This is a genomic window from Pseudonocardia humida, from assembly GCF_023898865.1.
Taxonomy (GTDB): domain Bacteria; phylum Actinomycetota; class Actinomycetes; order Mycobacteriales; family Pseudonocardiaceae; genus Pseudonocardia; species Pseudonocardia humida.
Window position 1 is genome coordinate 113,929 of record NZ_JAGSOV010000046.1, and the last position, 54,542, is coordinate 168,470.

Consider the following 54,542-nt stretch of genomic DNA (forward strand, 5'->3'; position numbering starts at 1 on the left):
TCCCACTCGATCATCAGCACGAACCGGTTCGGCGACTCCACGCCGCGGGTGAGCTGGGCGCCGCGGAAACCGGGGGTGTCGGCGACGAACCTGATCCCCTCCCGCACGGCGTCGCCGAACCCGTCGGCGGTCTCCGCCTTGACCGTGATGTCCGCGATCTCCAGCACCATGGCCGGCATCGTCGCACGGATCGAGGGCTCCGCGGTGGCGGCACCGAGCGTGCCCATTCGATCACTGCGATGGGGCATGATCCCAGCCATGCTGCATTTCTCCATCACCACCGTGGCGGCGGCCAGTGCCGATTTCCGGCGCGTCCAGTGGACCGGGTCGCACAGCCAGCTGGTCGTCATGACGGTGCCGCCGGGCGGGGAGATCGGTGAGGAGGTGCACGAGGTCGACCAGATCCTGGCCTTCGTCGGTGGCGTCGGGGAGGCGGTCGTCGAGGGGGAGACCCGCGAGGTCGTGCCGGGCGACCTGGTCGTCGTGCCCGCCGGCACCACGCACAACTTCGTCAACACCGGCCCGAACCCCCTGGTGCTCTACACGATCTACGCCCCGCCCGAGCACGCCGACGGCACGGTGCACCGCACGCGGGACGAGGCCGAGGCGGCCGAGGACGCCGGGCTGGACGAACCGGCGCGGGCGTAGCCCCCGACGGCGGCTACGTCGCGTCCTCGTTCCGGCGGCGGGCCCGGGCGCGGCGCTTGCCCTCGTGCATGGCCTGCACCCGGGCGATGGGGATGGCGTGCCCCTCCTCCAGGAGGTCGGCGGGCAGCGCCTGCGGCTCGGGCATCCGGTCGTGCCAGGGGTCGGCGTCGCCCAGGCGGTCCAGGGCCGTCCGGACGGTGAAGTCGGCGGGGGTGACGTCGGGCAGCTCGTCCCAGTCGAGCGGGAACGACACCGGCAGCCCGGGGCGCACCCGGGGGCTGTAGGCCGCGACGACCGTGGCGCCACCGGCGCGGGTCGAGTCCAGGAAGACCTTGCCCTCGCGGTCCTCCTTGATGAAGGCGGTGGTGGCGACCTCCGGGTCGAGGCGCTCGGCGCGGGCGGCCAGCGCGCGAGTGGCCGCGGCCGCGTCGACGACCTCGACGTCCTCGTGCAGCGGCACGAAGATGTGCACGCCCTTCGACCCGCTGGTCTTCACCGTCCCGGCCAGCCCGCTGTCGGCCAGCGCCCGCCGGACGAGCGCGGCGGCGCGCACCACGTGGGCGAAGTCGTCGCCGGCCGGGGGGTCGAGGTCGAGGATGAGGTGCGTGGCGCGGGTCGCGCCGACCGGGATGAGGGCCGGGTGGTACTCGACGGAGCGCTGGTTGGCGTACCAGAGCAGGGTGCGGCGGTCGTTGCAGACGGGGTAGTGCACCTCGCGGTGCGAGGCCTCGGCCCAGACGGAGACGGTCTCGATCCACTCCGGCGCGTACTTGGGCAGGTTCTTCTGCATGAACGGGTCCTGCCCGGGGCGGACCCGCATGACGGTCAGCGCGCGGTCGCGCAGGCCGGGCAGGATCCGGTCGCGGACGGCGTCGAGGTAGTCGACGAGGTCGCGCTTGGTGGCGCCCGCGCCGTCGAAGAGGGGTTGGTCGAGGTTGGTCAGCTCGACCCCGTCGCGTTCCTCGACCGTCTTCGCCCGCGCCATGGCGCCATCACACCACCTTCCGGGGTTCGAGGTGGTGCAGGTGCACCTCGGTCAGCGCGCCGCCGGCGGCGGTGGCGGTCATCCAGGTGAACGTGGGCATGCGGCGGCGGTCGGTGGGGGAGCCGGGGTTGAGCAGGCGCAGGCCGTTCGGCGCGGTGCTGTCCCACGGGATGTGGCTGTGCCCGAAGACGAGCACGTCGGTGTCGGGGTAGGCGGTGGCGCAGCGGCGCTCGCGGCCCGCCTTCTGGCCCGTCTCGTGCACCATCGCGAACCGCACACCGCCCAGCTCGACCCGGGCCACCTCGGGCAGCCGGGCGCGCAGCCCGGGACCGTCGTTGTTGCCGAAGACACCGATCACCCTGCGGGCCCTGGCCGCCAGATCGTCGAGCAGCGCCTCGGCGACCCAGTCGCCGGCGTGCAACACCACGTCGACCTCGTCGACGGCGGCCCACACGGGCGCGGGCAGGTCCTTCGCCCGCACCGGGAGGTGCGTGTCGGAGATGATCAGCAGGGTCGGCACCGCGCCCCTCCTCGGGGGGTGTGATTCGGCGCGCCGGGTCGGCCGCCGGGGGTTAGACAGTGTGCCGGGGGTACGTCGTCCCCCGAACCACCGCCCCGGCTCCGCGCCGGACCCGAAGGGAGCCGGCGTGACCGAGACCGCCACGCAGGGCAGTGCCGGGCGCACCGAGGAGCCCGATCCCCGGCGGTGGAAGGCCCTCTCGGTGGCGCTGACGGCCGGCTTCATGAGCCTGCTCGACGTCAGCATCGTCTCGGTCGCGCTGCCGTCGATCCAGCGCGCGCTGGGCACCGACGCGGCCGGGATCCAGTGGGTGGTCTCCGGCTACGCGCTGACCTTCGGGCTGGCGCTCGTCCCGGCCGGGCGGCTCGGCGACGCGTTCGGCCGCCGGCGGCTGTTCATGCTCGCGCTGAGCGGGTTCGTGCTGTTCAGCGCGCTGGCCGGGGCGGCACCGAGCACCGGGTGGCTGATCGCCGCGCGGCTGTTCCAGGGCCTGGCCGCGGGGACGATGGCGCCGCAGAACTCGGCGCTGATCCAGCAGCTGTTCTCCGGGGCCGAGCGCGGCCGGGCGTTCGGCCTGTTCGGCGCCACCGTCGGGCTCTCCACCGCCGTCGGGCCGGTGACCGGCGGGGTCATCCTGGCCCTGGCCGGTGAGGAGTCCGGCTGGCGGTGGATCTTCCTGGTGAACGTGCCGATCGGCGTCGTGGCGCTCGTGCTGGCCTTCCGCCTGCTGCCGCGCGGCGGGGGGAGCGGGAAGCGGGCCGAGATCGACTACGTGGGCGCCGCGCTGGTCGGCGCGGGCGTGCTCGCCGTCATGCTGCCGCTGGTGCTGGCCGAGGCGGGCGGGCTGTCGCGGCTCTGGTGGCTGTTCCCGGTGGGCGCAGTGCTGCTGGCGGCGTTCGTGGCCTGGGAGTACCGGATGACCCACCGCGGCCGCGAGCCGCTGCTCAACATCAAGCTGCTCACCGAGACCTCCGGGTACGGCACCGGGGCCGCGCTCGGCATGGCCTACTTCGTCGGGTTCAGCGGCATCTGGCTGGTGTTCGCGCTGTTCTTCCAGGCCGGGCTGGGCTACACGCCGCTGCAGTCCGGCCTGGTGGTCACCTCGTTCGCGCTCGGCTCGGCGGCCTCGTCGGTGATCGGCGGCCGGCTGGTCGAGCGGTTCGGCCGGGCGCTGACCGTCACCGGGCTGACGATGGTGGTCGTCGGGCTCGCGACGACGGCGCTGGTGATCTGGTCGGCACCGCCCTCGACGACGGGTGTCGCGGTGATCGCGCCGCTGCTCGTCGCGGGCATCGGCGGCGGCTGGGTGATCTCGCCGAACACCACGATGACCCTGCGCTGGGTGCCGGTCGGGATGGCCGGGTCGGCGGGTGGGGCGCTGCAGACCGGGCAGCGGATCGGGGCCGCGATCGGCACGTCGGCCCTGCCGGGCGTCTTCTACGCGGTGCTGGCCGTGAACGGCCGGGACTACCGGGGTGCCGCGGCCACCGCGGTCGGCATCGCCGCGCTCACCGTCTGCGTCGCGCTGTCGATCGGGATCCTGGAGTGGCGGCGGTCGCGCCACCGCGCCGCGGGCGTGGGCGCCCCCGACCCGGACGCCCCCGACTCCGGCCACCACCACTACAGCGACCCGCACTGACCCACGGCCGGCGACGCCGGGGTCGTGAGCGGAACCACGGCCAGGACCGTGGGTCCCGCTCACGACCGGTGCTCAGCTGACGCCGACGAGGTCCACGACGAAGATCAGGGTCTCGTTCGGGCCGATGGCGCCGGGGGCGCCGCGCTGGCCGTAGGCCAGGTGCGGCGGGATCTCCAGCCGGCGACGGCCGCCGACCTTCATCCCGACGACACCCCGGTCCCAGCCCGCGATGACCTGCCCGACGCCGAGCCGGAACGGCAGCGTGGAGCCGCGGTTCCAGGAGGCGTCGAACTCCTCGCCCGTGGAGTGCGCGACGCCGACGTAGTGCACCTGGACGGTGTCGCCCGCGGCGGCCTGCTGCCCGTCTCCGGGGACGATGTCCGTCACGACCAGGTCGGTCGGGGCGGGTCCGGTGATCGGGTCGACCTCGGGTCGTTGCAAGGGCGTGCTCATCAGCTGGGCTCATCCTCCAGAATCGGCTGAGCGGACCAGCCTGCCAGAGCCCGCGGCGGGCGCGGACAGCGCCTCGCGCAGGAACTCGACCTGCAGCAGCAGCAGGTTCTCGGCCACGACCTCCTGCGGGGTCATGTGGGTGACGCCCGACAGCGGCAGCACGCTGTGCGGGCGCCCGGCGGCCAGCAGCGCCGAGCTGAGCCGCAGCGTGTGGGCGGCGACGACGTTGTCGTCGGCCAGGCCGTGCACCAGCAGCAGCGGCCGGCTCAGCGCGGCCGCGTCGTCCAGCAGCGACGACCGCGCGTACGCGTCCGGCTGCTCGTCGGGGTGGCCCAGGTAGCGCTCGGTGTAGTGGGTGTCGTAGAGCGCCCAGTCGGTGACCGGCGCGCCGGCCACCGCGGCGTGGAACACGTCCGGGCGGCGCAGCACGGCCAGCGCGGCGAGGTACCCGCCGAACGACCAGCCGCGGATCCCGACGCGCGACAGGTCGAGGTCGGGCACCTGCTCGGCCACCGCGTGCAGCCCGTCGACCTGGTCCTCCAGCACCGGCGCGGCCAGGTCGAGGTGCACGGCGCGCTCCACCTCCGGCCCGCGCCCCGGCGTGCCCCGTCCGTCCACGACGACCACGGCGAAGCCCTGCTCGGCGAACCACTGGCTGGTCAGGTGGGCGTTGCGGGCGGCCACCACGCGCTGGGCGTGCGGCCCGCCGTAAGGGTCCAGGAGCACCGGCAGGGGTGTGCCGGGCTCGTGCCACGAGGGCAGCAGGACGGCGGCGGGCAGCCGCCGGGCGCCCGCGGTGAGCAGGGTGATCCGCGGCAGCAGGTCGGGGGACTCGGCGAACGAGGAGATGGTGCGGGTGATGCCGCCCCGGCGCACGGTGGTCGTGGTGCCGTCGCTGTCGAGGTCCTGGCGCACCACGACCAGCGTGCCGCCGACCAGCCGGCCGGTGTGCAGGCCGGGACCGGGGGTCAGCTCGGTCAGCCCGTCGGGCCCGTGGGTCCAGAGCCCGATCGAGGTGGGCTCCGCGCCCGCGCGGAACAGGACGGTGCCGTCCGCGACGTCGAGCACGTCGCGGACCTGCAGGGTCGTCGGCGTGACCGGCTCGTCGCCGACGACGAGGCGGCGCGCGCCCCCCTCGTCGACGACCGTGACCAGCGCGCCCGAGCCGGTCCACGCGGGCACCCCGCCGACGAGGTCGACCCAGACGGGGTCGGTGCGCTCGTGCAGCGGCGTCGTGGCCCCGGTCGCGGGGTCGACGCGCAGCAGCAGGGCGCTGCGCTGGTCGCGCGGCTGCACGACGATCCACGGGCCGTCCTCGCCCCACCCCGCGGAGGCCAGGTACTCGCCGTCCCGGTCGACCGCGACGCGGGTGCCGTCCTGCCGCACGATGTGCGCGGAGACGCGCGCGTTCGGCGTGCCCGCCGCCGGGTAGGCGACGACGGTGGGGGTGCGGTCGGGGTTGGCCGGGTCGGCGATGTGCCACCGCGAGACCGGGCTCTCGTCGACCCGGGCCACCAGCAGCGCGCTGCCGTCGGGGGCCCACCAGTAGCCGCGCATGCGGCTCATCTCCTCGGCCGCGATGAAGTCGGCCAGGCCCCAGGTGACGTGCGGGCGGTCCGGCTCGGCGAGGGTCGTCGTGGTGCGCGAGGCCAGCTCGTGCACGTGCAGCGCCCCGCCGCTGACGAACGCGACGCGGCGCCCGGACGGGTCGGGCCGCGGATCGATCACCCCGCCGGGGGTGTCGACCAGCCGCGGGGTCAACCCGGCGGCGAACTCGGTCACGTAGAGCTGCCCGGAGAGCGCGAACGCGGCCATCGTGACCGGGCGGTCGGTGGCGTAGCCGACGATGCCGCCCGCCTGCTCGCGGCTGCGCTCGCGGCGGGCCTTCTCCTCCGGGGGCAGGTCGGCGTGCGCGCCGCCGCCGTCGAGCTCGTGCGGGTCGGCGACGAGCCGCTCCTCGCCGGTGGCCACGTCCAGGGTCCACAGGCAGGTGACCGGGTCGGTGCCGGCGCGGCTGCGCAGGAACACCACCCGCTCGCCGTCGGGGGAGACGTGCACGCCGCGCGGGGCGCCCAGGGTGAACCGGCGGGTCCTGGCCTGCCGGCGCGGGAAGCTGTCCGTCACGGGGCCGAGTCTGCCCCGCGCGGGCCGGGTTCCGGTCCGGACACCCCGTACGGGGCGCGACGACCCGGCGTGGTCGACTGGTCGCATGAAGCGTTCCCTGCTGGCGGCCGCCCTGGTCGCCGCCGCGGCGGTGGCCGGGTGCAGTTCCGGCACCGAGACCGCCGCGCCGCCACCGGCCCCGCCCTCCGCGACGGCCGTCGCCCCGCCGGTGATCGCTCCGGTCGGCGAGCCGCTGCCCGGCATCCCGGCGCTGCTCGGTGCGCCCACCGACCTCGACGGGCCGCTGGCCGCCGGCCCCGGCACCGCCGACCCGCCCGCCGGGCTGCTGGCCCAGGACCTGGTGGTCGGCACGGGGCAGCCGGCCACCGCCGACTCCACCGTCGACGTGCGCTACACCGGCACCTTCTACGCCGACGGCAGCCAGTTCGACAGCTCGTGGGCCCGCGGCGAGGAGCCCATCCAGTTCCCGCTCAACGGGGTGGTGCCGGGCTTCGCGCAGGGCATCGAGGGCATGCAGCCCGGCGGCCGCCGGGTGATGGTCATCCCGCCCGCGCTCGGGTACGGCAGCCAGGACCAGCGCTCCATCCCGGGCAACTCGACGCTGGTGTTCGTCGTGGACCTGGTCTCGGTGAGCTGAGCTAGCGGCGACACGCCACTAGTCGACGCAGGACGGCCCGGCGGTGCTGATCGCCGGGGGCGCTGTCGTCGGTGCCGTCGTCGGCGCAGTCGGCGCCGGCGGCGGCGGCACGGCCGCGCTGCCCGTGGGGGCGACCCGCCCGGGCGCCTCGGCCGGGTCGCCGGTGTCACCGGAGATGCGGTCGGTGCCGGCGCCCGGTTCCACGGCGTCGATCTCGGCGGCCACGAAGTCGCGCACCGCCCGCGGGTCGATCTCGACGGCGACCCCGTCGGTCGGGGTGCGCATGTCGGGACGGCCGGTGGGGATGGTGCGGAAGACCAGCGGGTCGCCGGCGAGGCGGCGCAGCTGCTCGGGCAGGTCCTGGATGCTCCAGCCGCTGTCGAGCACGACGTGGCGGGTGGCGACGTCGACGAGCCGGTCGAGGCGGGCGGGGTCGGACAGCGTGCCGGCGTCGGTCAGCCGCTGGGCCAGCCCGGCCGCGAACGCCTGCTGGCGGGCGATCCGGTCGAGGTCGCCGCCGTCGAGGCCGTGGCGCTGGCGCACGAACGCCAGCGCGCCCGCCCCGCTGACGGTCTGCTGCCCGGCGGGCAGGTCGACGCCGGAGTAGCTGTCGCGCACGGGCTGGTTGAGGCACACCGGCACGCCGCCGAGCGCCTCGGTGAGCTCGACGAACCCGGCCAGGTTGATCTCGGCGAAGTGGTCGACGGTGACCCCGGTGAGGTCCTGCACGGTGGCCACCAGGGTGGCCCGGCCGGCCTCGCGGCCGCGGCGGTCGAGCTCGGGCCCGGCGATGCCCTGCGCGGCGAGGGCCTCCTCGGCCCTGGCCTTGCCCCGCCGGTACGCAGAATTGATCTTGTGGGTGCCGTGCGCCCCGGCGATGGGCACGAACGAGTCGCGCGGGATGGAGATGGCCACGGCCGTGCCGCCGGCGGGCACGTGCAGCAGCATGATCGTGTCGGTGTGCAGCTGGCCCTCGTCCGGGCCGGCGTGCAGCGCGTCGAGCAGTTCCTGGGGGAGCGGGTCGCCCGCGGCGTCGGTGCGCGCGTCCAGCCCGACCAGCAGCGCGGTGAACGACTCGCCGACCGGGGTGGGCACGGCGTCGGGGACGGCGGCGGTGCTGGTGGTCCGGCCGACCTCGAGCCGGTGCTGCAGGTTCCAGACGAGCCCGACGGCGATGAGGGTGGCGACCGAGGCCATGGCGACGACGGTGCGCAGCGCGACCCGGCCGATCGTCCTCGCGTCCATCCGCCCCCGATTCGCCCCCGATCGGCACGCCGGACCTGGTGGGCCGAGATCCACTGTAAGCAGAGAGCGCGATCTCCGCACGTCGTCGGGTCGAGGCGGGGTTGCGCGGCCCGGCTCACGGCGCGGTGGCGCGGAACCGCAGCGACCGCCCGGCCGCCGAGACGGCGATGTCGACGAAGCCCGCGGCGGCCAACCGGTCGGCCAGCGTCGCCGGGTCCAGCGCCACCATGGTGTCCCCGAGGTGCAGGAACCGGAACCACCAGCTGGGCGTGCTGTCCGAGCCCGCGAACGTCCCGCCCGGCGCGAGCACCCGCCGGGCCTGCGCGAAGAGCATGTCCTGGCGCCGCGCGGACGGCACGTGGTGCAGCATCGTGAAGCAGACCACACCGGTGAAGGCGCCGTCCGGGAACGGCAGGTCCGACCCGTCGCCCTCGACGATCCGCACGCCCGGACCGAGCTCCTGGCGCAACCGCCCCACCAACCTCGGGTCGATCTCCACGGCGGTCAGCGCGGGTACCAGCCGGGCCAGCTGCCGGGTCGTGGCCCCGAAGCCGGGGCCGATCTCCAGGACCTCCCCGCCGAGGTCGACGCCGCGCAGGGCCCACGGCAGCAGCCGCTCCCCGACCACCCGCCGCCACCACGTCGACCGGCACAGCACGTTGTGGATCGTGTTCACGGCGTCGACGCTACGACCGCCCGCGCTGTCCGGATGCCGCTAACGTGACGAGCCATGTCGGGATCCGGCCACACCGCCGTGCTGGTGGCCGACTTCCCCCTGGCCCGCCGCACGCGCTTCGGCCGGCACCGTCACCGCACCCACCAGCTGGCCTGGGCGGCCGAGGGAGTCGTCAGCATCACCGTCGAGGACGCCGCGTGGATCCTGCCGGCCACCCGGGCGCTGTGGATCCCGGCCGGCGTGCCGCACTCCGTCGACGGCGGGCCTGCCGTGGTGCGCGCCGCCTACCTGCACGCCAACCCGCACGGCTGGACCACGCCGACCCCGGTCGCGGTGAGCCCGCTGCTGCGCGAGCTGTCCGAGCACCTCACGACCGACCTGCCCTCGTCCGCGGCGCGGAGCCGCGCCGAGGCCGTCCTGCTGGACCTGCTCGACCCGGTGGGCACGACGAGCGTGCGGCTGCCCGTGCCGACCGACCCGCGGGCGGCCGCGGTGGCCCGGGCGATCCTCCGCGACCCCGCCGACGACCGCGGCCTGGAGGCCTGGGCGCGGACGGTCGGGGCCGGCGCACGGACCCTGGCCCGGCTGTTCACCGCCGAGACCGGGCTCAGCTTCGGCCGCTGGCGCACCCAGGCCCGGCTGCGCGCGGCGCTGCTGCTGCTCGCGGACGGGGTGCCGGTGGGCGTGGTGGCGCACCGGGTGGGCTACCGCGCGCCCAGCGCGTTCGTCGCGGCGTTCCACCGCCAGCTCGGCGTCCCGCCCGGTGCCTACTACGCGGGCCGGTGACCCGCGCTCAGAGCGCGTGCCCGGTGGTGCTGTCGACGTGGGAGGGGATCGCGCCGTCGTGCCGGTCGCCGGTCGTCGAGGTCCCGGTGGGCTCGACCATCAGGATCGACCCGCCGGGGGAGGAGGGCTTGTGCTCGACGCCCTTGGGCACGACGAACACGTCGCCCTGGCGCAGGACGACGGTGCGCTCGGCGCCGTCGGCGTCGCGGACGGCCACGTCGAAGCGGCCGTCGAGGACCAGGAAGAACTCGTCGGTGTGCTCGTGCACGTGCCAGACGTGCTCGCCGAGCGTGTGCGCGATCCGCACGTCGTAGTCGTTCATCCGGGCCACGATGCGGGGGCTGTAGACGTCGTCGAAGGAGGCGAGGGCGGCGGCGAGGTTCACCGGTGCGGTCATCGGCCCATCCTCGGGGCGGGGTGGCCACCGGTTCTTGTACGTTCTTGATGTGGACGAGCCACTACCCGGGCGGTGCCGGGTGCGGGCGTGGCGGCCCGCGGTCCCCGGCATCGCCGAGGTCTTCCACGCCCGGATCGTCGACTACGCCTACCCGCTGCACGTCCACGACACGTGGACCGTGCTCATCGTCGACGACGGGGCGATCGCCTACGACCTCGACCGGCGCTCGTGCGGGGCCTCCCTCGGCACGGTGGCCGTCCTGCCGCCGGGCGTGGTCCACAACGGGAAGCCGGCCCCGGGCACCGCCGCGGGCTTCCGCAAGCGCAACCTCTACCTCGAGCCGTCGTTCCTGCCCGCGGCGCTGGTCGGTCCCGCGGTCGACCGCACCACCGTGGACGATCCCGCCCTGCGCGCGGCGCTGGCCGCCCTGCACGACGCGCTCGCCGCCGGGGTCGGGCCGCTCGACGCCGAGGCCCGGTTGGCGCTGATCGGCGAGCGGATCGCCGGCCACCTCGCGCCCCGGACGGCGGCGGCCCGCCGCCCCGAGAGCCCGGTCGCCGACCGGCTGCGCGACCTGCTCGACGCGCGCCTGACCGATCCGCTGCCGCTGCGCGAGGCCGCCGCGCTCCTCGACCGGTCGGTCCCGCACCTCGTGCGCAGCTTCACCCGCCGACACGGCCTGAGTCCGCACGCCTACGTCCTGGGCCGCCGCGTCGAGGCGGCCCGGACCCGGCTGCTCGCCGGGGCCCGCCCGGCCGACGTGGCCGTCGAGCTGGGCTTCCACGACCAGGCCCACCTGACCCGGCACTTCCGCCGGCACACCTCGACCACCCCGGGGCGGTACGCGCGCGGGCGGCCCTGACCCCTCGGCCGCTCAGCCGCCGTAGATCGGGCCGACGTCGATCTTGTCATAGCGGCCGGGGAGCCCCGCGGTGTAGGTCGTGTACAGCACCTCGCTGGTGCAGATCGTGGCCTGGACCAGCTGCGGGGCCAGGTGGCTGCGGTCGCAGGAGAAGGTGCTGCTGTTGCCCAGCGGGCGCGGCACGTCCCTGGCCTCGCGCAGGGCCCCGGCCACCTGCTCGCCGGAGACCTCCCCGCCATCGGGCAGGCCCACGGAGTTCACCGCCCGGATGAACCCGAGCATGGACACGTAGCCGAGCGTGGTGAGGCCGGTGGGCTCGGCGTCGGGGGCGTACTGCTGCATCACCGTGCGGTAGACCTGCGCCTCGGGGTGGTCGCCGCTCGGGTCGCCGACGGCGAACACCACGGCGTTGTCGATCGCCGACTCGCCCAGTGCCCCGATGATCCCCTGGTCGACGCACCCGGTGCCGAGCAGCCTCGTCTGCGGGGCGTCGAGGGTGTGCAGCGCGGCCAGCACGGACTGGCACGCCGACCGCTCCGCGATCACCAGCACCGCGTCGGGGTCGTCGGCCAGGCCCTCCTCGACCCGCGCCGTCGCGTCGCCGCCCGCCGGTACACCCACCACCTGCATCCCGACCCCGGCCCGGGCGAAGATCGAGCGGCCGATCGTGCCCACCAGCCCCAGCACCTGCGGGCTCTCCACGCCGTAGATGGTGACGTTGTCGTAGCCGACGTCGTGGGAGTACTGCGCGTAGGCGCCGAGCAGGCCCACGGCGCCGGAGCCGAAGAAGAAGGCGTCCTCGGACGCGATCTCCGACGGCGACAGCGGCGACGACCCGACCCACGGGATCCCCGCCCCCACCGTGGTCGGCAGCACCGCGTCCGACGTCGTCGGCTGCCCGGCGACGACCGCGACCACGCCGGCCCGGACGAACTCCTCCGCGCAGGCCGTCGCGCTCTGCGGGTCGATCTTGTCGGCGCAGCGCACGACCTCGATCCGGTGCCCGTCGAGCCCGCCGAGGTGCTCGTTGGCGTACGCGGCCGCCGCCTCCGCGGCGTCGCCGGTCGAGCTGAGGTCGGCCTGCGGGTTGTCCTCGACGTTGAACAGGCCGACCCGCACGGTGTCGCCGGTGGCCGGGTCGGCCGGGCCGAGCAGGGGATCCGACGGCGCGGCCGGGGTGGCGACCCGCTCGGGGGAGGCGCCGGGCTGGGCGCAGGCCGTGGCGACGGCGAGGGTGAGGACGACGAACGCCGTCGCTCGTCGGGTCCGGGTACTGCGCACACCTGCTCCCAACGTCGAGCTGCGCCTCCCGCGATGGGCGGGGTGCAGCCGCTGAGTGATCCCGGGCCACTCTATGGAAGCAACGGAGGCCGCCTCACGGGGGGTTACCGGTCAGTAGATCAACACTCTCCGTCATCGCCACTCGGAGATGCGCCGACCTGCGACGGAGCCCGTGTGCGTGGGCATCGTGGTGATCGAGTGCGGGGGCTGCGTCACGATGCGCGTTCGGCCCGCCCGGTGTGGTCTCTTCGTCGGCCCCTGCGTGGTCGATCGGCCGCTCAGGAGTGATCATCCGGTCGCTCGCGTCATGGCGTCCGGTCGAGCAGGGCGCTGTAGCACCGGGCGCTACACGTAGCTACTTTGCGCCGAGGAACTCGTCGCGCGCCATCGGGCGCTGCCCCGCGTCGACCACGACCGCATGCGCTCCGAGGCCGACGAGCTCTTCGGGTCCGAGGACCGCATCGACGACATCGGCCCGGCGGGGGAGCGGCCGTCGTGACCGAGCGTCAGGAGTCCGGGATCCTGGACACGAGCGCCTACGTCGATCTCGCCCTCGTGGATCCGACTGCGCTCCCGAGGATCCCCGAGCTGACGGCCGTCACCGTGGCCGAGCTGCACCAGGGTGTCGCGATGGCGAAGGACGCGGCCAGTCGGGCCGCTCGCACCGAGAAGCTGGGCGCGGCGATCGTGGAGTTCGAGCCGCTGCCCTTCGACGGCCGGGCGGCGGCCCGGTACGGAACGCTGGTGGCGTTGACCATCGCGGCGAACCCCGATCCCAAGCCCCGCCGGATGGACCTGATGATCGCCGCGATCGCCGCGGTCAGAGGGCTCCCGCTCTACACGCGCAACGCGAAGGACCTCGTGGGGCTCGGGGAGATGCTCGAGATCGTCGAGGTGTGACTCCGTCCCGATCGGACGGACGTGACGAAATAGCGAGACCCGAACGCCTGAGCATCAGGGCCTCGCCATTCGCTTGTCAGTCGGCGGTCACGGCTGAAGGATGGTCCCCCATCCGGAGAGGTGGAAGACCTGGTAGTCGGACTTGTTGCCCAGTGTCGTGTTGATGTAGATGTCGAATACGGACTCGCCGAAACCGTCGGCGTCGAACGGACGGATGTCCACGTACGCGTCGGTGGCGCCAGGTGTCGGAACGGTGTTCTCGACGATGAACTTGGTCACCTTGCCGTCCTGGAAGCACCAGGTCCAGGTGGCGCTGTAGGCGAGCTTCCCGTCGCGCTTCCAGTCCTTCTCGACCGTCACCTCGTCGCGGTGGGTGTGCGTCTCGCAATCCTCGACCGAAGCTGCGCCGGCTGTGGGAGCGAGCGCCGCTCCGGACAGGAGGGCGAGGACGAGCGCGCCCAAGGTGGTGGCGAGGCGCGTGCGCAGTCGGCCGGCGAGTGAGTTCCGAGTCGTAGGGCCGGTACTTCCGCCTTCGCGAACATGGCCATTCGTCAGGTCCACTGATTTCCCTCCAGAAATGCGCACAGCGAACCGTCCTGTCGATGCGTGTTTGGGTGTCGCGCAACGTGGTCGTGCTCGCGGGCGCCGCGGTATTTGCTCGTACTTGCTCGGAGGGTGCACCGCGTTTGTTAACGGACCGATGACGGGGCGTTTGGTGCTCACCCGTACGGCCTATCCCGGTGGGTCGTACCGATGAGGTGCGCCACAATCGGCGAGATGAGTTGACGACGTTGGGAGCAGCCTGTCGGGCATGCGCAGCGCTTGTGCGGCCATGCCGTGCCCTGCGCCCACGGGCGGCCGCCTCATCACGGCCGACCGTCGTCCGGCGGTCGTCAGCGGGTCGTCGACTCGCGGGATCGAGAGGGCTCAGACGGAGGCCTGGTGGAACCGGGCTCACCAACCCCGTGCCCGCCATTCCGGGATGCTGGGGTGCTCCTCGCCGAGAGTGTGTCGTCGCCGTGGCCGGGGACTACGACGTCCCGTCCGTGCCCGTCGGCTGGGCCATCGGCTGAATGGGCGGCGGCGCGCCGGTCGGCGTCGTCGCTCAGCGCGTCCCGCTGCTCGCACGTCGCCCGAGGCCGGTGCCGTACTCGGGCAGGACCAGGGCGGAGTAGGCGGTGCGGCGCTCGCCTTCCGACGGCAGTGTGGTCCGCGTGCGCAGCACCTCGTTGCGCGCCTCCAGCTGCTCCCGGGTGCGCGGGAGGGTCGCGGAGCCGCCCCCACCGGCGAGTGACTGGTTCAGCTCCACGAACTCGCGGATCGTCCGCTCGTACGCCGCGTAGGCCGTGGTGTGGTCGGCGTGCGTGGCCAGCTCGCCGGCCAGGACGTAGGCGCCGATCAGGGAGAGGCTCGATCCCTGCCCGGACACGAAGGACGTCGCGTGGGCGGCGTCGCCGGCGAGGGCGACGCGGCCGCTGGACCAGGCGGGCATGTGGATCTGGCTGACGACGTCGAAGAACAGGTCCTCGGCCCCCCGCATGGCCGCGACCATCCGCGGGACCTCCCACTGCGCGTCGGTGAACATCGAGGCGACCAGGTCGCGCTGTGCCCGTGGGTCGCGGAAGGCGCCGAAGGGCGGTTCGGTCCGACCGAAGACCAGGAATCCGTGCACCGGCTCGCCGGGGTCCTGGGCGTACTGGACCGCCGCCCGGCCCGGGACGTTCCACAGCACCGCTTCGTGCGAGAGGCCCAGGTCGTTGGGCAGGGTGAAGCCGGCGAAGCAGGACCCGAGGTAGCGGTGGAACCGCTCCTCGGGGCCGAAGACCAGTCGGCGGGTGTTGGAGTGCAGGCCGTCGGCGCCGATCACCAGGTCGAAGGTGCGCGGGCTGCCGCTGTCGAAGGTGACCTCCACGTGGTCGGCACGGTCCCGGAGGGTGGCGATGGAGTCGTCGAACAGGAACTCGACCTCGTCCCGGACCAGCCCGTAGAGGCAGTCGGCCAGGTCCCCCCGACGGACTTCGAGGTCGAGGTCCTCGGCGCCGCCGGTCAGGGCCTCGGGCCGCAGGCCCGCGATGACGGCGCCGTCGGGGTCGAGGAAGGTGATCTTCCGGGTGTCCACGTGGGCCTGCCGCAGGCGCGGCAGCAGCCCCATCCGCTCGACGACGTCCCGCGCGGGGCCGCGGACGTCGATCGGGTACCCCCCGCCGCGGAGCCGGGCGGCCTTCTCCACCACCGTGACCTCGAAGCCGTAGCGGTCCAGCCAGTAGGCGAGGGCCGGGCCGGCGATGCTCGCACCGGAGACGAGGATCTTGCGGTTGGCCGTGCGGTTCATCGGGGTTCCTTCCTGCTCGGCCCCACGCCGAGCAGTAGATGCATAGGTTAGGTATCCTTCTTTCCGGCGCGGTGGGGCTCTGCGAGCGCCGGTGCCGCCACCGTATAGATACCTGAGTTAAGTATGCAACTGGAACCGAGGACGACCATGCCACCGCTGGACGGAACCGAGCGGCCCGGGGCCGAGGACGACGTGCTCGCCGTGATGCCCCGGCTGGCGCAGCTGAGCAACGTCGTCAGCCGCGGACGCCTGGTCGAGCACGCGATGGCGACCACCGGGATCACGCTGGAGCGGCCGGCCTTCGGCGCCCTCGTCTCGCTGCACCTCGAGGGCAGGCCGCTGCGGATCAGTGAGATCGCGGACCGGTTGCAGGTCGTCCAGCCGCACGTCACGCGGCAGGTCCAGCAGTTGGAGCGGCGCGGGCTGGTGCGTCGGATCGGCGACCCCGGCGACCGGCGCGTCAGCTTGATCGAGCCGACGGCCGAGGGGGCGGCCGCCGCCGACCGTTACGCGCGCACGCTCATCGGCTGGTTCACCGGGGCCATCGCCCACTGGTCCGACGAGGACCGCGAGGATCTCGGCCGCCTGCTGGCGCGCTTCGCCGACGATGTGACCGCTCATCTGTCGGTCCTCGGAGACACGCCGCCGGTGGAGTGAGACGGGTGGTGCGGCCGCGGTTCGGGGCCGACTCCGCGGAGGCGGTGCGAAACGGACGCACGATCATCAGCCGCGCGCCCGTCACTCGGGCAGTGACGGGCGCTCCGCGCCGAGGGTGGTGTCGTCGCCGTGGCCGGGGTAGACCCACGTCGCGTCCGGCAGTTCGTCGAGCACCCTGGCCTCCAGGTGGTCCATCAGTGAGGTGGACTCGGGCGGGCAGGGGCGCCGAGCGGCGGGTGCTCGAGCACGCGGGGCTTGTACTCGACCAGCTGGATGCGGCCGTCGAAGGTGCGGTGCTCGATCATCTCGAGGGCGACGTCCGGGTAGCCGTCGTAGATGCGTTCGTCGCCGGTGGCCCCGGTGATCACCGGGAAGATCCCGACCCGGAAGCGGTCGACGAGTCCGGCTTCGAGCAGGGACCGGCACAGGCTGAGGCTGCCGATCGTGCTGAGGAGCCCCGAGCCGTTCTCCTTCATGGCGCGGACCGCTTCGACGGCGTCGTCGCGGACGAGCGTGGAGTTGGCCCACGCCAGTGGCTCCTCGAGCGAGGAGGAGAACACCACCTTGGACGCTTGCGTGAGCTCGTCGACCGACGCCTCTTCCTCGGCCCTGAACTCGTCTTGGCCATTCGGGACCTCGCCCGCGGCGAAGCCCGACATCAGGCGGTAGGTGTTCGCTCCCATCAGGTAGGTGACCTCGGGCTGCTCACCGAGCCAAGCGAGGTACTCCGGGCCCTCGAGGCCCCAGAACCCGGGCCAGCCCTCTCCCGATGCGTAGCCGTCGAGGGAGGTGATGAAGTCGACGAGAAGCTCTGACATGGCCGTGTCCTTTCCTCGGGTGTCACGGACTTGGACCGGCCGGGAGCCACGAACTCATCGGCTGCGCTCTGGGGCGACGGGGACTGGCGGCGACGGAGACGGGTCCCGCTCGAGCCCCCGCGGCCACGATCGAAGATCGACTGACCTCGGCGCCGCTGCTGAAGGCGTGCCCCGTCGTGCTGGTGCTCAGCTCACCAGCCGCGCGCTCGCCACTCGGGCAGTGACGGGCGCTCCTGGCCGAGGGTGGTGTCGTCGCCGTGGCCGGGGTAGACCCACGTCGCGTCCGGCAGCTCGCCGAACACCCTGGCCTCCAGGTCGTCCATCAGTGAGGTGAACTCGGGCGGGCCCGCGGTCTTGCCGGGGCCGCCGGGGAACAGGGAGTCGCCGGTGAACAGGTGCGGGCGCTCGTCGCCGCGGTAGAGCAGGGCGATGGAGCCGGGGGTGTGGCCCCGGAGGTGGATGACGTCGAGCTCGATCTCGCCGAAGGCGATGCGGTCGCCGTGCTCGACGAGGACGTCGACCGGGACGGGCAGCTCGGCGGCGTCGGCGGGGTGGGCGATCTGCTCGGTCTCGAACATGCCGGCCACCGCGCCGAGGGCCTGCCAGTGGTCCTGGTGGCGGTGGGTGGTGACGACGAGGCGCAGCTCGGGGCGGCCGTCGCCGGCGCCGATGAGGTCGGCCAGCCGCTCGGGCTCGTTCGCCGCGTCGATCAGCAGGGCCTCGTTCGTGGCCCGGCAGACCAGCAGGTAGGCGTTGTTGTCCATCGGGCCGACGGACACCTTGGTGACGCTCAGCGCGCCGAGGTCGCGACGGGTGGCGGGGCCGCCGGGATCGGCGTGACCGGAGTAGCTGTCCAGGACGTCCACACCCGGGGAGCGTAGTCGGGTCACGCTCGGTAACGGTTGCATCGCGGTCTCCCGGTCAGCGGCCCGCGATTGTTGACAGATCCTTTACGTTTCGACCACGATCTGTCGACCCTGGCTACCCGGCCGTTCGACGAGGAGCGCACACCACCATGGGAGAGCACCCCATCCTCACCCGCCGCCGACTGCTCGGCCTCTTCGGGGCCGCGGCGACGTTGCCCGTGCTGTCCGCGTGCGGCAGCAGCGTGGGCGGCGGCGACACCGGCTCCGGCGGGTCCGGGGGTGGTGGGGGCGGCGCGGTCAAGGTCGGCCTCGTCGTCCCGCAGTCCGGCGTCTACGCCGCGCTGGGCACCGACCTGCAGCGCGGCTGGGAGCTGTGGCTGAACCAGAACGGCGGCAAGTTCGGCGACCGCACGGTCGAGACCGTGATCGCCGACGAGGGCGAGGGCCCGCCGACCGGCGTCCCTGCGGTGCAGAAGGTGCTGCAGAGCGACGGCGTCGACGTCGTGGTCGGCCTGGTCAACTCGGCCACCGCGCTGGGGGTCAAGGACACCCTGGCCGAGGCCAAGAAGCTGCTGATCGTCACCAACGCCGGGGCCGAGGACGTCACCCGGGCCCAGCGCACCCCCTACATCTGGCGCTCGTCGTTCACCAACGGCCAGATCGCCGCGGCGATGGGCACCCACCTGGCCTCGTCCGGGTTCAAGGAGGCGGTCTACGTGATCGCCCCGGACTACGCGGCAGGCAAGGAGGTCATCACCGGTTTCACCAACGCCTTCCAGGCCGGTGGCGGCACGGTGATCTCCTCGGTGCTCACGCCGTTCGGCACCACGACCGACTACCAGCCGTTCCTGACCGGCATCCAGCAGTCCGGCGCCAAGGCCACGTTCTGCTTCTACTCCGGCGCAGAGGCCATCGCCTTCGTCAAGCAGTACCAGCAGTTCGGGCTGTCCTCGACGATCCCGCTGTACGGCTCGGGCTTCCTCACCGAGGGCAGCGTGCTCACCCAGCAGGCCGACGCCGCGCTGGGCGTGCAGACGACGCTGCACTACAGCGACCAGCTGGACAACCCGGCCAACACGGCGTTCGTGCAGGCCTACAAGGACGCCTACGGCGGCGAGTCGCCCAGCTGCTTCTCGGTGCAGTCCTACGACGCGGCCAACGTGCTCAACCGGGCGCTGGCCACGGCCACCGCGCTCGACGGCGACGCGCTGAGCACGGCGCTGGGCGGCATCGGCACCGTCGACGACAGCCCGCGCGGGCCGTGGGAGTTCGAGAACCAGACCCCGAAGCAGAACATCTACCTGCGCAAGGTCGAGAACGTCGGCGGCACGTTCGTCAACGCGGTCGTGCAGGACCTCGGTCCGCAGAGCCAGCCGGCGGCCTGATGCTCGTCAGCGTCCTCAACGGCTTCGCCATCGGGTTCCTGCTGTTCATCCTGGCGGTGGGGCTGTCGCTGGTGTTCGGCATGATGGACGTGCTGAACCTGGCGCACGGGGCGCTGTTCCTGGGCGGTGCCTACCTGGGGGCCGCGTTCGCCGGCAGCTGGGGCGGCTTCCTCGCCGCACTGGCCGTCGCCGCGGTCGCCGGGCTGGCCCTCGGGGGCCTGCTCTCGCTGATGACCGAGCCCCTGCGCAACCGCTCCCACCTCGACCAGGCCCTGCTGACGCTGGGCGTGGCGTTCGTGGCGGCCGAGGGGTTGATCATCGTCTTCGGCGACGACCCGCTGTCGGTCCCGGCGCCGCCCGGGCTCGACGGCTCGGTCACCGTGCTCGGCGCCACCTACCCGACCTACCGGCTGGTGCTGATCGGGGTGGGCGCGGTGCTGGCGCTGGTCGTGCACGTGGTCGTGGAGCGCACGCGGATCGGCGCGCTGGTGCGGGCCACCGTCGCCGACCGGGAGATGGTCGCCGCGCTCGGCGTGGACAACCGGCTGGTCAAGGTCGTGGTGTTCGGCGTCGGTTCGCTGCTGGCCACCACGGCCGGGGTGCTCGGCGGCCCCATCTACGGGGCCCGTCCCGGCCTCGACGCCACCGTGCTGATCCTGGCGCTGGTCGTCGTGGTCATCGGCGGGCTCGGTTCGGTGCGCGGCGCGCTGCTCGGCGCGCTGATCATCGGCCAGGTCGACACCCTCGGCCGGCTGCTGCTGCCCGAGCTCGCCTCCTTCGTGCTGTTCGCCGCACTGGCCCTCGTGCTGGTGCTGCGCCCCCAGGGGATCCTCGGCGGGGTGGGGGCCCGGGCACGATGACAGCCGTGGAGACCCGAACCCCGGCGCCGGACGCGCCCGCGGAGCCGAGCGGGCTGCGCCGCGGGCTGCCGCGCATCATCGCGGTGGTGGTGCTGGTCGTGCTGGCGGCCGCCCCGCTGTTCCTGGCCCCGTTCGCCACCACCACGCTCACCCGCATCGTGGTGTTCGCGCTGTTCGCGGTCAGCCTCGACCTGCTGGTCGGCGTCACCGGCCTGCCCTCGCTCGGGCACGCCGCCTACTTCGGCGCCGGGGCGTACGCCGCGGGCTGGGTGTCGATCAACGTCACGGCCGAGGCGCCCGTCCCGCTGCTGGTCGGGGCGGCGACCGGGGCCGTGGCCGCCGCGCTCACCGGCTGGATCACGGTGCGCACCGGCGGCGTGTTCTTCCTGATGCTCACCCTGGCCATCGGCGAGACGGTGCAGCAGCTGGCCAACACCTGGGAGGACGCGACCGGTGGGGCCAACGGCCTGACCGGCGTGCCGTCGGTGCGGATCGGCGGGGAGCCGCTGGTCAACGCCGGGCTGCTGTACTGGTACGTGCTGGCGGTCGGGGTGCTCGGGTTCGTCCTGGTGTGGCTGGTGGCCCGCTCACCGTGGGGCGCGGCGCTGCGCGGCATCCGCGACAACGAGCCGCGCATGCGCGCGGTGGGCTACCCGACGGCGGTCTACAAGTACGCGGTCTTCGTGCTGGCCGGCTCCGTGGCCGGGGTGGCCGGCTCGCTGCTGGCGGCCCAGCAGCGCCTGGTGACCCCGGCCGACCTGAGCTTCCTCACCTCGTCGTTCGCGCTGCTCGCGGTGGTGATCGGCGGCGCCGGTTCGCTGTGGGGCGCGTGCCTGGGCGCGGCCGTCGTCGTGCTGGTCCGCGAGACGCTCGGGGCGAGCCTGGACGGGCACGGCCCGCTCGTGCTCGGCCTGGTCTTCGTGCTCGTCGTCTACCTGCTGCCGCGCGGCGCCGCCGGGCTGCGCCGGCCCCGCCGCGAGCCGGGGAGGTCACCGTGATGGCGCTGCGCTGCTCCGGCCTGCGCCGCTCGTTCGGCGCGCTGGCCGCGGTCGACGGCGTCGACCTGGAGGTCGCACCGGGCGCCCGGCACGCCCTCATCGGACCGAACGGCGCCGGGAAGTCGACGCTGTTCAAGCTGGTCACCGGCACCATGCGGGCCGACGCGGGCACCGTCGAGCTGGCCGGGCGCGACGTCACCGGGCAGTCCGAGGTCGCCCGCTGCCGGCTCGGGATGAGCCAGACCATGCAGCACGCCAGCCTGTTCGCCTCGATGACCGCCACCGAGACCGTCGCCCTCGCCGTGCAGCGCCACGACGGCGGCCGGATCGTGCCGTGGCCGCGCCGCCGGCCCGCCGTGCGGGAGCGCGCGGAGGAGCTGCTGGCCGGCGTCGGGCTGGCCGGGCGGGGGAGCACCCCGGTGCCCGCGCTCTCGCACGGCGAGCGCAAGCAGCTCGAGGTCGCGGTGGCGCTGGCCTGCCGGCCGTCGCTGCTGCTGCTCGACGAGCCCGCGGCCGGCATGTCGGCCGCCGAGCGGGCCCGGCTGGTCGAGGTGCTGGCCGAGCTGCCGGCCGACATCACCCTGCTGATCGTCGAGCACGACCTCGACCTGGTGTTCTCGGTGGCCGACGCGGTCACCGTGCTGCACCTGGGCGAGGTCCTGCTCTCCGGCACCCCGGACGAGGTGCGGGCCAGCGAGGACGTCCGCGAGGCCTACCTCGGGGCGAAGCGGCGCGAGGAGCTGTTCCTGGGATGACGTTCCTCGAAGTGCGCGGGCTGGTCTCCGGCTACGACCGGGGCCGCGTCCTGCACGGCATCGACCTCGACCTGGCCGCCGGCGGCGCGCTGGGGCTGCTGGGGCGCAACGGCGTCGGCAAGTCGACGCTGGTCATGACGCTGGCCGGGCTGGTCCCGGTGAGCGAGGGCACCGTCCGGCTGGACGGCGAGGACCTCGCCGGGCGCCGCCCCGACCGGATCGCCCGGGCCGGGGTGGCGCTGGTGCCGCAGGGCAGGCGGGTGTGGGCGCCGCTGACGGTGGCCGAGCACCTCGCGCTGGCCTCCGGGCGCCGCCGCGGCACCTGGACCGTCGACGGCGTGCTCGACCTGCTGCCGAGGCTGGCCGAGCGCCGCCGCCATCCGGCGGGTCGGCTCTCCGGCGGCGAGCAGCAGATGCTGGCGATCGCCAGGGCCCTGCTGACGAACCCGCGGCTCGTGCTGCTCGACGAGCCCTCCGACGGCCTGGCCCCCGCGGTCGTCGACCAGGTCGCCGAGGTGATCACGACGATGCGGGCCGAAGGGGTGGCCGTGCTGCTCGTCGAGCAGGACCTGCACCTGGCGTTCGCGGTCGCCGACGAGATCGCGGTGATGGACAAGGGCGTGCTGGTCCACCGGGTCCCGACCGACGACTTCCGCCGCGACCGTGCCACCGCCCAGCGCCTCCTCGGCGTCGCCTGATCGTCGTCCGATGTCGACCCGACGGCGGTACGTCCGCGCGAAGGCGCTACGGTTCGGCACCCCGTCGCCGCACTGGAGCCCCGATCGGATGAACGCGCAGAACCACGGGTGGAGCCGATGACGCTCCGTGTGCTCGACATCGCCCCGCTCGACGTCGCCGCGGAGGCGCTCGGCCTGCTGCTGGACGCGCCGGTCCCGCCCGCGCTCGCCGACCTGGCGCTGCGCGACGACGACGGCGGGGAGCTCGTGCTGCACGTCCTGGGTGCCTCGCACGCCGTGCTGGCCACCCGGCCGGGGCACCGGATGACCGAGCAGGTGTCCTGCGCGGCCGTCGCCGGTGGCGGGGAGGCGCTGCCGCCCCGCGCGGACCGCCCCGGCTACACCATGACGGCCGTGACGGCGCGGGTCGCGCCGGAGGAGTTGGCGGGTACGGCGGCCCGCCTCGGTGCGCTCGCCGGCGACCACGGCTGGCTGTGCGCGGCCTTCCCGGGCGCGGACCCCGCCGTCCGCACGGCCCTCACCGCGCTGCGGGGGGCCGCGGTGCCGGGCGGCTGGGCCTGGCGGACCTGGCACCTCTACCCGGGGGAGGCTGGGGGTGTGATCGTGCGGACCCGGAGCCGGTGGACGCCGTGAGGCGCGCCACGGCGGCCGTGCTGGCGGGGACCGCGCTGCTGCTGGCCGGCTGCGGGTCGGACTCGGCGGTGCGCGGCTTCGTCGACGGCGCGTTCGACGAGCTGCGGACCAGCGGCGACACGGCCTACTACACGTCCACCGATCCCGTGCAGCGCACCGCGACCACCATCGCCGGGGGTGTCCCGCCCGTGGCCCGGGCCGCCGACGCCCGCGGCGAGTACCTGCGCTACGACGACGACATCGTCGTGGTCGAGCCGGCCGGTGCGACCAGCACCGTCCGCGTCGAGGACCTCGACGGCGCCTACCGCAGCGGCCAGTACCGCCACCTCGGGTCCGGGTTCGACCCCGGCTCGCCCGCGGGCGACATCGACGACGACGACGCGAAGTGAGGGACCCCGTGAACGCCATGCCAGCGGCGCTGCAGTTCGGGTCGGTCGACGGGGCCGCGCTGGGCGCGGGCGTGCTGGCCACGCTGCTGTACTTCGTGGTCGGTCTCGGCGTGCTCGGGCTCGGGTTCCTGGCCCTGGACCTGATCACCCCGGGCAGGCTGCGCCACCAGGTCTACACCGAGCGCAACCCGAACGCGGCGATCCTGCTGGGCGCCAACCACCTCGCCCTGGCCATCGTCGTGGTCACCGCGATCATGACCAGCGACGACGCGCTCGGCCAGGGGCTGGTCGACTCCGCGGTCTACGGCGCGCTCGGCGTCGTGCTGCAGGCGGTGGCGCTGCGGCTGCTGGACGCGTTCGTGCCCGGCCACCTGCGCGCGATGGTCGGCGAGCCGCGCATGTCCGGAGCGGCCTGGGCGGTCGGGGCCAGCCTGGTGGCGATCGGAGCGGTGAACGCCGCCGCCCTGTCGTGACGGCGACCGCGACCGCGGCCGACCCGGTGCCGATCGGTCGGCGGGGCCGGGTCGTGCTGCTCGCCGCGGTGGCGGTGTGCGCGGCCTGCGGGCTGGTCTACGAGCTGATCCTGCTCACGCTCTCGGTCACCCTGGCCGGTGGCGGGGTCACCGAGACCTCGCTGATCGTGGCCGGGTTCGTCGCCGCGCTGGGCGCGGGCGCGCTGCTGGTCAAGCCGTTGCTCGGGCACGCGGCGGCGGTGTTCGTCGCGGTCGAGATCCTGCTCGGCGCGGCGGGCGGGCTCAGCGCCGCGGCGCTCTACGTGGCCTTCTCCTTCCAGGGCCCGAGCACCGCCGTGCTGGTGCTGGCCACGGCGGTGCTCGGCGTGCTGGTCGGGGCCGAGGTGCCACTGCTGATGACGCTGCTGCAGCAGGGCCGCACCGCCGACGACGGCGCCGCGGGCACCGGCCGGCTGCTCGCGAACCTCAACGCCGCCGACTACGCCGGAGCCGTCGTGGGCGGCCTGGCCTGGCCGTTCGTCCTGCTGCCGATGGCCGGGCAGATCCGCGGGGCCGCGCTGACCGGGGTGGTCAACCTGGTCGCCGCGGCGGTGGTGGCCACCTTCCTGCTGCGCGCGCAGCTCAGCGGGCGGGCCCGCGGCGGGTCGGCCGCGGCGCTGCTGGCCGCCGCGCTCGCGCTCGGCGTGCTGCTGGTGCAGGCCCGCGACATCGAGATCACCTCCCAGCAGCGGCTGTACCGCGACCCCGTGATCGCCTCGGAGCTCTCGGCGTACCAGCAGATCGTGCTGACCGAGCGCGGCGACGACGTGCGCCTGTTCCTGGACGGCGACCTGCAGTTCTCCAGCCGCGACGAGCACCGCTACACCGAGTCGCTGGTGCACCCGGTGCTGGCCCGCGACCCGGCCAGGGTGCTGGTCCTCGGCGGCGGCGACGGCCTGGCGGCCCGCGAGGTGCTGCGCCACCCGTCGGTGCGCGAGGCGGTGCAGGTCGAGCTCGACCCGGCGGTCGTCGAGCTGGCCCGCACGCGGCTGGCCGGGCTGAACGGCGGCGCGCTCGACGACCCGCGGCTGCGGCTGGTGCTCGACGACGCCTTCGGCTGGCTGCGCACCGCCCCGACGGCCGGGTTCGACGCCGTCGTCGTCGACCTCCCCGACCCGGACACCCCGGTGCTGGCCCGGCTCTACTCCACGGAGTTCTACGGGATGGTCTCCCGGGTGCTGGCACCCGGCGGGCTGGTCGCGGTGCAGTCGGGCAGCCCCTTCTCCACGCCCACGGCGTTCTGGCGCACGATCAGCACCATCGGGTCGGCCGGCTTCGCGGTCACCCCGTACCACGTGCACGTGCCGAGCTTCGGCGACTGGGGCTTCGCGCTGGCCGCGGCCGGCCCCGCCGCCCCGCAGCCGGCGCTGTCGCCCTCGGCGCCGCCGCTGCGGTTCCTCGACGCCGCGACGCTGAGCGCGGCCACCGCCTTCCCGCGCGACCGCCGCCCCCAGGTGCTGGAACCCTCCACCCTGGACCGGCCGCGGATCGTCGACGACATGCGCCTTGGCTACGCGCACTGACCGTCCGGGCGGACCGGGTGGCGGGCGGTCAGGGGCCGGTGCGGAGGGTGGTGCGGATGGTCAGGGCGTCGCGCAGCAGCCGGGTCACCGGGGTGTTGTCGATCTCCACGGCCAGCTGCTCGCGCAGGTCGGGCTCGACGTCGCCCTGCACCGACACCTGCCGGTCCATCATCGGCGGCGCGCCCGGGCGCACCGCCACCCGCACCTCGACGGCGCCGGGGCTGATCCGCCAGGTGCGCAGGAAGGTGCGCACCGACATCGCGGTGCACGCCGCGAGCGATCCGGCCAGCAGGCCGAACGGGGTGGCGCCGGCCGGCTCGGGGCCGTGGTCGGCGGGGATCTCGCAGGGCAGCTCGAAGCCGTTGACCGTGACCTCGGCGTTGCGGTCCTCGACGTCGGCGAGCCGGGCCACCGACCAGACGTTGGGTTCACCCACGTCGGCACAGTAGTTCGGCGCGGTGGTGCGGGAACCACCCGGGCCCTCGCGCGCGTTGCCCGACCGAGGGGGTCGCATGGACGAGGCGGATCGGTTCGGGAGGATCGCGCGGCGGGCGGCCGCCCCGCCGGTCGGGCGGGTGGTCCGGCGACCGGTGCACGGCCCGCGCGGTGCCGATGGGGCGGGCGCTGCCACCTTCCCGCTGACCTACGTGCGCACGTCGCACGGCACCGGCACGCCGATCGTCGTGCTGCCGGGCGGTCCGGGGCTGGCGTCGGTGCTGCCGTACCGGCCCTTCCGCAAGATCGCCGCGGCCCGCGGGCTGGACGTGATCATGGTGGAGCACCGCGGCGTCGGGCTGTCCCGGCGCGACGACCACGGTCACGACCTGCCGGTCGACGCGGTGACGGTGGAGGCCGCGGTCTCCGACGTCGCCGCCGTGCTCGACGACGCCGGTGTCGACCGTGCGGTCGTGTACGGCTCGTCGTACGGCACCTACCTGGCCCAGGGCTTCGGCCTGCGCCACCCCGACCGGGTCGCCGGCATGGTGCTGGATTCGCCGGTGCTCTCCGCCCGGCTGCCCGACGACGCCCGGGCCAACCTGCGCCGGCTGCTGTGGGACGGCGCCGACCCGGCGACCGCGCACCTGGCCGCGCAGGTGCGGGCGCTCTCGGGGTCGGGCGCGGTGCCCGCCGCCGAGGTCGGTCCGGTCGTGCAGATCGTCTACGAGTTCCTCGGCCCGGCCGGGCTCGGCGCGTTCCTCACCGCCGCGCGGGCCGGGCGCGCCCGCCGCACCTGGGCGTGGCTGGCGCGCCTGGGCGAGCAGGAGTCGACCGGCCGCGGCGTCCGGTACGTCTTCGAGCCCGACCTGGTCGTCGGTATCGCCTTCGGCGAGCTCGGGTTCGGCACCCCGCCCGACGGCCACCCGCTCGACCCGCAGACGTCCTTCGCCGAGGCCGGGCGGCGGCGGGCGTTCGACCGCGAGCCGTACGACCTGCCCTCCGCACTGCCCTCGTTCGACTGGCCGATCGCCGCCATCTCCGGCGACCGCGACCTGCGCACGCCCCGCCCGGTCGCGGAGCGGGCCGTCGCGCTCGCCCCGGACGCCGTGCTGGTGGCCGTGCCCGACTTCGGCCACAGCACCCTCGACGGGCACCCCGACCTGGCGCTGCTGGTCGCCGCCGCGGTCGGGGCCGGCACGCACCACCGGCTCCCGGCACTGGCGCCCCGGCTGGCGGCGCTGCCGCGGCGCGGCAGGCAGCGGCTGCTCGGGCCCGCGCTCGCGGCGGCGCTGCGCGCGGAGCGGCTGCTGCCCGCCGCCTGACGCGCGCGGAACATCGCGGGGCGGCATCCTGTTGGTGGTGACGGCGGCGGGCCGACCCGCTCGCCCGATCTTCGAACAGGCGTGCGATCCTCGGCGCGGCGAGCCGGTCCCCGAAGCCGGTCCGCCCGGCCGAACCGACTTCCCCGACCGGGTTTCTGTCGGTGGCCGCGCCTAGCATGGAAACGCGGGTGCCGTGCGCCCGCGGACCGATCCCAGGAGGGCTCCCCGGTGGCCGAAGGCACCACGAACGGCAGGGTCGACGGCCCGATCGACAGTGCGCCCGAGAGCGCGCCCGAGAGCGCGATCGACGGGCCCCGCCTCGTCGTGCGCGGCGCCCGCGAGCACAACCTGCGCGGCGTCGACCTCGACATCCCGCGCGACAGCCTGGTCGTGTTCACCGGGCTGTCCGGGTCCGGCAAGTCCAGCCTGGCGTTCGACACGATCTTCGCCGAGGGCCAGCGGCGGTACGTGGAGTCGCTGTCGGCCTACGCGCGCCAGTTCCTGGGCCAGATGGACAAGCCCGACGTCGACTTCATCGAGGGGCTCTCGCCCGCGGTCTCCATCGACCAGAAGTCCACCAACCGCAACCCGCGCTCCACCGTCGGCACGATCACCGAGGTCTACGACTACCTGCGGTTGCTCTACGCCCGCGCCGGGGTGCCGCACTGCCCGGTCTGCGGCCACGTGATCGAGCGCCAGACCCCGCAGCAGATCGTCGACCAGGTGCTGGCGATGCAGGAGGGCAGCCGGTTCCAGGTGCTCGCCCCGGTCGTGCGCACCCGCAAGGGCGAGTTCGTCGACCTGTTCACCAACCTGCAGCAGCAGGGCTACTCGCGCGTCCTGGTCGACGGCACCGTCCACCAGCTCAGCAGCCCGCCCACGCTGAAGAAGCAGGAGAAGCACGACATCTCCGTCGTGGTCGACCGGCTCGCCGTCAAGGACACGGCCAAGCAGCGCCTCACCGACTCGGTGGAGACGGCGCTGCGCCTGGCCGACGGCCTGGTCGTGCTCGACTTCGTCGACCTGCCCGACGACGACCCGCACCGCGAGCGCCGCTTCTCCGAGCGCATGGCCTGCCCCAACGGCCACCCGCTCAGCCTCGACGACCTCGAGCCGCGCACGTTCTCCTTCAACTCGCCCTACGGCGCCTGCCCGGACTGCACCGGCATCGGCGTCAAGAAGGAGGTCGACCCGGAGCTCGTCGTCCCCGACCCGGACGCCTCCCTGGCCGACGGTGCCATCGCGCCGTGGGCGGGCGGGCAGTCCGCGGAGTACTTCGGCCGGCTGCTGGAGGGCCTGGCCAAGTCGATCGGCTTCCGGATGGACACCCCGTGGCGCAAGCTGCCCGCCGCCGCCCAGAAGGCGGTGCTGCACGGCAGCGGCGACCAGGTCCACGTCAAGTACCGCAACCGCTACGGCCGCGAGCGCTCGTACTACGCCAACTTCGAGGGCGTCATCCCGTTCCTCGACCGGCGCCTCGACCAGACCGACTCGGAGTCGCAGCGCGAGAAGTACGAGGGGTACATGCGCGACGTGCCGTGCCCCACGTGCAAGGGCGCGCGGCTCAAGCCCGAGGTGCTGGCGGTCACGCTGGAGCACCGCGAGCAGGGCGACCGGTCCATCGCCGAGGTCTCGGCGATGTCGGTGGCCGAGTGCTCGGAGTTCCTCGACGGCATGGTGCTCGACGCGCGCCAGGCGATGATCGCCGGGCGGGTGCTCAAGGAGGTGCAGGCCCGGCTCGGGTTCCTGCTCGACGTCGGGCTGCACTACCTCTCGCTCGACCGGCCGGCGGGGTCGCTGTCCGGCGGCGAGGCGCAGCGCATCCGGCTGGCCACGCAGATCGGCTCCGGGCTGGTCGGCGTGCTCTACGTGCTCGACGAGCCGTCCATCGGGCTGCACCAGCGCGACAACCGCCGCCTCATCCAGACCCTGGTCCGGCTGCGCGACATGGGCAACACGCTGATCGTCGTCGAGCACGACGAGGACACGATCCGCGCCGCCGACTGGGCCGTCGACATCGGTCCGGGCGCGGGCGAGCACGGCGGCCACATCGTGCACAGCGGCCCGGTCGCCGGGCTGGAGTCGCACGACACCTCGCTGACGGGCGCGTACCTGTCGGGGCGCCGCTCGATCCCGGTGCCGATGGTCCGCCGCCCGCGCGATCCGAAGCGCAAGCTGACGATCGTCGGCGCCCGCGAGCACAACCTGCGCGGCATCGACGTCGACATCCCGCTGGGCTGCCTGGTCTCGATCACCGGCGTCTCCGGCTCCGGCAAGTCGACGCTGATCAACGACATCCTGGCGACGGTGCTGGCGAACAAGCTCAACGGCGCCCGCCAGGTGCCCGGCAGGCACACCCGGATCACCGGGCTCGACGGCCTCGACAAGCTGGTCCGGGTCGACCAGTCCCCGATCGGGCGCACGCCCCGGTCCAACCCGGCCACCTACACCGGCGTGTGGGACCAGGTCCGCAAGCTGTTCGCGGCCACCACCGAGGCCAAGGTCCGCGGCTACCAGCCGGGCCGGTTCTCGTTCAACGTCAAGGGCGGGCGCTGCGAGGCGTGCTCCGGCGACGGCACCATCAAGATCGAGATGAACTTCCTGCCGGACGTCTACGTCCCGTGCGAGGTCTGCAAGGGCGCCCGGTACAACCGGGAGACCCTGGAGGTCCACTACAAGGGCAAGACGGTCGCCGACGTGCTCGACATGCCGATCGAGGAGGGCGCGGAGTTCTTCGCCCCGATCACCTCGATCAGCCGCTACCTGCGCACCCTGGTCGACGTCGGGCTCGGGTACGTGCGGCTGGGGCAGCCGGCGCCCACGCTGTCCGGCGGCGAGGCGCAGCGGGTCAAGCTGGCCAGCGAGCTGCAGAAGCGCTCCAACGGCCGCACCGTCTACATCCTCGACGAGCCCACCACGGGCCTGCACTTCGAGGACATCCGCAAGCTGCTGCTGGTGATCAACGGGCTGGTCGACAAGGGCAACTCGGTGATCGTCATCGAGCACAACCTCGATGTCATCAAGACCAGCGACTGGATCATCGACATGGGCCCGGAGGGCGGCTCCGGCGGCGGCACCGTGGTCGCCCAGGGCACGCCGGAGCAGGTCGCGGCGCACCCGACGAGCTACACCGGCCAGTTCCTGCACGACCTGGTCACCCCCGAGGCCGAGCCGGCCCCGCGCAAGGCCCCGGCCCGGCGCAAGAAGGCCGCCGCCGCCAGCTGACCATGCACACCGCCCGGCCGCCGCGCACACGTCGTGACGTGTGCACGGCGACCACGGGGTGTGCGCGGTGGCGACGGGCGGGTGGTCAGGGGGTGCGGCCGGTGGCGGCGACGATCTTGTCGAGGAGCGGGGCGTCGGCGGGCACCTCGACCTCCGGGCCGAAGATCCCCATCTCGCGGCCCATCGGACCCATCTCGCGCACGGCGTCCAGGACCGGTCCGAGGACGTCGTCGGGCCAGCTCGCCGGGGTGCCCGCGGTGCGGGCCAGGTCCCAGCCGTGCACGACGAGCTCGCCGAGCACCATGTTGCCGATCACCGGGGCCGGCATCGGGTCGGGGCCGCCCATCGTCGTCGTGCCGGTCCACGCGGCCCCGTCGGTCCAGGCGGCCACGATGTCGGCGTGCGCGGCGTCGAGGGCGGCGGCCCAGTCGGCGAGCGGGACGTCCTGCTCCGTCGCGGCGACCGGGGTGCCATCGGCCCGGCGGCCCGCGGCGGCCAGGAACGGCGCCCAGTACAGCTGGTGGCGCACCAGCGCGGCCAGGTCCCACCCGGCGCAGGGGGTGGGGGAGTCCAGCGGTGCGCGGGCTGCGGCGCGGACGATCCCCGGCAGGGGAGCGGCGGCGGCCGTCATGAGCTGGGTCGGGAGCAGTGCGGTCGGCATGGCGGCGACACTAGGGACGGCGCCGGCCGCGGTATTGAAGGAACGCGACACGTGACCCGCGCCGAGCGCGACCCGCGCGAGCTCGACGGGGCGTGGGTGCGCCACCAGCGCATCGACTTCCCGGAGCCGGCCGCCGACCTCGCGCCGTTCTTCGAGCGGTACTGGGCCGTCGAGTGGGACTACGCCACCCCGTACCGGCAGAAGATCGTCCCGATGCCGAACGTGCAGATCAGCATGGTCCCCGGCGGCGTCCCGGAGGTGCACGGCGTGTGCACCGGCTTCCAGGTGAAGGTGCTGTCCGGGCCCGGGCGGGTGGTCGGGGCGGCGGTGCGGCCCGGGGCGTTCCGCGCCTTCCTGGACGGGCCGGTGGCCGCGCTGACCGACCGCACGGTCCGGGCCGACGCGCTGCCCGCGTTCACCGGCGCGCCCGCGGAGCCGGTGACGACCGCCACCCTGCAGGAGTGGCTGCGCCGGCACCTGCCCGCGCCCGGGCTCGACGGCGGCGCGACGGAGGCGACCGACGTGGTGGCCCTGGTCGCGGCCGACCCGTCGATCGGCCGGGTCGACCAGCTCGCCGTGGCCACCGGCCGCAGCGTGCGGGGTTTGCAGCGGCTGTTCGCCGAGCACGTGGGGGCCGCCCCGAAGTGGGTGATCCGCCGCTACCGCCTCCGCGAGGTGACCGAGCGGATGGCCGCGGGCGGGCGGGTGGACTGGGCCGGTGTCGCCGCCGAGCTCGGCTACGCCGACCAGGCCCACCTCGTCCGCGACTTCACCGCCCTGTTCGGCGAGTCGCCCACCCGCTACGCCGCCCGCTACCCGGCGCTCTGATACGGCGTCACCGGGGCGGTGGATCAGGGGCGGGCGGCTTCCGGACGAGCCGCAGATCGGGCTCCCGCCGGTCGCCGGTCAGCGTCGCGCACCGGATCTCGGCCTCGGTGATCGCCGTGCCGAGCTGTCGCAGCGCATGCGACCAGCTCGCGCTGGTCGGCCGGCCGGACTGCTCGGCCTCCTGCGCCGAGATCCGTTCCGCTCGCCGCTGCACCGACCGGGCCGCGTCCAGCGCCCGCAGCGCGGTCGACCGGTGGAGGGCGCTCTCGCCGGTCAGCTCGGCCAGCCTGTGGTCGAGGACGGCGCGTCGGCGGGAAGGGCTCGGCGGCGTACCGGCGGTCTCGGCGACCAGCAGCCACGGTGCCACCCAGGCCTGCAACCCGAGGACCAGCGCCAGCAGGACGCCGAGCTGCGGCTGGTCGGCGGGGGCCCGGGAGCGCGCCCAGAGGAAGATCAGCCAACCGGCGAGCGTGCTCAGCAGGGCCAGTGCGGCCCCATCGATCGCGGCCGGCCAGTGGGCGTGCGGCCCCGCCGGTGCGGACGCCGAGACCGGCGGCTCCCGCAGCCTGCGCCCCAGCGCCACGGCGAACGCCAGCTGGCCGGCGGCGACGAGGGAACCGAGCAGCACGGCGATGACGACCGTCGAGGCGCGCGTGGCCTGGGCGGTCTGCTCCGGGAGGGTCAGCATCAGCACGATCGTCGCCGCGTTGAGGGCCGTCAGCCCGACCGCGACGAACCGCAGGCGCACGCCGCGCCGGGCCTCCTGCAAGCGCGGCGGCACGGACCGGAGGGTCGTGAGTCCGGCGACCGCGGCGTCCGCCGCCTCGGCACGTTCCGCGGCGTCCAGCGCCCGGCCGACGTGGCGCTGCCCCCGGCCGACGAGGACGCGGAATCCCCAGCCGCGCAGCCGGCCCGCCACGCCCACGCGGGTGCCGGAGGAGGGCGGCGCGGGGCTCAGCACGGGGACACCCCGTCCGGGTCGATCTCGAACCGGAGGAACGCCTCGGACATGTAGCCCGTGCGGCCGTCGGGCGTGCGCACGGAGCTCCACGCGGCGGTCGGCCCGTAAGGCCCGCCGACCACCCGGCCGACGGCGCGGCAGCGCACCTCGACGCGGGTGCCGTCCGGGAGCACCGCCAGCCGCTCCGCCCCCGGAACGCGGTTGAGTCGAAGTCCGGACCGGCCGGTACCGCTGACCACCGCGTGCGCGGTCCGGCGTTCGGCTGCCGCCGACGTGGCAGCACCCGCCTCCGCGCCGGGTTCGACCATCTCGACGACGGATGCCGCCGTCCCGGCGGCGGTCAGGAGCCGTCCGGCGACGGCACAACCGCCGACCGGCAGTACCAGCAGCGCCGCCGCAGCGAGCAGCCGACCCGCGCGGATGACCGCGTCGGATCCCGGCCTACCTCGAGTGCCGGTCATCGCGACCACCGCCGTTCGGGAGGGTGGGTGCTGACAGCACGAGCGTGGCGTGTCCAGGCGGCCTCGCGATCACCCGTGTAGGTAGGAGGTAGGAGAACGTGTGGCCACGCTGTGTGCACGATGCCATCGACCGGCTCGAGCCGGTTGGCGGCAGGGGCGCCCGGGCCGAAACATTGCACGTGGGCCGCTTCTGGCGCGATCATGTCTCTAGGGTTGGCCCCGAAGTCGGCGACAGACGCTTCTGCGGTAACGTTGGCGAACATCGGGCGATACCCCCTACGTAGGGTAGTAGCTACACTTGGACCTACAGCTTCCTACTCGTAGGAGAACACCTACTCAGGAGGTAGGGGAAGGTAGGCAGTGACGTGGGGACCCCGCTGTCGGCAGCGATCCGGAGGTTGCGCGGCGACCGGGGCCTCAGCCAGAGGCAGGTCGCCGAGGCCGTCGGGGTCGAGCGACCGACCGTGACCCAGTGGGAGAGCGGGCGCTTCACCCCCGCGGCGGACACGCTGCGCCGCCTCGATGAAGCACTGCGCGCCGACGGCGAACTGGTTCGGCTCGCCGGCCCGGGCGACGTAGACAGGGTCGCCCCCGCCCGAGCCTCGGTCGGCGAGCCGTCGGGAGCCACGCTGGCGCAGGTCTTCGCGGCGGTCGGCGACCGGCTCGTGGGCGCCGTCGTCCGGGACCCGGACGACGACGAGTGCGTCGGTTGGGCCCAGGGGATCGGCAGCCGCCGGCGGCGCCCGAGCCCGTGGAGCACCGCGCTCGCCGTGCGGACCCTGCTGCTGCTCGACCGGGTCGACATCGACATGCGGTCCATCGCGCGCACGATGGGTCGTCGCCAGCACGCCGGCGGCTGGTCGAACCGCGTGCTGGACCGTCCGCGCCCGGACGTCACCGCGGTCGTGCTGGGCACGCTGACGCGGGTGGGCCGGGCGGAGTCCGCCGACCTCGAGGCGGCGTGGACCTGGCTGAGCACGTCGATGGACGACGAGGACCGCCACCGGACGTTCGTGCTCAGCACGGTCCTGGAGAACCTGGCGCAACTGCGGCCGCGCCACCCGTTCGTCGGTGAACTGGTTCGGCTGCTCCTCGACGCCCGCATGGACGTCGGTGGACGGCTGGTCTGGGCGGCGTACTCGGCCGTGGCCCAGGCCCGGGTCGAGCCGTCGGTCACGCACACCGCTCGAGCTGTCGTCGCACTGCGGACCCTGACGGCGCTCGTCGACCACCCGGAGGTGGAGGACGCTGTCGGGCAGGCCGTCGAGTGGCTCGCCTCCGAGCGCAACGACGACGGGGTCACCGAGATCCTGCGCGTCGACCCGGAACAGTCCACCCTCGACGTTCCGGTCGACCACTTCACCTCCGCACACGTCATCCGAGCCCTGATCGGCCGCGCGGGCGTGTCCCGGAGCCGCTTGGAGGGTGCCTTCGGGACCCTCTGGTCCTCGTATGTCCCGGAAGAAGGCGTCTGGGCGTGGAAGCAGGACGGCAGGCTGCCGGTCTGGATGAGCCACGACGCCGTCCTCGCGCTGCGAGGCGCCGCTCTCGCCGGGTATCCCGTACCGCACGCCCCTCAGACCGGAGCCCTCAGTTGACGATCTCCCCGGTGGTCCTCCCCAGCCACCCGACACGCCTGGTCGCTGACCGCCTCGCCGGGTCCCGCGAGTCGCAGGACCTGCTCGCGGCTCTCGACCTGCTGCTCGACGACCGGCGAGCGCTGGTCGCCTGGCTCCGATCGACGGTCGCCGACCCCGAGCGGCTCGACCGGGTCGCGGCGGCGTCGTACTGGCACGCCAACGGCTTCGCCAAGCTCGTGCTGCACGACGGGCCCGGGTTCCGGATCCGGCTGCACGTCTGGCCGGCCGGGGAGGACCGCCGCGGCGAGCCCGACCCGCACAGCCACCGCTGGGACTTCGCGTCCACCGTCCTCGCCGGCGCGGGGCTGGAGGTCGTCGAGTACGAGGAGCTGCTGACGTCGGTCTCCGGCGAGGACGCGGAGACCGTCCGCTACGCCTACTACGGTCGTAGTCTCGTGCCGGACACGAAGGTGTTCCTCCGCCGCGACCGGGAATTCGAGGTGCTCATCGGCGACCGCTACGAAACCGTGACCACCAGGATCCATACTGTGGCTCCGAAGGGCGACGACCTGGTCGCGACGCTGCTCGTGCAGGGCCCGCACACGAACCCGGCAGCCGTCGTCTACGGCGAAGGCCTCGACGCGAGGGGCAGCCTGGGGCACGCGGTCGACGCCGACGCGGTCCGCGCGTTGGTGACCGGCGTGGTCGCAGCCCTCGACGCGAGGGGATGAGTGCCCGATGACCGCACCGACCGCCGAGCCGCCGTCCGCCGTGTCCACCGGCCTCCTGCTCAGCGAGCTCGGTGAGCGGCGGATCGTCGCGGAGATGCTCGAACCCCGGTACCGCACGGTGCCGTCGTTCGGCGACGACTGCGCCCAGCTCGGCAGCGACCGGGTGATCACCACCGACTCCTGCGGTGCCGCGCTCGTCTGCAGCCTCGGCGAGACCGACCCGGTGCACACCGGCTGGTTGCTGGCCACCATCAACCTGTCCGACCTCGCCGCGGCCGGCGCCCGGCCGGAGGGTCTGGTGGTCAACTACACCCTCCCGCCGGAGACCCCGGCCCGCACGCTGAGCCGGATCATGGACGGGGTCGACGCCTGCGCCGCCGCGCACGGCACCCGGGTGCTCGGCGGGGACATCGGCGAGGGCCGCGAGATGCGGCTCTCCGCGACCGCCGTCGGCGTCTGCGCCCACGGCGGGCCGGACGGGACGGTGCGCAGGCTGAGCCGCCGCGGCGCGGTCGCCGGCGATCGGCTGCTGCTGGTCGGGTCGCCCGGCCACCTGTGGGGGGCGGCGCTGGTGTTCCACGGTTTCGCCGAGGTCACCGAGGACGAGCACCGCGAGATGTTCGACCGGGCCTGCCGCCCGCGGGCGCAACTGCCCGCGGGCGGGGTGCTCGCCACCCAGGGGTTGGCGCGCAGCGCCATCGACGTCTCGGACGGGCTCTACGCCGCCATCCGCAGCCTGTGCCGGGCGAACGGGCTCGGTGCGCTGGTGCGGACCGACGTGCGGCTCGATCCGGTGCTGGAGCGGGTGTGCGAGCGGGCGGGGGTCCACCCGTTCCAGCTCGCCCAGACCTGGGGCGACTGGTGCCTGCTCGTCGCCGTCCACCCGGACGACGTCGTCCGCACCCGCGGCCTCCTCGCGGAGGTCGGCACCCAGGCGCGGGAGATCGGGGAGCTGACCGCCGCGACCGGCCGCGTCCTGCTGGACGACGGCGGCGCCGAGCCCGCCGCCTGGGACGGCATCGACCAGGAGCGCTTCTCCAGCACGTCCTGGCGCGGGGTCGGCATCCGCGGCGCGCTCGACCGCATGCGCGAGCTCAGCGGGAGCCACCCCTCCGGCTGAACCGCCCCCGGGAGCTCAGGAAGGGCCACCGCCGACCCGCAGTGGGCGGCGTCGTGGCTCTCCTGAACCCGGAGGCAGTGGCGGGAGACGTCATCGCAGCCGGTAGAAGCGGAAGAAGCCGTCCTCGATCGGCAGCACGTCGACCCCGGCGAACCCGGCGGCGCGGGCGTAGCCGCGCAGCGTGTCGGGCCGCATGACCGTGCCGGTGCCCACCGAGCCGGGGTGGGCCAGGCCGTCGGGCAGGCAGCAGGTGATGCTCCAGCCGTACATGAGCTGCTCGACCTCGTCACCGGGCGCGGTGAAGTGCTCGGCCACGCGCTCGTCCACGACCAGCACGACCCCGTCGGCCCCGGCCATCGTCCGCATCGCGGCCAGCACGGAGACCGGGTCGGGCATGTCGTGGATGCACTCGAACGCCGCCACCAGGTCGTAGCCGCCCTCCGCCAGCGCGGCGTCCGTGGTGCGGAACCGGACCCGGTCGCCCACGCCGGCCTCGGCGGCGTTGCGGCGCGCCGCCTCGATCGAGGGTCCGTCGGGGTCGAAGCCGTCGACCGTGACGTCCGGGTGGGCCAGCGCCAGGCCGATCGCCGACCAGCCGAAGCCGCACCCGACGTCGGCGACGCGCCCGCCGCGGCGCAGCACGGCGTCGATGTCGGGCACGGAGGGCAGGTAGTCGCGGGGCAGGGCGCCGAGGAACAGCGGTCGGTTGGCCGCGGCCTGCGACTCGCGGGCGTCCGCGCCGAAGTCGGCCCAGGACACGCCCCCTCCCGTCCGGTAGGCCCCGGCCAGCTCGTCGACGTGCCGGCCGATCCCGGCCGCCATCCGGGCCAGCGGGAGCACGTGGTTCGGGCTGAGCACGTCGGTCAGCACCTCGGCGTGCCCGGCGGGCAGCCGGAACCGGCGCGCGTCGGCCGGCGCGGCGTCGTCGTCCACGGTCAGCACGCCGCACACCGCCTGGTGCTCCAGCCACTCCCTGGCGTACCGCTCGGCCGTGCCCGTGCGCACGGCCAGCTCGGCCGCGGTCAGCGCCTCCCCGGCGAGGGCGCGGTAGAAGCCGAGGCGGTCGCCGAGGTAGGCGGCCTGCACGAGCTGGGTGCCGAGCACGGCGGTGAACAGCCGTTCGCCGAACTCCTCGGCGGTGGCGCCGGTGGCCGGCGTGGGTGCGGTCGTCGTCATGGCGGAGATGGTGGCGGTGGCCGCTGTCGGATCGCTGTCACCCCGCTGCCGCCGGACGACCGGCTGTGCGCGGGTGTCCGGGCCGGGCACGATGTCCTGGTGACCGAGACAGCGGGCGCCCGGGTGCCGCGGGTGGCCGTGCTCGGCCCGGTCGAGCTGCGCGGGCCCGACGGGCGGGTACCGGTGCGCAGCGCCCGGCAGCGCCGGCTGCTGGCCGCGCTGGCCCTGCACGCCGACCGCGCGGTCGACGTCGAGGTCCTGGCCGAGCTGGTGTGGGACGTGGCCCCACCGGTCGATCCCTCCGGCGCCCTGCAGACCAACGTCGCCCGGCTGCGCAGGCTGCTGCCCGCCGGTGTGGCGATCGAGACCGGGGCGCGCAGCTACCGGCTGCGCGTCGGCGCGGACGACCTGGACGCCGTCGAGTTCCAGGCCGGCCTGACCCGCGCCGCCGATGAGCCCGACCCGTCGCGCCGGGTCGCGCTCCTGGACGCCCTGCTCGCACTGTGGCGGGGCAGGCCCTTCACCGAGCTGGACCACCCGGCGCTCGGCCCGGAGGTGGCCCGGCTCACCGAGCTGCACCGCTGGGCCCAGGAGCAGCGCGCCGCGGGGCTGCTGGCCGCCGGTCGGCCCGGGGAGGCGGTGGCCGCGGCCGAGGCACTGGTAGCGGCGGAGCCGCTGCGCGAGGGCGCGGTCGCGGTGCTGGTCGAGGCGCTCGCCGCGACCGGGCGCCAGGGCGAGGCGCTGGCCGCCCACGCCCGCCTGCGCGACCGGCTCGACGCCGAGCTCGGCGTCGAGCCGGGGCCGGAGCTGCGCGCCGTGCACCTGCGCGTGCTGCGCCAGGAGCTGCCCGCGCCCCGACCGGCCCCGGCCCCGACCGCCCGGCGGACGCCGGTCCGGGTCCCGGTCAGCTCGTTCGTCGGGCGCGACGCCGACCTGGGCGCCGTGTCCGCGCTGCTGCGCGACGGTCGGGTCGTCACCCTGTGCGGGCCCGGCGGGGTCGGGAAGACCCGGCTGGCGGTGCACGTCGCCGCCGCGATCGCCGGGCGCTACCCGGACGGCGCGCTGGTGGTCGAGTTCGGCGGTGGTGGGCCGGCCGACGTCGCCGCCGCGCTGGCCGCCGCGCTGGGGCTGTCCGACCTGCGTGCCGGGTCGCCCGCCGAGCTGGTCGTCGACGGGCTGGCGGTGCGCCACCAGCTGCTGGTGCTGGACAACTGCGAGCACGTGGCCGACGAGGTCGCCGCCGTGGTGGAGGCCGTGGTGGCCGGCGCGCCCGCCGTCGACGTGCTGGCGACCAGCCGCGAGCCGCTGCGGGTCGACGGCGAGCAGGTGCACGCGGTGGCGCCGCTGGACGGGGCGGCCGCGGCCCGGCTGCTGGCCGACCGGTTGCGGGCGGGCGATCCGGCCGCGGTGCCCGGTCCCGGGCAGGCCGCGCTGGTGGAACAGGTGTGCCGGCGCCTCGACGGGCTCCCGCTGGCCGTCGAGCTGGCCGCCGGGCGCGCCGTGCACGTGGGCCTGGCCGGGCTGGTGGAGGCGCTGGAGCACCCGCACGCCCTCGACGTGCTGCGCGGTGGCCGGCGCACGGCCGCCCCCCGGCACCGCTCGCTGCGCGATGTCGTCGACTGGTCCTACGGCCTGCTCGACGACCGGCAGCGCACCCTGTTCGACCGGATGTCGGTGTTCGCCGGGCCGGTCGAGCGAGCGGCCGTGCGGGCGGTCTGCGAGGAGCACGACGGGCTCGCCGACCTCGTGGAGCGCTCGCTGGTCGTGCGCCACCCCGGCGAGCCGGCGCGCTTCGGGATGCTGGAGACGCTGCGCGCGTACGGCCGCGCCCACCTGGCCACCGACCCGGGCACGCCGCGGCTGCGGGCCCGGCACGCCGACTGGGCGGTCGGGCTGGCCGAGGAGGTGCGCGCCGGTCGGCGCGGCCCGGGCGAGGCCGCCGCGGTGCGCCGGTTCGAGGCCCACCTCGCCGACCTCAACCGGGCGCACGACTGGCTGTGCGCGAACGGGCCGCGCCCGCAGCTGCTGCGGCTCACGCTGCTGTTCGCCGAGCTGGCCTACCTGCGCGGGCGCGTCGACCTCACGCGGGTGCTCGACCGCACCCTCGACGTGGTCGACGACCCCGGTGCCGCCGTCGACCCGCTGGTCCCCCGGCTGCTCGGGCTCTCGGCGTCGGTGCGCTGGATGCACGGCGAGCTCGACCTGGCCGCCGAGCAGGCCCACCGCGCCCTGGAGCTGGCCGCCCGCACGGACGACCCGACCTCGGCCAGGGACGCCCACGAGTCGCTGGCCAACGTGGCCAGCTTCCGCGGCGAGCTCGGCGCCGCGCTCGAGCACGCCCGAGCCGCGCTGGAGCTCGACGAGCGGGTCGACGACCAGGAGGGCCGGGTCGTGGCGCTGACCGACCTGACCATCATCTGCGCCTACGCCGCGGACGGCCCCGCGGCCGCGCACTACGAGGAGCGGCTCGTCGCGGCCGCGGACCGGCTCGGTTCGCCCACCGCGCGCGCCTGGTCGCACTACGCGCGGGGCGAGCGGCGTGCCGAGGCGGGGGAGCCCGGCGCGGCCGCGCACCTGGCGGCCGCGGTGCGCGCCGCGGAGGAGGTCGGCTCCGGCTTCATCGCCGGCGTCGCCCGCCACACCCTGCTGACCTCCGCCGCCCGGGGGAGCACGGACCCGGCGTCGGCGCTGGCCGGCTTCGGCCCGCTGATCGACCACTGGCACGGGTTCGGCGCCTGGAGCCAGCTGTGGATCGCCATCCGGGCGCTGGTGGAGACGCTGTCCCGGCTCGACCGGCACGCCGAGGCCGCCCTGCTGCTGGCCGCCCTGCGGGCGAGCCGGCGGGCGTCGCCGGTGTTCGGCTCGGACGCCGCCCGGCTGGACGCGGTCGACCGCGCGGCCCGCGCGACCCTCGGTACCGACTTCGACGCCCTGGCCGAGTACGGCGCCGCGCTCGGCGACACCGCCGCGGTGGCCGCCGCCCGCCGCGCGGCCCGCAACACCTCGCCCGGCGCCCGCTGAGCGTCCCTCGCCCCTCCGCGCCCTCGTTCCCCACCGCTCCCGTGTCAGGAAAGCCACCATCCGGACGCCAGGTGTCCTGATGGTGGCTTTCCTGTCATTCGGGGGACGGGGTGCGGCGCGGAGCGTGGGCCGGACGAGCGCGGGTACGTCCCCGCCCGTGGCGCCGACGTCCGGCGCCGACGAGGGAGGCACACGCACGATGAGCGAACGCAACACGGTGGTCCGCAGCCTGAACGACCTGGGCCTGGCCGCGTGGTTCGGCGGCACGCTGGCCGGCGCGGTCGGCATCAACGGTGCCGCCGCCGACGTCCAGGACCGGAACCAGCGGCTGCGGGTGGCCAACGCCGGGTGGGCGCGCTGGGCCCCGGTGAACCTGGCCGCGATCGGCGCGCACCTGGTGGGCAGCGCCGGGCTGCTGCTGGGCAACAAGGGCCGCACGGTCGCCCAGAGCGGGGTCGGGGCGGCGTCGGTGGCCAAGACGGTGCTGACCGGGGCCGCGCTGGCGGCCACCGCCTACAGCCGCGCGCTGGGCAAGAAGCTGGAGAACGCGGAGCCTGCGCCGGTCGAGGGCGGCACCGACCCGGCCCCCGACAGCCCGCCGGAGGTGGCCGCCGCGCAGAAGCAGCTGGCCGTCACCCAGTGGCTGATCCCGGCACTGACCGCGGCGCTGGTCGTGGTGAACGCGGTGCACGGCGAGCTGCAGCGGCCGAGCCAGGCCCTGCCGGGCATCCTGGCCAAGCCGGCGAAGCTGCTCGGGCTCAACGACTGAGCTCGCCCGCCGGACCGGGCTGCGGGACGGGCGACCGGCGTGCGCGCCGCCGGTCGCCCCTCGCCCACTCCCGACCCAGCAGCACGAAGACGGCGATCTCGACGGGCGCGCCGAGGTAGTACATGAGCTGGCCGCCGGCGAGTGCCTCGGCCTCGGTCAGCCCGGCCGGCGGCGCCGCCGCGAACGACTTGGCCAGGACGTTGTGCGCGGCGACGGCGAGCACGAGCACCGCGGCACGCACGCCGAGGTCTGCCCGGTGCGCCACCGGGTCGGGTCCGACCAGGGTGGCGGTGAACAGGTACCCGGCCAGCAGGACGTGCGTGGAGACGGCCAGCCCGAGCAGCGGGTCGTGCCCGGCCGCGGCGTGCAGGTCGGTCCGGTACAGCAGCCACAGCCCGCCGACCGACAGCAGCGCGGCCACGACCGGCGTGGTCAGCAGGGCGACGGGCACCGACCGCAGCACCCGGCTCAGCAGCTTGGCCCGGCCCGCCGGGAGCGCGCGCAGCGCCAGCGTGACGGGAGCGGCCCGCGCCAGCAGCAGCGGGCCCAGCATCCCGAGCAGCACGTGACCGACCATGTGCACGGCGAAGGAGCTCCCGCTGCCGATCAGCACCCCGGCCGCGGCCGCGCCCAGCCCGAGCAGCCACAGCGCGGTCCGGACGACCGGCCACGGGCGTCCGGTTCGGTGCAGCCGGCGCACCGCGAGCAGGTACGCGAGCCCGGCCAGGGCCAGCGCTACGAGCAGCGGCGCGCCGGCCCACCCCGGTTGGTGGGCGTGCTCGTGCCCGGTCATGCCCGGCCGCTGCGCCGCACCAGGACGAGTCCCACCACCAGCAGCGCCACCGCGAGGACGTTCCAGGTCAGGTCGTAGGGCAGCAGGTCGACCTCGTAGCGGATCTGGTGCAGGCCGAGGAGCTTGTGCTGCACCAGCCCGTCGTAGAGCTGGAACGCGCCGGCGCCGATCAGCACCCCGCCGATCACCCGCGGCCGGTCCACGGTCCGGTCGCGGCGCAGCGACCCCAGCAGGAACAGCGCCGCGACCGTGGCGCCCCAGCTGAACGCGTGGAACAGCCCGTCGGAGACGAGCCCCGCGTCGGTGCCGGCGCGGTCGTAGAACTTGTGCCAGTGCAGCAGCTGGTGGAAGACGACCTCGTCGAGGAAGGCGACCGTGCCCACCCCCAGCAGCAGCCCGGCCAGCAGGTTGCGGCGCCGCGCCCGCGTGCGCGCCGTCGGGGGCGGCGTCACGGCGCGGCCTCCTCGCAGTGGTTCCGTCACGCGCTCGGGTACCCGGCGCGTCCCCGTCCATCCCTCGGCTCCGTCCCGGTCGCGGGTGGGGTGGCGGAGGGCGATGCTGGGGGGCGTGATCGATGTGGTGGGACCGTCCTCCGTGCGGTGGATGGGTGGGGAGGGGGTCACCCGGGTCGTCGCGGTGCCGGGGTTGGGCCTGTCGGCGGACGTGCCTGCCCGCACCCTCGCCCGGCTCGCCCCGACCGCGTCGGTGGCGCTCGCGCTGCCCGGCTACGGCGAGCCCGCCCGGCGCGACGCCCCCCGGGCTCCGGCGGATCTCGCCGCGCACCTGCTGGACCGGCTGGAACGCCTCGACGTGCCCCCCGCGGTGCTGCTGGGCCACTCGGCGAGCTGCCAGGTCGTGGCGCACGCCGCCGCCATGGCGCCCGACCGCGTCACCGCCTTGCTGCTGGTCGGGCCGACCACCGACCCGCGCGCCGCCGGATGGCCCGCGCTGGCCGGGCGCTGGCTGCGCACCGCGGCCCACGAACGCCCGGGGCAGGTGCCGCAACTGGCCCGCGACTACACCCGCACGGGCGCGGCCGCGATGGGCAGGGCGATGGACGCCGCCCGCCGCGACCGGATCGACCGCGTCCTGCCCGCGCTGCGGTGCCCGGTGCTGATCGTGCGCGGTCGGCACGACCGGATCTCACCGGCCGACTGGGTCTGCCACCTGGCCTCCCTCGCGTCCGCCGGTCGGGCCCGCACGGTGCCGGCCGGGGCGCACATGATCCCGCTGACCCACCCGCGGCTGGTCGCCCCGCTGCTGGGCGATCTGCTCGGCTGAGTCGGGAACCACGTGTCGCCCGGCGCCGTCGGGGCACCCGTCCCGGGTGACCACGGTGCAGCGCGCGCTCGGACGCGCGGTCGAGTCCGTATTCGGGACGGTCGCGCGGGTGCGCGCGGGCCGGGCCCTGCACAGCGTCGGGGTGGCCTTCGACGGGCGGCTGACCCTCGATCCCGACTCGCTCTTCGGGGCCGCGGTCGGCGGAGCGCCCGGCCGGCCCGCGGTCGTGCGGCTGTCGAAGTCGGTCGGGCTGCCCGGCGGGCTGCCCGACCTGCTCGGCGTGGCGCTGCGGGTGCCGGCGGGCGACGGGCGCATCGACGGGGAGGACGACCTGTTCGACCTCCTGCTGGCCTCCACGGGCCGTCATCGCCCGGCGCACCTGGCGCTGCTGCCGTCCGGGCGCTGGTGGGGCAGCCCGTACAGCACGCTGCTGCCGTACCGGGCCCGCGGCCGGCTCGTGCTGCTGGGCCTGGACGCGGGCGACGCGCCGCGCACCATGCCCGCGGACCCCGGCACGGCCGCGGCGCTCGTCGCCGGGGGCCGGGTCCGGATGGCGGTCACCGAGCTGCCGCTGCGGGACGCGCTGGGCCACCCGCGGGTGGTGGGTGAGCTGGTCCTGGAGTCGGTGCGCGACCCGGCGCAGCCGCCCATCACGTTCGACCCGGTGCTCAACCACCTGCCCGACCTGCATCCGGCTCGGCCCCTCACCGCGCTGCGGGAACGGGCCTACACGGGCTCGCGGCGCGGGCGGCAGGCCGAGCCCGCCGGGCTGCGGCGCCGGCCCTGACCGCAGCCCGGCCCCGCACGCTCAGCCCCGGGCCCACCGCCACACCGTCCGCAGCCCGGCGGCCGTGCCGGCCAGCGCGATCAGCGGGATCGGCAGGCAGCACCCGCACCCGCTGACCGAGACCTCGGAGCCCCGGCGGGTCCGGGTGCGGTACGTGGGCAACGGGCCCCAGAAGCCGAACCGGCCGCGGGGGCGGGGAGCGCGGGGGGAGCGGGGACTGCTGAAGCCGCGGAGCCTGCGGCGGAACCAACCCATGAGCGCCGGGCTACCCCGGATGTGCCCCGCCCACGCCCGGAGCCGACCGGTGACCGCGACCGAAACGGGTGGTGTACCCTTCGGAATGCGACCACCCTGTCGCGCGTTGGACCGTGCATCAGCACGCCACCGTCGTGCCAGGGCGTCAAGAGGAGCCCCGCTCCCACCCGCCGCCTCCGGTGTCGGGTCCGGTCCGGCGATGAGCCGTAGGTTCATCGCGGGGTCAGTCGGGTCTCCGCTCCGTCGCTCAACACGACGTCGATACGAGGAGACCCCATCAGCACAGAGACGCGCATCAACGACCGCATCCGTGTTCCCGAGGTCCGGCTGGTCGGACCCAACGGCGAACAGGTCGGCATCGTGCGTATCGAGGACGCCCTGCGGCTCGCCGAGGAGGCCGAGCTCGACCTCGTCGAGGTCGCGGCCCAGGCCCGCCCCCCGGTCTGCAAGCTCATGGACTACGGCAAGTTCAAGTACGAGAGCGCGCAGAAGGCCCGGGAGTCCCGCCGCAACCAGCAGCTGACCACGATCAAGGAGCAGAAGCTCCGCCCCAAGATCGACACCCATGACTACGAGACCAAGAAGCGCAACGTCGTGCGCTTCCTCGAGGGTGGCAACAAGGTCAAGGTCACGATCATGTTCCGTGGTCGCGAGCAGTCCCGCCCCGAGCTGGGGTTCCGGCTGCTGCAGCGGCTCGCGGAGGACGTGGTGGAGCTGGGCACGGTCGAGGCGGCGCCGAAGCAGGACGGCCGCAACATGACGATGGTGATCGCCCCGAACAAGAAGCCGCCGACCCGGGCCCAGACCGCCCAGGCCACGGCCGCGGCCGCGGAGGCCTCGGCCGCCGAGACCCCGGTCGCCGGGGCCACGGTCGCGGACGCTCAGACCTGATCGACGGCGGGCTCCGGCCCGCAGGACCCACCCGACGCCCCCGGGGAACCGGGGGCGTCATGGCGAACGGAACTGCTCATGCCCAAGAACAAGACGCACAGCGGGATCTCGAAGCGGGTCAAGGTGACCGGCAAGGGCAAGCTCATGCGCCAGCAGACCGGTCTGCGCCACCGGCTCGAGGTCAAGTCGAGCAAGGAGACCCGCGACCTGTCCGGCGTGGTGCCCGTGGCCAAGGCCGACATCAAGCGGGTCAAGAAGCTGCTCGGCCGCTGACGGTCCGCCCCCTCCCGCACCCGGTGGGCGGAAAGCCCTCCGCGCACCGGCCCGATACGTAAGGACACCCCCATGGCACGCGTGAAGCGCGCGGTCAACGCCCAGAAGAAGCGGCGCACCACCCTTGAGCTGGCCAGCGGCTACCGGGGCCAGCGGTCCCGGCTGTACCGCAAGGCCAAGGAGCAGATGCTCCACTCGCTCAACTACGCCTACCGCGACCGCCGTGCGCGCAAGGGCGACTTCCGCCAGCTCTGGATCACCCGGATCAACGCCGCCGCGCGCGCCAACGGGATGACCTACAACCGGTTCATCCAGGGCCTGAAGATCGCCGGCGTCGAGGTCGACCGCAAGGTCCTCGCGGAGCTGGCCGTCACCGACGAGGCCGCGTTCGCCGCGCTCGTCGTGGTGGCCAAGGCCGCCGTGCCCGCCCAGCCCGCCCAGGACGGATCGGCGGCCTGAGCACCCCGGGAGCGCCCGCTCCCGACGCACCGCCCGGCACCGAACGCACCCCGCGCGTCGTGGCAGCCCGCAAGCTGCTGCGCCGCGCCGGGCGCGATCGGGCCGGGCGGTTCCTCGTGGAGGGGGCCCAGGCCGTCCGCGAGGCGCTCGACGGGGCCCGCGTGCGCGAGCTGCTGCTCACCGACGCCGCCGCAGAGCGCCACCCGGAGCTCGTCGAAGCCGCGGCCGCCGCGGGCGCCCGGATCAGCGCGGTCACCGAGCGCGCCGCCGAGTCGCTGTCCGACACGGTCACCCCGCAGGGGCTGGTCGCCGTGTGCGACCTGCTCGACGTGCCCGTCGCCGAGGCGCTGGGGGAGCGGGCGCGGCTGGTCGCCGTGTGCGCCGGCATCGCCGACCCCGGCAACGCGGGCGCCGTCATCCGGGTCGCCGACGCCGCGGGCGCCGACGCCGTGCTGCTCGCCGGCGACACCGTCGACCCGCACAACCCGAAGGCGGTGCGGGCCTCCACGGGCAGCGTGTTCCACCTGCCCCTGGCCCGCGAACGCGACACCGCCGCGGTCCTGGACGCCTGCCGCTCCGCCGGGCTGGCGCTGCTGGTCGCCGACGGCCACGGCGAGCTGGACCTGCACGACGCCCGCGCCGCCGCGGTGCTGGCCGGGCCGGTGGCGTGGGTGTTCGGCGGCGAGGCGCACGGGGTCCCGGACGACGTCGCCGCGGCGGCCGACCACCGGGTGCGGGTGCCGATCTACGGGCGGGCGGAGAGCCTCAACCTGGCCACCGCGGCCGCGGTGTGCCTGTACGCGTCGGCCGGGGGGAGGCGGCTCGGTCCGCGGTGAGGTGGGCTGCCGGGGGTGCCCGCCGTGCCGGCGCGTCCACGACCGAACCCGTCCGCCGAGCACGTCCCCCCGACCGGGTGATTGCCCGGTTGTGATCTAGCCCACACCATCGACCGCACGCGGATGCGAGCGAGGTGGTCGCCATGAGGACCGTGATCGCAGTTGTCGTCGGCCTGGGCGTGGTCGTCCTGGGGCTCGTCGGGATGGTGCTCCTGACGGTGGCGACCTGGCCGGTGCTGGCGGTGGGCTTGCCCCTGCTGGTGGTCTTCCTGCTGGCGTCCTCGGCGCTCGACAACCGGTCCGGCCGCTCGGCCCGCGACGAGCACGGGCAGGTCGCAGGCCGGTGACGGCGCCGTAGGCGGGCCGCATCCCGGCGGCTGCTCCGACCGGTCCGGGTCGGGCGGGTCCGGGAGGTGCGGGAGCAGCCGGTGCACCGCGAGGGCGAGGCACGGGGCGCTGAACCACGTCCCGGGGTGGTCGGGACGGGTGGCGTACTCGCCCGTGCGCACCCGGACCGCGCGCAGCCCGGCGGCGACGGCGCCCGCGACGTCCTCGTCCGGGCGGTCGCCGATCATGACGACCCGCTCGGGCGGCACGCCGAGCCCGGCCAGCGCCCGCCGGAACGGGGCGGGGTGGGGTTTGCGCCGGTCGCGGCCGTCGAGGTCGCCGAGCACCACGACGTCGAAGGCGTCGGTGAGGCCGAGTGCGGCGAGCTTGCGGCGCTGGCCGGTCACCTCGCCGTCGGCCACCAGGCCCACCGGCACCCGGCGGCGCAGCGCGGCGAGCGCCCGCAGCGCGCCGGGGTAGGGGGTGAGGGTGGGCGGCTCGACGGCGCGGAAGGCCGCCAGCAGCGCCTCGACGTGCGACGGGTCGGCGCCGGCGCGGGCGAGCGCGCGGTCGATGATGCTGCCGCGGGCCGAGCCGGCGGCGGTCTCCTCGCGCAGGGCGCCCAGCAGGGCGTCCGGGTTGAGGCCGCGTCGCGCGCCGTGCTGCGCGACGGCCCGCCAGGCGGTGTCGAGGAACTCGGCCTGGGGGTGGAGGGTGTCGTCGAGGTCGACCAGCACCGCGCGCACCGGGGGGATCAGCACGGGGGCTCCTGGTCGACGAAGTCGGGTTCGGCCGGCTCCAGCAGGGCGGCGCCGGTGGCGTGCAACACCTCGACGCCCCGGTCATCGGTGCGCCCGTCGCCGTTGGGGCAGGGGGCGGAGTCGGCGCGGCGCTGCGCGGCGGGGGTGGCGGGGTCGCTGTCGGCGCGCAGCGCCCGCACCACCGGGGCGAGCTTGACGATCCCGGGTCGGGTGCCGAACGGCACGGGCAGCTTCACGCCGGGTACACCTCGCTCAGGTGGCGCAGCATCGTCACGCCGGCCCGCCCGACCAGGCGCTGGCGGCGCACCGGCAACCCGTCCAGCCCGCGCAGGTACTCGCCGACGAAGTCGGCCCCGGCCGCCAGCGAGAGCGGCAGCCCCCCGGAGAAGCGCGGGTTGACCTCGGTGAAGCTGAACCGGTCGGGGGCGGTCATGAAGCCATGGACGTTGGCCGGGCCGCGGAGGCCGACGGTGCGCAGCAGGTGCGCGACCGCGCAGCCGAGCGCGGGCGAGGCGAACGTCCGCCCGCGGGTGCTGATGCCCGCCTTGGTCTCCAGCCGCCACCGCGGGACGGCACCGGCCAGCCGCCCGGAACGGTCGACCAGCACGTCGACGGTGAACTCCGGGCCGGTGAGCCGGGTCTGCACGAGCGGGTCGGGCACCCGGCGCAGCGCCCAGCGGGCCTCGGTGACCGAGTCGACCGGGTGGACGTCGCGCGAGCCCCGGTCGAAGCGGGGCTTGACGATCCACGGCCCCGGCACGCTGTCCACGGCGCGGGCCCAGATCGCGCCGGGTTCGGTCGCCGGCACCGGGACGCCGCCGGCCGCGCAGGTGCGGGCGAAGGTCCACCTGTCGGTGCACGCGGCCACCGCCCGCGCGGGCGGCAGCCAGGTCCGCAGGCCGACCTCGGCGAGCAGCGCGGCGCCCTCGTGCAGGGCCGGTATCTCCTCGGCGACCGTGCAGACCAGCGCCGTGGCGCCGGTGCGGCCGGCCAGCTTGGCCAGTTGGGCGGCGAAGTCGGGGTCGTCGCCGTGCGGCAGGACGCCGGCGCCGGTGCCCAGGTGCAGCCCGACGGCGGTCGGATCGCAGTCGGCCGCGACGACCGGGCGCCGCCCGGCCAGCGCCCGGATGACGGCCACCCCCGCGGCGCCGCCCGCCCCGGTCACCAGTACCGGGTCGATGCTGGTGGAGGTCGTGCTCATCGCTCTCCTTCCACGGCGAGGTCCCGGCCCAGCGCTGCGACCGGCGGTGTCGTGGGCGCGCGGCGGCGCGCCCGGGAACGCGGGCCGGGGCACCGGGACGGTGATCGGCCCGGCGGGCCGGAGATCGGCGGCGTGGCGCGCGGGCCGACGCGCTCCTCGTTGTGGCAGGCGATCAGCACGCTCAGCGACCGGGGGGTGCCCGGTCGGGTCGAGCCCGTCGCGCCCGGCCGCGGGCTGGTGGCGCCCCGCCGCGGTCACGAGGGCCAGGTGGCGCGGGAAGAAGGCGGCAGCGCCGCGCCGCGGCCGAGCTCGACGTCGTCTGGATGCGCGCCCACCGCGAGCACTCTCATCGCGGTCCCCTCCTGCTGCAGCCGATCCCGGTGCACGTCCCCGACCGCGTCAGCCTGCCGCCGTCCCCACCGGCCGGGACCCTCCGAACGACGTAGGCGGGCTATGTCTTTCGTGGGAGGCCCGCGGCGCGGTCGGCTCGAACAGACGCGACCGGCGGAACCAGGCCCGTCGTGTCCCGGGGCCGGATCCACGTCCCGACGGGTCACCGTCGGCCGACGGCGGCGTGCTCGTGTCACGCTGCGCGTTCTCGCAGGTGGGTGCGGTACCCGAGCGGTGGAATCGGGTCCGCGGAGGTAGGCCCGCGGGGATCGGCGGGTCATCCTGGGTCGGTGATCGTCGGCCACCACGAGCAGCAGGCCGGCGTCGCGGCGGTCCGCCGGCTGGTGCTCGTCGACGACCACCGGATGTTCGCCGAGGCGCTGGCGCTGACCCTGTCCCACCAGCCCGACCTGCGGGTCGTCGACCGGTGCTGCGCCGGTGAACCCGACCTCGTCACGCGGACGGCGGCGGCCCGGCCGGACGTCGTCGTGATCGACGTGGAGCCGCTGGGCTCCGCGGCGGCCGAGGTGGTGTCGGCGCTGCTCGCGGTGCAGCCGGGCGTGCGGATCGTCGTGCTCACCGGCAGCCGCGATCGGGCGCAGCTGGTCGACGCGGTGCGCGCCGGTGCGGTCGGCTGGCTCACCAAGGGCTGCACCGCGGCCGACCTGCTGGCCGCGGTCCGCGGGGTCTGCCGCGGCGAGGCCAGCCTGTCGCCCGCCGACCTGGGCGTCGTGCTCGGCGCGCTGCGGGCCGAGGTCGACCCGGGGGCGCGGCGGGCCGATCCGCTGGCCGTGCTCAGCCGCCAGGAACGCCGGGTGCTGGCCGAGCTGGTCGACGGGGCGCGTGGCGCGCAGATCGCCGCGGCGCTCGGGGTCTCGACGGGCACGGTCCGCACCCACATGAACAAGCTGTTCGGCAAGCTGGGCGTGCACAGCAGGTTGGAGGCCGTCCGGGTGGCGAGGACGGCGGGCATGCGTCCTCGGGTCGCGGCCGACGGCTACCCGGATGGGCGGAATTAGGCTTTCCGAGGTATTCGACTACGACATGTGGCGTAATACTCACTCTTCGTGGTTCGACGGATGAGCGTGCGCAGGTCCTCCGAGTCGTTCCCGGCCATCCCGACGCAGCGGTGCGGCGTCCCCCCGCACCTGGACGAGTGGGGCGTCGTGCCCGCGCAGCGCAGCGCGGACGAGCCGCCCGCCCCCACCGGCGAGGACGACGTGCGCGACGAACTGCGCCACCTGCGCGGCCTCGTGCACGACCTCGGCAACGGTCTGTCGACCATGGCCCTGCTGCTGGAGGCCGCCCGCGACGGCGCGGTTCCCACGTTCGGCCTGCTGGAGCTCATCGAGCAGGAGACCGCGCGGCTGCTGGCCGTAGCGCACAGCGGCCGTCCGGAGCCCGCGGCGCCCGGCGACGAGCCGGACGAGATCGGCGTGCGCGACGTCCTGGCGCCGATCGCGCGCCTCGCCGGGCACGCCGGGCACGCCGGGCGGGCCCGGGTGCGGCTGCTGCCCGGGCCCGACGTCGCGGTCCGGGTCGACCGGGCCGCCCTCTCACGGGTGGTCGGCAACCTCGTGGACAACGCCGTCCGCGCGGCCGGACCGGGCGGCAGCGTGCGGCTCGCGACCCACCCGTCGCGGGCCGACGGGGTCGTCGCCATCGACGTCGTCGACGACGGCCCCGGCTTCCCGCACGGGCCGCGCGGCTCGTCCGGGCTCGGGCTGGAGCTGGTCGGCAGGCTGCTCGCGGCCTGCGGCGGGCGCCTGGAGCTGGACGCGGTCGCCCCGCACGGCACCCGGGCCCGGGTCCTGCTGCCGGCGGTGGGGTGATCCGACGGTGCTCGAACCCGTCCCGAGCTGGGCGGACGTCGTGCTCTGCGACGACCACCCGGTGTTCACCGACGCCCTCGGCGCCGTCCTGACCCACCACGGCCTCCGCGTGCGCGCCGTCGCCCACCGGGCCGCCGACGTCGTCGGCGTGGTCGTGGCGCACCGCCCGCAGGTCTGCGTCGTCGACCGGCACTTCGCCGACGGCGACGGCCTGGCCGAGCTGCCCCGGGTGCGGGCGGCCAGCCCGGCCACGCGGGTCGTGCTGCTCACCGCCGACCGCGACCCGGACACCGCGCGGCGGGCGCTGGCCGCCGGTGCGGCCGGGTACCTGTGCAAGACCGCCGGGGTCTCCGCGCTGGTCTCGACGATCACCAGGGTGGCCCAGGGCGAGGTCGTGACCGGCGCCGTCCCGGCGCCGCTCTCCCCGGTGCGCGCGGCGGAGCACGTCGAGGCCCACCGGCTGGCCGGCTACCTCACGCCCCGCGAGCGCGACTGCCTGGCGATGATGGTCGACGGGCTGGGCACGGCCGCGATCGCCGCCCGGCTCGGTGTCTCGGCCGCCACCGCGCGCACCTACGCGCAGGCCGTGCTGACCAAGCTCGGCGTGCACTCCCGGCTGGAGGCGGCCGCGTTCGCGGTGCGCCACGCCCTGCTCGACCCGTCGGCCTGAGCGGTGTCGGCCCCGGCCACGGACCCGCCCCGCCGCCGCGGCGGCGCCCGTGGCCGGCCGTCGGGGCCACCCGGATGCCGTCCGGGCCGACCGGCTCAGCCCCGCGTGGGGGGTCTGGCACCCCGACGCACTCGCCCAGCTCCGGCCGGTTCGGGACGAGCTGGGCCCGCCCGACTGGGGCCGGACGGCCCCCGCCGTGGACCGTGGACGACCCCGGCTTCCGCGCGCCGGCCGCGGCCACCGGCCGTGCGCCGCGCCCCGCCCGCTGACCGCCGTCGGGACGACCCCGGGCGGCCATTACCATCGGCGACAGCGCAGTCGCCGTCCCACACGCCGCAGCGCCCGTTGACCTGCAGTACCCGCTGAACGTCCGGAGATGACCGCATCCTCATGTCGCCCGATGTCGCCGGCCCCGACCTGAAGCCCGGCTCGCTGTCCGAAGCGGCCCTGCAGGAGGCCGTCCGCGACGCCGTGGCCGCCTTCGCCGCCGCGAGCGACCTGGCCGCCCTGGCCGCGGTCCGGCCCGCCCACCTGGGCGACCGCGCCCCGCTGCTGCTCGCCCGCCGCGAGCTGGGCTCGCTGCCCGGCCCGGAGCGCGCCGACGCGGGCAAGCGGGTCAACGCCGCCCGCCAGCAGGCCCAGGAGGCGTTCGACGCCCGCCGCACCCAGCTCGCCGCCGAGCGCGACGCCCGCGTGCTCGTCGAGGAGTCCGTCGACGTCACCCTGCCCGTCGACCGCGCCCCCCGCGGCGCGCGGCACCCGCTCACCCAGATCTCCGAGCGGATCGCCGACGTGTTCGTCGGGATGGGCTGGGAGGTCGCCGAGGGCCCCGAGGTCGAGTCGTCCTGGCTCAACTTCGACGCCCTCAACTTCGCCAAGGACCACCCCGCCCGCACCATGCAGGACACCTTCTACCTGGGCGACTCCGAGACCTCCGGGCTGGTCCTGCGCACCCACACCTCGCCGGTGCAGATCCGGTCCCTGCTCGAGCGCGACCTGCCCGTCTACGTGGTCTGCCCCGGTCGCACGTTCCGCACGGACGCCCTGGACGCCACCCACACCCCGGTGTTCCACCAGGTCGAGGGCCTGGCCATCGACAAGGGCCTGACCATGGCCCACCTCAAGGGCACCCTCGACGCGTTCGCCCGGGCGATGTTCGGCACCGAGTCCAGGATCCGGCTGCGCCCGTCGTACTTCCCGTTCACCGAGCCCTCCGCGGAGCCCGACGTCTGGTTCCCGCAGAAGAAGGGCGGCGCGGGCTGGGTCGAGTGGGGCGGCTGCGGGATGGTCCACCCCAACGTCCTGCGCGCCTGCGGCATCGACCCCGACGTCTACTCCGGCTTCGCCTTCGGCATGGGCCTGGAGCGCACGCTGATGTTCCGCAACGGCATCCCCGACATGCACGACATGGTCGAGGGCGACGTCCGGTTCAGCCGCGCGTTCGGCGTCTGACCCTTCTCTTCCCAGCTCTACTAGGAGTTCCCGTGCGGGTCCCGCAGTCCTGGCTGGCCGAGCTGCTCGGCGAGCTGCCCGGCGTCGACGACGTCGCCGAGGCGTTCGTGCGCGTCGGCTTCGAGGTCGAGGAGGTGCACCGGGCGCCGGAGGTCACCGGCCCGCTCGTCGTCGGGCGCGTGCGCGAGATCGAGGAGCTGACCGGGCTCAAGAAGCCCATCCGGTGGTGCCAGGTGCAGGTCGGCGCCGACCAGGTCAACGGCATCATCTGCGGCGCCGGCAACTTCGTCGTCGACGACCTCGTCGTCGTCGCGCTGCCCGGCTCGGTGCTGCCCGGCGGGTTCGAGATCTCCGCGCGCAAGACCTACGGCCACGTCTCCGACGGCATGATCTGCTCGGCCACCGAGCTGGGGATCGGCAACGACCACGCCGGCATCCTCGTGCTGCCCCCGGGCACCGGCG

General features: G+C 75.0%; 59 protein-coding genes and 1 pseudogene (2 of these 60 only partly in view). 35 read left to right on the forward strand and 25 right to left on the reverse strand.

From position 1 onward, the window contains the following. A protein-coding gene (locus tag KDL28_RS22475; RefSeq protein WP_252441442.1) for an antibiotic biosynthesis monooxygenase family protein crosses the window boundary here: on the reverse strand, positions 1-227 show its 5' portion. It extends 124 nt beyond the left edge of the window; the window shows 227 of its 351 coding nt (coding positions 1-227); the start codon lies at positions 225-227; its stop codon lies off the left edge, out of view. A 31-nt stretch (positions 228-258) separates the two neighbouring features. Here KDL28_RS22475 and KDL28_RS22480 point away from each other — a divergent pair, with 31 nt between their 5' ends. After that, positions 259-648 (forward strand): cupin domain-containing protein, encoded by a 390-nt coding sequence (locus tag KDL28_RS22480; RefSeq protein ID WP_252441443.1) that lies wholly within the window; start codon positions 259-261, stop codon positions 646-648. 13 nt (positions 649-661) lie between these two features. On the opposite strand, the gene KDL28_RS22485 is transcribed toward KDL28_RS22480, so the two are convergent. Together KDL28_RS22485 and KDL28_RS22490 are read right to left on the reverse strand one after the other, a co-directional pair. Then, positions 662-1,633, reverse strand: coding sequence for a DNA polymerase domain-containing protein (locus tag KDL28_RS22485; RefSeq protein WP_252441444.1), 972 nt, complete (start codon positions 1,631-1,633; stop codon positions 662-664). A gap of 7 nt (positions 1,634-1,640) precedes the next feature. Continuing rightward, positions 1,641-2,153 (reverse strand): metallophosphoesterase family protein, encoded by a 513-nt coding sequence (locus KDL28_RS22490; RefSeq protein WP_252441445.1) that lies wholly within the window; start codon positions 2,151-2,153, stop codon positions 1,641-1,643. A gap of 223 nt (positions 2,154-2,376) precedes the next feature. Between KDL28_RS22490 and KDL28_RS22495 the strand changes: the two genes are divergently transcribed. Then, positions 2,377-3,792 carry an MFS transporter gene (locus tag KDL28_RS22495; protein ID WP_252441517.1) on the forward strand — a complete coding sequence of 472 codons (1,416 nt, stop codon included), beginning with the start codon at positions 2,377-2,379 and terminating at the stop codon, positions 3,790-3,792. 72 nt (positions 3,793-3,864) lie between these two features. Here the strand turns inward: KDL28_RS22495 and KDL28_RS22500 are convergent, their stop codons facing one another. Next, positions 3,865-4,245 carry an FKBP-type peptidyl-prolyl cis-trans isomerase gene (locus tag KDL28_RS22500; protein ID WP_305882229.1) on the reverse strand — a complete coding sequence of 127 codons (381 nt, stop codon included), beginning with the start codon at positions 4,243-4,245 and terminating at the stop codon, positions 3,865-3,867. Between the two features lie 9 nt (positions 4,246-4,254). Continuing rightward, positions 4,255-6,369, reverse strand: a complete 2,115-nt coding sequence (locus KDL28_RS22505; protein ID WP_252441446.1) for a S9 family peptidase — start codon at positions 6,367-6,369, stop codon at positions 4,255-4,257. 85 nt (positions 6,370-6,454) lie between these two features. On the opposite strand from KDL28_RS22505, the gene KDL28_RS22510 reads away from it, so the two are divergent. Continuing rightward, positions 6,455-7,006: an FKBP-type peptidyl-prolyl cis-trans isomerase gene (locus tag KDL28_RS22510; protein WP_252441447.1), complete on the forward strand. Its 552-nt coding sequence runs from the start codon at positions 6,455-6,457 to the stop codon at positions 7,004-7,006. Positions 7,007-7,024: 18 nt separating this feature from the next. Here the strand turns inward: KDL28_RS22510 and KDL28_RS22515 are convergent, their stop codons facing one another. Together KDL28_RS22515 and KDL28_RS22520 are read right to left on the reverse strand one after the other, a co-directional pair. Next, complete coding sequence (locus tag KDL28_RS22515) at positions 7,025-8,251, reverse strand: LCP family protein (RefSeq protein WP_252441448.1); 1,227 nt, start codon at positions 8,249-8,251, stop codon at positions 7,025-7,027. 115 nt (positions 8,252-8,366) lie between these two features. Continuing rightward, complete coding sequence (locus tag KDL28_RS22520; RefSeq protein ID WP_252441449.1) at positions 8,367-8,927, reverse strand: class I SAM-dependent methyltransferase; 561 nt, start codon at positions 8,925-8,927, stop codon at positions 8,367-8,369. 54 nt (positions 8,928-8,981) lie between these two features. On the opposite strand from KDL28_RS22520, the gene KDL28_RS22525 reads away from it, so the two are divergent. Further along, a complete protein-coding gene (locus KDL28_RS22525) occupies positions 8,982-9,713 on the forward strand; it encodes an AraC family transcriptional regulator (RefSeq protein ID WP_252441450.1) in 732 nt (243 codons plus the stop codon). Between the two features lie 7 nt (positions 9,714-9,720). Here KDL28_RS22525 and KDL28_RS22530 read toward each other — a convergent pair whose 3' ends face one another. Further along, positions 9,721-10,110 (reverse strand): cupin domain-containing protein, encoded by a 390-nt coding sequence (locus KDL28_RS22530; protein WP_252441451.1) that lies wholly within the window; start codon positions 10,108-10,110, stop codon positions 9,721-9,723. 49 nt (positions 10,111-10,159) lie between these two features. On the opposite strand from KDL28_RS22530, the gene KDL28_RS22535 reads away from it, so the two are divergent. Then, the gene (locus KDL28_RS22535; protein WP_252441452.1) at positions 10,160-10,972 is read left to right on the forward strand and encodes a helix-turn-helix domain-containing protein; all 813 of its coding nucleotides are present in this window, start codon (positions 10,160-10,162) and stop codon (positions 10,970-10,972) included. Between the two features lie 12 nt (positions 10,973-10,984). Here KDL28_RS22535 and KDL28_RS22540 read toward each other — a convergent pair whose 3' ends face one another. Beyond that, positions 10,985-12,253: an ABC transporter substrate-binding protein gene (locus KDL28_RS22540; protein WP_252441453.1), complete on the reverse strand. Its 1,269-nt coding sequence runs from the start codon at positions 12,251-12,253 to the stop codon at positions 10,985-10,987. 495 nt (positions 12,254-12,748) lie between these two features. Between KDL28_RS22540 and KDL28_RS22545 the strand changes: the two genes are divergently transcribed. Next, positions 12,749-13,153: a PIN domain-containing protein gene (locus KDL28_RS22545; RefSeq protein ID WP_252441454.1), complete on the forward strand. Its 405-nt coding sequence runs from the start codon at positions 12,749-12,751 to the stop codon at positions 13,151-13,153. 87 nt (positions 13,154-13,240) lie between these two features. Here KDL28_RS22545 and KDL28_RS22550 read toward each other — a convergent pair whose 3' ends face one another. Next, the gene (locus KDL28_RS22550; protein WP_252441455.1) at positions 13,241-13,714 is read right to left on the reverse strand and encodes a hypothetical protein; all 474 of its coding nucleotides are present in this window, start codon (positions 13,712-13,714) and stop codon (positions 13,241-13,243) included. A 544-nt stretch (positions 13,715-14,258) separates the two neighbouring features. Beyond that, positions 14,259-15,485 carry an FAD-dependent monooxygenase gene (locus KDL28_RS22555; RefSeq protein WP_252441456.1) on the reverse strand — a complete coding sequence of 409 codons (1,227 nt, stop codon included), beginning with the start codon at positions 15,483-15,485 and terminating at the stop codon, positions 14,259-14,261. A gap of 147 nt (positions 15,486-15,632) precedes the next feature. Between KDL28_RS22555 and KDL28_RS22560 the strand changes: the two genes are divergently transcribed. Continuing rightward, the gene (locus KDL28_RS22560) at positions 15,633-16,142 is read left to right on the forward strand and encodes a MarR family winged helix-turn-helix transcriptional regulator (RefSeq protein WP_252441457.1); all 510 of its coding nucleotides are present in this window, start codon (positions 15,633-15,635) and stop codon (positions 16,140-16,142) included. Positions 16,143-16,223: 81 nt separating this feature from the next. Here the strand turns inward: KDL28_RS22560 and KDL28_RS22565 are convergent. The 3 genes and pseudogenes from KDL28_RS22565 to KDL28_RS22575 form a co-directional block, all read right to left on the reverse strand. Then, positions 16,224-16,358, reverse strand: a pseudogene (locus KDL28_RS22565) (MBL fold metallo-hydrolase); the annotation flags it as partial. After that, positions 16,337-16,960 (reverse strand): dihydrofolate reductase family protein, encoded by a 624-nt coding sequence (locus KDL28_RS22570; RefSeq protein ID WP_252441458.1) that lies wholly within the window; start codon positions 16,958-16,960, stop codon positions 16,337-16,339. The gene KDL28_RS22570 and the pseudogene KDL28_RS22565, both read right to left, overlap by 22 nt. Positions 16,961-17,151: 191 nt before the next feature. Further along, positions 17,152-17,826: an MBL fold metallo-hydrolase gene (locus KDL28_RS22575; protein ID WP_252441459.1), complete on the reverse strand. Its 675-nt coding sequence runs from the start codon at positions 17,824-17,826 to the stop codon at positions 17,152-17,154. A 149-nt stretch (positions 17,827-17,975) separates the two neighbouring features. On the opposite strand from KDL28_RS22575, the gene KDL28_RS22580 reads away from it, so the two are divergent. The 9 genes from KDL28_RS22580 to KDL28_RS22620 all read left to right on the forward strand — a co-directional run bounded on the left by KDL28_RS22580 (position 17,976) and on the right by KDL28_RS22620 (position 25,579). Continuing rightward, positions 17,976-19,211 carry an ABC transporter substrate-binding protein gene (locus KDL28_RS22580; RefSeq protein WP_252441460.1) on the forward strand — a complete coding sequence of 412 codons (1,236 nt, stop codon included), beginning with the start codon at positions 17,976-17,978 and terminating at the stop codon, positions 19,209-19,211. Then, on the forward strand, positions 19,211-20,071 hold the full coding sequence (locus tag KDL28_RS22585; RefSeq protein ID WP_252441461.1) for a branched-chain amino acid ABC transporter permease: 861 nt from the start codon (positions 19,211-19,213) through the stop codon (positions 20,069-20,071). The genes KDL28_RS22580 and KDL28_RS22585 overlap by 1 nt, the downstream gene beginning before the upstream one ends. Positions 20,072-20,076: 5 nt before the next feature. Further along, positions 20,077-21,069, forward strand: a complete 993-nt coding sequence (locus KDL28_RS22590; RefSeq protein WP_252441462.1) for a branched-chain amino acid ABC transporter permease — start codon at positions 20,077-20,079, stop codon at positions 21,067-21,069. Continuing rightward, positions 21,069-21,824, forward strand: coding sequence for an ABC transporter ATP-binding protein (locus KDL28_RS22595; RefSeq protein WP_252441463.1), 756 nt, complete (start codon positions 21,069-21,071; stop codon positions 21,822-21,824). The genes KDL28_RS22590 and KDL28_RS22595 overlap by 1 nt, the downstream gene beginning before the upstream one ends. After that, a complete protein-coding gene (locus tag KDL28_RS22600; RefSeq protein ID WP_252441464.1) occupies positions 21,821-22,522 on the forward strand; it encodes an ABC transporter ATP-binding protein in 702 nt (233 codons plus the stop codon). The genes KDL28_RS22595 and KDL28_RS22600 overlap by 4 nt, the downstream gene beginning before the upstream one ends. 117 nt (positions 22,523-22,639) lie before the next feature. Further along, positions 22,640-23,155: a DUF2617 family protein gene (locus KDL28_RS22605; RefSeq protein WP_252441465.1), complete on the forward strand. Its 516-nt coding sequence runs from the start codon at positions 22,640-22,642 to the stop codon at positions 23,153-23,155. Continuing rightward, positions 23,152-23,544 carry a DUF4247 domain-containing protein gene (locus KDL28_RS22610; protein ID WP_252441466.1) on the forward strand — a complete coding sequence of 131 codons (393 nt, stop codon included), beginning with the start codon at positions 23,152-23,154 and terminating at the stop codon, positions 23,542-23,544. The genes KDL28_RS22605 and KDL28_RS22610 overlap by 4 nt, the downstream gene beginning before the upstream one ends. A gap of 17 nt (positions 23,545-23,561) precedes the next feature. After that, positions 23,562-24,017: a DUF350 domain-containing protein gene (locus tag KDL28_RS22615; protein ID WP_252441519.1), complete on the forward strand. Its 456-nt coding sequence runs from the start codon at positions 23,562-23,564 to the stop codon at positions 24,015-24,017. After that, positions 24,014-25,579 (forward strand): polyamine aminopropyltransferase, encoded by a 1,566-nt coding sequence (locus tag KDL28_RS22620; RefSeq protein ID WP_252441467.1) that lies wholly within the window; start codon positions 24,014-24,016, stop codon positions 25,577-25,579. The genes KDL28_RS22615 and KDL28_RS22620 overlap by 4 nt, the downstream gene beginning before the upstream one ends. Positions 25,580-25,607: 28 nt before the next feature. On the opposite strand, the gene KDL28_RS22625 is transcribed toward KDL28_RS22620, so the two are convergent. Next, entirely contained in the window at positions 25,608-26,015 is a 408-nt protein-coding gene (locus KDL28_RS22625; protein WP_252441468.1) for an OsmC family protein, read from the reverse strand. Between the two features lie 76 nt (positions 26,016-26,091). On the opposite strand from KDL28_RS22625, the gene KDL28_RS22630 reads away from it, so the two are divergent. Together KDL28_RS22630 and uvrA are read left to right on the forward strand one after the other, a co-directional pair. Further along, complete coding sequence (locus KDL28_RS22630) at positions 26,092-27,339, forward strand: alpha/beta hydrolase (protein WP_252441469.1); 1,248 nt, start codon at positions 26,092-26,094, stop codon at positions 27,337-27,339. A gap of 303 nt (positions 27,340-27,642) precedes the next feature. Continuing rightward, positions 27,643-30,564, forward strand: a complete 2,922-nt coding sequence (gene uvrA, locus KDL28_RS22635) for an excinuclease ABC subunit UvrA (protein ID WP_252441520.1) — start codon at positions 27,643-27,645, stop codon at positions 30,562-30,564. A gap of 85 nt (positions 30,565-30,649) precedes the next feature. On the opposite strand, the gene KDL28_RS22640 is transcribed toward uvrA, so the two are convergent. Then, positions 30,650-31,225 (reverse strand): TIGR03086 family metal-binding protein, encoded by a 576-nt coding sequence (locus KDL28_RS22640; RefSeq protein WP_252441470.1) that lies wholly within the window; start codon positions 31,223-31,225, stop codon positions 30,650-30,652. A gap of 51 nt (positions 31,226-31,276) precedes the next feature. On the opposite strand from KDL28_RS22640, the gene KDL28_RS22645 reads away from it, so the two are divergent. Next, a complete protein-coding gene (locus tag KDL28_RS22645) occupies positions 31,277-32,053 on the forward strand; it encodes a helix-turn-helix domain-containing protein (protein WP_252441471.1) in 777 nt (258 codons plus the stop codon). 7 nt (positions 32,054-32,060) lie between these two features. On the opposite strand, the gene KDL28_RS22650 is transcribed toward KDL28_RS22645, so the two are convergent. After that, on the reverse strand, positions 32,061-33,014 hold the full coding sequence (locus tag KDL28_RS22650) for a hypothetical protein (protein WP_252441472.1): 954 nt from the start codon (positions 33,012-33,014) through the stop codon (positions 32,061-32,063). Continuing rightward, positions 33,008-33,475, reverse strand: coding sequence for an SH3 domain-containing protein (locus KDL28_RS22655; protein ID WP_252441473.1), 468 nt, complete (start codon positions 33,473-33,475; stop codon positions 33,008-33,010). Before KDL28_RS22655 ends, KDL28_RS22650 begins: the two co-directional genes overlap by 7 nt. Before the next feature lie 365 nt (positions 33,476-33,840). Between KDL28_RS22655 and KDL28_RS22660 the strand changes: the two genes are divergently transcribed. The 3 genes from KDL28_RS22660 to KDL28_RS22670 are packed head-to-tail and all read left to right on the forward strand — an operon-like array spanning position 33,841 to position 36,906. Continuing rightward, positions 33,841-35,073 (forward strand): helix-turn-helix domain-containing protein, encoded by a 1,233-nt coding sequence (locus tag KDL28_RS22660; protein ID WP_252441474.1) that lies wholly within the window; start codon positions 33,841-33,843, stop codon positions 35,071-35,073. 11 nt (positions 35,074-35,084) lie between these two features. Then, positions 35,085-35,786: a hypothetical protein gene (locus tag KDL28_RS22665; RefSeq protein WP_252441475.1), complete on the forward strand. Its 702-nt coding sequence runs from the start codon at positions 35,085-35,087 to the stop codon at positions 35,784-35,786. A 7-nt stretch (positions 35,787-35,793) separates the two neighbouring features. Beyond that, positions 35,794-36,906, forward strand: a complete 1,113-nt coding sequence (locus KDL28_RS22670; protein WP_252441476.1) for a thiamine-phosphate kinase — start codon at positions 35,794-35,796, stop codon at positions 36,904-36,906. A 90-nt stretch (positions 36,907-36,996) separates the two neighbouring features. Here the strand turns inward: KDL28_RS22670 and KDL28_RS22675 are convergent, their stop codons facing one another. Continuing rightward, the gene (locus KDL28_RS22675) at positions 36,997-38,082 is read right to left on the reverse strand and encodes a class I SAM-dependent methyltransferase (RefSeq protein ID WP_252441477.1); all 1,086 of its coding nucleotides are present in this window, start codon (positions 38,080-38,082) and stop codon (positions 36,997-36,999) included. Between the two features lie 99 nt (positions 38,083-38,181). Here KDL28_RS22675 and KDL28_RS22680 point away from each other — a divergent pair, with 99 nt between their 5' ends. Together KDL28_RS22680 and KDL28_RS22685 are read left to right on the forward strand one after the other, a co-directional pair. Next, entirely contained in the window at positions 38,182-41,103 is a 2,922-nt protein-coding gene (locus tag KDL28_RS22680) for an ATP-binding protein (protein ID WP_252441478.1), read from the forward strand. A gap of 199 nt (positions 41,104-41,302) precedes the next feature. After that, positions 41,303-41,872, forward strand: a complete 570-nt coding sequence (locus KDL28_RS22685) for a hypothetical protein (protein ID WP_252441479.1) — start codon at positions 41,303-41,305, stop codon at positions 41,870-41,872. Here the strand turns inward: KDL28_RS22685 and KDL28_RS22690 are convergent. Together KDL28_RS22690 and KDL28_RS22695 are read right to left on the reverse strand one after the other, a co-directional pair. Further along, complete coding sequence (locus KDL28_RS22690; protein ID WP_252441480.1) at positions 41,862-42,665, reverse strand: cytochrome c oxidase assembly protein; 804 nt, start codon at positions 42,663-42,665, stop codon at positions 41,862-41,864. The two genes, KDL28_RS22685 and KDL28_RS22690, sit on opposite strands and share 11 nt — an antisense overlap. Beyond that, the gene (locus tag KDL28_RS22695) at positions 42,662-43,117 is read right to left on the reverse strand and encodes a DUF2243 domain-containing protein (RefSeq protein WP_252441481.1); all 456 of its coding nucleotides are present in this window, start codon (positions 43,115-43,117) and stop codon (positions 42,662-42,664) included. Before KDL28_RS22695 ends, KDL28_RS22690 begins: the two co-directional genes overlap by 4 nt. A 115-nt stretch (positions 43,118-43,232) precedes the next feature. On the opposite strand from KDL28_RS22695, the gene KDL28_RS22700 reads away from it, so the two are divergent. Further along, positions 43,233-43,946 (forward strand): alpha/beta fold hydrolase, encoded by a 714-nt coding sequence (locus tag KDL28_RS22700; protein ID WP_252441482.1) that lies wholly within the window; start codon positions 43,233-43,235, stop codon positions 43,944-43,946. A gap of 46 nt (positions 43,947-43,992) precedes the next feature. After that, positions 43,993-44,733, forward strand: coding sequence for a hypothetical protein (locus tag KDL28_RS22705; RefSeq protein ID WP_252441483.1), 741 nt, complete (start codon positions 43,993-43,995; stop codon positions 44,731-44,733). A 21-nt stretch (positions 44,734-44,754) separates the two neighbouring features. Here the strand turns inward: KDL28_RS22705 and KDL28_RS22710 are convergent, their stop codons facing one another. Further along, the gene (locus KDL28_RS22710) at positions 44,755-44,988 is read right to left on the reverse strand and encodes a hypothetical protein (protein WP_252441484.1); all 234 of its coding nucleotides are present in this window, start codon (positions 44,986-44,988) and stop codon (positions 44,755-44,757) included. A 261-nt stretch (positions 44,989-45,249) separates the two neighbouring features. Here KDL28_RS22710 and infC point away from each other — a divergent pair, with 261 nt between their 5' ends. From infC to KDL28_RS22730, 4 genes are all read left to right on the forward strand, one after another. Beyond that, on the forward strand, positions 45,250-45,879 hold the full coding sequence (infC, locus tag KDL28_RS22715) for a translation initiation factor IF-3 (RefSeq protein ID WP_252441521.1): 630 nt from the start codon (positions 45,250-45,252) through the stop codon (positions 45,877-45,879). A gap of 78 nt (positions 45,880-45,957) precedes the next feature. Next, positions 45,958-46,152: a 50S ribosomal protein L35 gene (rpmI, locus tag KDL28_RS22720; protein ID WP_252441485.1), complete on the forward strand. Its 195-nt coding sequence runs from the start codon at positions 45,958-45,960 to the stop codon at positions 46,150-46,152. Positions 46,153-46,224: 72 nt separating this feature from the next. Next, positions 46,225-46,611, forward strand: a complete 387-nt coding sequence (gene rplT, locus KDL28_RS22725; RefSeq protein WP_252441486.1) for a 50S ribosomal protein L20 — start codon at positions 46,225-46,227, stop codon at positions 46,609-46,611. Between the two features lie 59 nt (positions 46,612-46,670). Further along, a complete protein-coding gene (locus tag KDL28_RS22730) occupies positions 46,671-47,447 on the forward strand; it encodes a TrmH family RNA methyltransferase (protein WP_252441487.1) in 777 nt (258 codons plus the stop codon). Here the strand turns inward: KDL28_RS22730 and KDL28_RS22735 are convergent. From KDL28_RS22735 to KDL28_RS22745, 3 genes are read right to left on the reverse strand one after another with little or no spacing between them, the layout of a single operon-like run. After that, a complete protein-coding gene (locus tag KDL28_RS22735; protein WP_252441488.1) occupies positions 47,357-48,535 on the reverse strand; it encodes an HAD family hydrolase in 1,179 nt (392 codons plus the stop codon). The two genes, KDL28_RS22730 and KDL28_RS22735, sit on opposite strands and share 91 nt — an antisense overlap. Next, a complete protein-coding gene (locus KDL28_RS22740) occupies positions 48,529-48,771 on the reverse strand; it encodes a hypothetical protein (protein ID WP_252441489.1) in 243 nt (80 codons plus the stop codon). Before KDL28_RS22740 ends, KDL28_RS22735 begins: the two co-directional genes overlap by 7 nt. Beyond that, positions 48,768-49,736 (reverse strand): ATP-grasp domain-containing protein, encoded by a 969-nt coding sequence (locus KDL28_RS22745; RefSeq protein WP_252441490.1) that lies wholly within the window; start codon positions 49,734-49,736, stop codon positions 48,768-48,770. The genes KDL28_RS22740 and KDL28_RS22745 overlap by 4 nt, the downstream gene beginning before the upstream one ends. 680 nt (positions 49,737-50,416) lie before the next feature. Between KDL28_RS22745 and KDL28_RS22750 the strand changes: the two genes are divergently transcribed. The 5 genes from KDL28_RS22750 to pheT all read left to right on the forward strand — a co-directional run. Beyond that, positions 50,417-51,145, forward strand: a complete 729-nt coding sequence (locus KDL28_RS22750; RefSeq protein WP_252441491.1) for a LuxR C-terminal-related transcriptional regulator — start codon at positions 50,417-50,419, stop codon at positions 51,143-51,145. Positions 51,146-51,205: 60 nt separating this feature from the next. Further along, a complete protein-coding gene (locus tag KDL28_RS22755) occupies positions 51,206-51,958 on the forward strand; it encodes a sensor histidine kinase (protein ID WP_252441492.1) in 753 nt (250 codons plus the stop codon). 7 nt (positions 51,959-51,965) lie between these two features. After that, positions 51,966-52,628, forward strand: coding sequence for a response regulator (locus tag KDL28_RS41630; protein WP_252441493.1), 663 nt, complete (start codon positions 51,966-51,968; stop codon positions 52,626-52,628). Positions 52,629-53,018: 390 nt separating this feature from the next. Next, complete coding sequence (pheS, locus tag KDL28_RS22765; RefSeq protein WP_252441494.1) at positions 53,019-54,080, forward strand: phenylalanine--tRNA ligase subunit alpha; 1,062 nt, start codon at positions 53,019-53,021, stop codon at positions 54,078-54,080. Between the two features lie 32 nt (positions 54,081-54,112). Next, positions 54,113-54,542: the 5' end (the start) of a phenylalanine--tRNA ligase subunit beta gene (gene pheT / locus KDL28_RS22770; protein WP_252441495.1), read on the forward strand. Its footprint extends 2,063 nt past the window's final position; the window shows 430 of its 2,493 coding nt (coding positions 1-430); it begins with the start codon at positions 54,113-54,115; its stop codon lies off the right edge, out of view.

Bases quoted from the DNA above. Each gene is read 5' to 3' on its own strand.
- KDL28_RS22480 (WP_252441443.1), top strand. From the start codon at position 259: ATGCTGCATTTCTCCATCACCACCGTGGCGGCGGCCAGTGCCGATTTC.
- KDL28_RS22485 (WP_252441444.1), bottom strand. From the start codon at position 1,633: ATGGCGCGGGCGAAGACGGTCGAGGAACGCGACGGGGTCGAGCTGACC.
- KDL28_RS22495 (WP_252441517.1), top strand. From the start codon at position 2,377: ATGAGCCTGCTCGACGTCAGCATCGTCTCGGTCGCGCTGCCGTCGATC.
- KDL28_RS22500 (WP_305882229.1), bottom strand. From the start codon at position 4,245: ATGAGCACGCCCTTGCAACGACCCGAGGTCGACCCGATCACCGGACCC.
- KDL28_RS22510 (WP_252441447.1), top strand. From the start codon at position 6,455: ATGAAGCGTTCCCTGCTGGCGGCCGCCCTGGTCGCCGCCGCGGCGGTG.
- KDL28_RS22515 (WP_252441448.1), bottom strand. From the start codon at position 8,251: ATGGACGCGAGGACGATCGGCCGGGTCGCGCTGCGCACCGTCGTCGCC.
- KDL28_RS22525 (WP_252441450.1), top strand. From the start codon at position 8,982: ATGTCGGGATCCGGCCACACCGCCGTGCTGGTGGCCGACTTCCCCCTG.
- KDL28_RS22530 (WP_252441451.1), bottom strand. From the start codon at position 10,110: ATGACCGCACCGGTGAACCTCGCCGCCGCCCTCGCCTCCTTCGACGAC.
- KDL28_RS22555 (WP_252441456.1), bottom strand. From the start codon at position 15,485: ATGAACCGCACGGCCAACCGCAAGATCCTCGTCTCCGGTGCGAGCATC.
- KDL28_RS22560 (WP_252441457.1), top strand. From the start codon at position 15,633: ATGCCACCGCTGGACGGAACCGAGCGGCCCGGGGCCGAGGACGACGTG.
- KDL28_RS22570 (WP_252441458.1), bottom strand. From the start codon at position 16,960: ATGTCAGAGCTTCTCGTCGACTTCATCACCTCCCTCGACGGCTACGCA.
- KDL28_RS22580 (WP_252441460.1), top strand. From the start codon at position 17,976: ATGGGAGAGCACCCCATCCTCACCCGCCGCCGACTGCTCGGCCTCTTC.
- KDL28_RS22585 (WP_252441461.1), top strand. From the start codon at position 19,211: ATGCTCGTCAGCGTCCTCAACGGCTTCGCCATCGGGTTCCTGCTGTTC.
- KDL28_RS22595 (WP_252441463.1), top strand. From the start codon at position 21,069: ATGGCGCTGCGCTGCTCCGGCCTGCGCCGCTCGTTCGGCGCGCTGGCC.
- KDL28_RS22600 (WP_252441464.1), top strand. From the start codon at position 21,821: ATGACGTTCCTCGAAGTGCGCGGGCTGGTCTCCGGCTACGACCGGGGC.
- KDL28_RS22605 (WP_252441465.1), top strand. From the start codon at position 22,640: ATGACGCTCCGTGTGCTCGACATCGCCCCGCTCGACGTCGCCGCGGAG.
- KDL28_RS22615 (WP_252441519.1), top strand. From the start codon at position 23,562: ATGCCAGCGGCGCTGCAGTTCGGGTCGGTCGACGGGGCCGCGCTGGGC.
- KDL28_RS22630 (WP_252441469.1), top strand. From the start codon at position 26,092: ATGGACGAGGCGGATCGGTTCGGGAGGATCGCGCGGCGGGCGGCCGCC.
- KDL28_RS22640 (WP_252441470.1), bottom strand. From the start codon at position 31,225: ATGCCGACCGCACTGCTCCCGACCCAGCTCATGACGGCCGCCGCCGCT.
- KDL28_RS22655 (WP_252441473.1), bottom strand. From the start codon at position 33,475: ATGACCGGCACTCGAGGTAGGCCGGGATCCGACGCGGTCATCCGCGCG.
- KDL28_RS22670 (WP_252441476.1), top strand. From the start codon at position 35,794: ATGACCGCACCGACCGCCGAGCCGCCGTCCGCCGTGTCCACCGGCCTC.
- KDL28_RS22675 (WP_252441477.1), bottom strand. From the start codon at position 38,082: ATGACGACGACCGCACCCACGCCGGCCACCGGCGCCACCGCCGAGGAG.
- KDL28_RS22685 (WP_252441479.1), top strand. From the start codon at position 41,303: ATGAGCGAACGCAACACGGTGGTCCGCAGCCTGAACGACCTGGGCCTG.
- KDL28_RS22690 (WP_252441480.1), bottom strand. From the start codon at position 42,665: ATGACCGGGCACGAGCACGCCCACCAACCGGGGTGGGCCGGCGCGCCG.
- KDL28_RS22710 (WP_252441484.1), bottom strand. From the start codon at position 44,988: ATGGGTTGGTTCCGCCGCAGGCTCCGCGGCTTCAGCAGTCCCCGCTCC.
- rpmI (WP_252441485.1), top strand. From the start codon at position 45,958: ATGCCCAAGAACAAGACGCACAGCGGGATCTCGAAGCGGGTCAAGGTG.
- rplT (WP_252441486.1), top strand. From the start codon at position 46,225: ATGGCACGCGTGAAGCGCGCGGTCAACGCCCAGAAGAAGCGGCGCACC.
- KDL28_RS22745 (WP_252441490.1), bottom strand. From the start codon at position 49,736: ATGAGCACGACCTCCACCAGCATCGACCCGGTACTGGTGACCGGGGCG.
- KDL28_RS22755 (WP_252441492.1), top strand. From the start codon at position 51,206: ATGAGCGTGCGCAGGTCCTCCGAGTCGTTCCCGGCCATCCCGACGCAG.
- pheS (WP_252441494.1), top strand. From the start codon at position 53,019: ATGTCGCCCGATGTCGCCGGCCCCGACCTGAAGCCCGGCTCGCTGTCC.